Origin of the sequence: Pantoea sp. Cy-639, assembly GCF_011752525.1 — a bacterium.
In the GTDB taxonomy this organism is placed as follows: Bacteria; Pseudomonadota; Gammaproteobacteria; order Pseudomonadales; family Pseudomonadaceae; genus Aquipseudomonas.
Window position 1 is genome coordinate 167,968 of sequence record NZ_VWXI01000004.1, and the last position, 54,471, is coordinate 222,438.

At 64.2% G+C, this 54,471-nt stretch carries 51 protein-coding genes and 6 tRNA genes (1 of these 57 only partly in view); 34 read left to right on the plus strand and 23 right to left on the minus strand.

What is annotated here, in order from left to right; all coding sequences use genetic code 11:
- The first annotated feature begins 147 nt into the window (after positions 1 to 147).
- The 3 genes from F3J43_RS07030 to F3J43_RS07040 all read left to right on the plus strand — a co-directional run bounded on the left by F3J43_RS07030 (position 148) and on the right by F3J43_RS07040 (position 3,119).
- Positions 148 to 2,223 carry an LTA synthase family protein gene (locus F3J43_RS07030; RefSeq protein ID WP_166884101.1) on the plus strand — a complete coding sequence of 692 codons (2,076 nt, stop codon included), beginning with the start codon at positions 148 to 150 and terminating at the stop codon, positions 2,221 to 2,223.
- A 142-nt stretch (positions 2,224 to 2,365) separates the two neighbouring features.
- Positions 2,366 to 2,602 carry a hypothetical protein gene (locus F3J43_RS07035; RefSeq protein ID WP_166884104.1) on the plus strand — a complete coding sequence of 79 codons (237 nt, stop codon included), beginning with the start codon at positions 2,366 to 2,368 and terminating at the stop codon, positions 2,600 to 2,602.
- A 184-nt stretch (positions 2,603 to 2,786) separates the two neighbouring features.
- On the plus strand, positions 2,787 to 3,119 hold the full coding sequence (locus F3J43_RS07040; RefSeq protein ID WP_166884106.1) for a ribonuclease E inhibitor RraB: 333 nt from the start codon (positions 2,787 to 2,789) through the stop codon (positions 3,117 to 3,119).
- 12 nt (positions 3,120 to 3,131) lie between these two features.
- Here the strand turns inward: F3J43_RS07040 and F3J43_RS07045 are convergent, their stop codons facing one another.
- Positions 3,132 to 3,932, minus strand: a complete 801-nt coding sequence (locus F3J43_RS07045; RefSeq protein ID WP_166884109.1) for a cytochrome c — start codon at positions 3,930 to 3,932, stop codon at positions 3,132 to 3,134.
- Between the two features lie 530 nt (positions 3,933 to 4,462).
- Here F3J43_RS07045 and F3J43_RS07050 point away from each other — a divergent pair.
- Positions 4,463 to 5,191 (plus strand): amidotransferase, encoded by a 729-nt coding sequence (locus F3J43_RS07050; RefSeq protein WP_166884112.1) that lies wholly within the window; start codon positions 4,463 to 4,465, stop codon positions 5,189 to 5,191.
- 34 nt (positions 5,192 to 5,225) lie between these two features.
- Here F3J43_RS07050 and F3J43_RS07055 read toward each other — a convergent pair whose 3' ends face one another.
- From F3J43_RS07055 to F3J43_RS07065, 3 genes are all read right to left on the minus strand, one after another.
- Entirely contained in the window at positions 5,226 to 6,197 is a 972-nt protein-coding gene (locus tag F3J43_RS07055; RefSeq protein WP_166884115.1) for a magnesium and cobalt transport protein CorA, read from the minus strand.
- Positions 6,198 to 6,383: 186 nt separating this feature from the next.
- The gene (locus F3J43_RS07060; RefSeq protein WP_166884118.1) at positions 6,384 to 7,103 is read right to left on the minus strand and encodes a lysophospholipid acyltransferase family protein; all 720 of its coding nucleotides are present in this window, start codon (positions 7,101 to 7,103) and stop codon (positions 6,384 to 6,386) included.
- A gap of 128 nt (positions 7,104 to 7,231) precedes the next feature.
- A complete protein-coding gene (locus F3J43_RS07065) occupies positions 7,232 to 7,921 on the minus strand; it encodes a crotonase/enoyl-CoA hydratase family protein (protein ID WP_166884120.1) in 690 nt (229 codons plus the stop codon).
- Between the two features lie 289 nt (positions 7,922 to 8,210).
- Between F3J43_RS07065 and F3J43_RS07070 the strand changes: the two genes are divergently transcribed.
- Positions 8,211 to 8,300: transfer RNA gene (locus tag F3J43_RS07070), tRNA-Ser, on the plus strand.
- Positions 8,301 to 8,500: 200 nt separating this feature from the next.
- On the opposite strand, the gene F3J43_RS07075 is transcribed toward F3J43_RS07070, so the two are convergent.
- On the minus strand, positions 8,501 to 10,648 hold the full coding sequence (locus tag F3J43_RS07075; RefSeq protein ID WP_166884123.1) for a TonB-dependent siderophore receptor: 2,148 nt from the start codon (positions 10,646 to 10,648) through the stop codon (positions 8,501 to 8,503).
- Between the two features lie 180 nt (positions 10,649 to 10,828).
- On the minus strand, positions 10,829 to 11,143 hold the full coding sequence (locus F3J43_RS07080) for a hypothetical protein (RefSeq protein ID WP_205297692.1): 315 nt from the start codon (positions 11,141 to 11,143) through the stop codon (positions 10,829 to 10,831).
- A gap of 510 nt (positions 11,144 to 11,653) precedes the next feature.
- On the opposite strand from F3J43_RS07080, the gene F3J43_RS07085 reads away from it, so the two are divergent.
- Genes F3J43_RS07085 through F3J43_RS07105 form a run of 5 tightly spaced genes read left to right on the plus strand, consistent with a single transcriptional unit; the run spans position 11,654 to position 17,961 of the window.
- Positions 11,654 to 13,111, plus strand: a complete 1,458-nt coding sequence (locus F3J43_RS07085) for a serralysin family metalloprotease (RefSeq protein WP_166884129.1) — start codon at positions 11,654 to 11,656, stop codon at positions 13,109 to 13,111.
- A gap of 53 nt (positions 13,112 to 13,164) precedes the next feature.
- Positions 13,165 to 13,542, plus strand: coding sequence for an AprI/Inh family metalloprotease inhibitor (locus F3J43_RS07090; RefSeq protein ID WP_166884132.1), 378 nt, complete (start codon positions 13,165 to 13,167; stop codon positions 13,540 to 13,542).
- Between the two features lie 45 nt (positions 13,543 to 13,587).
- On the plus strand, positions 13,588 to 15,309 hold the full coding sequence (locus tag F3J43_RS07095) for a type I secretion system permease/ATPase (RefSeq protein WP_166884134.1): 1,722 nt from the start codon (positions 13,588 to 13,590) through the stop codon (positions 15,307 to 15,309).
- A complete protein-coding gene (locus F3J43_RS07100; RefSeq protein ID WP_166884136.1) occupies positions 15,306 to 16,598 on the plus strand; it encodes an HlyD family type I secretion periplasmic adaptor subunit in 1,293 nt (430 codons plus the stop codon). The genes F3J43_RS07095 and F3J43_RS07100 overlap by 4 nt, the downstream gene beginning before the upstream one ends.
- A gap of 10 nt (positions 16,599 to 16,608) precedes the next feature.
- Positions 16,609 to 17,961: a TolC family outer membrane protein gene (locus F3J43_RS07105; protein WP_205297693.1), complete on the plus strand. Its 1,353-nt coding sequence runs from the start codon at positions 16,609 to 16,611 to the stop codon at positions 17,959 to 17,961.
- 146 nt (positions 17,962 to 18,107) lie between these two features.
- Here the strand turns inward: F3J43_RS07105 and F3J43_RS07110 are convergent, their stop codons facing one another.
- The gene (locus tag F3J43_RS07110) at positions 18,108 to 19,295 is read right to left on the minus strand and encodes an MFS transporter (protein WP_166884138.1); all 1,188 of its coding nucleotides are present in this window, start codon (positions 19,293 to 19,295) and stop codon (positions 18,108 to 18,110) included.
- A gap of 108 nt (positions 19,296 to 19,403) precedes the next feature.
- On the opposite strand from F3J43_RS07110, the gene F3J43_RS07115 reads away from it, so the two are divergent.
- Positions 19,404 to 20,282, plus strand: a complete 879-nt coding sequence (locus F3J43_RS07115; protein ID WP_166884140.1) for a LysR family transcriptional regulator — start codon at positions 19,404 to 19,406, stop codon at positions 20,280 to 20,282.
- A gap of 49 nt (positions 20,283 to 20,331) precedes the next feature.
- Here F3J43_RS07115 and F3J43_RS07120 read toward each other — a convergent pair whose 3' ends face one another.
- Entirely contained in the window at positions 20,332 to 21,081 is a 750-nt protein-coding gene (locus tag F3J43_RS07120) for a 3-oxoacyl-ACP reductase family protein (RefSeq protein ID WP_166884142.1), read from the minus strand.
- Between the two features lie 124 nt (positions 21,082 to 21,205).
- Between F3J43_RS07120 and F3J43_RS07125 the strand changes: the two genes are divergently transcribed.
- The gene (locus F3J43_RS07125; protein WP_353618207.1) at positions 21,206 to 22,177 is read left to right on the plus strand and encodes a LysR family transcriptional regulator; all 972 of its coding nucleotides are present in this window, start codon (positions 21,206 to 21,208) and stop codon (positions 22,175 to 22,177) included.
- A gap of 15 nt (positions 22,178 to 22,192) precedes the next feature.
- Here F3J43_RS07125 and F3J43_RS07130 read toward each other — a convergent pair whose 3' ends face one another.
- Together F3J43_RS07130 and F3J43_RS07135 are read right to left on the minus strand one after the other, a co-directional pair.
- On the minus strand, positions 22,193 to 22,675 hold the full coding sequence (locus F3J43_RS07130; RefSeq protein WP_166884146.1) for a GreA/GreB family elongation factor: 483 nt from the start codon (positions 22,673 to 22,675) through the stop codon (positions 22,193 to 22,195).
- A gap of 2 nt (positions 22,676 to 22,677) precedes the next feature.
- Positions 22,678 to 23,079 (minus strand): hypothetical protein, encoded by a 402-nt coding sequence (locus F3J43_RS07135; RefSeq protein WP_166884148.1) that lies wholly within the window; start codon positions 23,077 to 23,079, stop codon positions 22,678 to 22,680.
- Positions 23,080 to 23,211: 132 nt separating this feature from the next.
- Here F3J43_RS07135 and earP point away from each other — a divergent pair, with 132 nt between their 5' ends.
- Both earP and efp read left to right on the plus strand, forming a co-directional pair.
- Complete coding sequence (earP, locus tag F3J43_RS07140; RefSeq protein WP_166884150.1) at positions 23,212 to 24,345, plus strand: elongation factor P maturation arginine rhamnosyltransferase EarP; 1,134 nt, start codon at positions 23,212 to 23,214, stop codon at positions 24,343 to 24,345.
- Between the two features lie 48 nt (positions 24,346 to 24,393).
- Entirely contained in the window at positions 24,394 to 24,963 is a 570-nt protein-coding gene (efp, locus tag F3J43_RS07145) for an elongation factor P (RefSeq protein WP_051098927.1), read from the plus strand.
- A gap of 179 nt (positions 24,964 to 25,142) precedes the next feature.
- Here efp and F3J43_RS07150 read toward each other — a convergent pair whose 3' ends face one another.
- The 3 genes from F3J43_RS07150 to F3J43_RS07160 all read right to left on the minus strand — a co-directional run bounded on the left by F3J43_RS07150 (position 25,143) and on the right by F3J43_RS07160 (position 27,180).
- Positions 25,143 to 25,571 carry an organic hydroperoxide resistance protein gene (locus F3J43_RS07150; protein WP_166884152.1) on the minus strand — a complete coding sequence of 143 codons (429 nt, stop codon included), beginning with the start codon at positions 25,569 to 25,571 and terminating at the stop codon, positions 25,143 to 25,145.
- 141 nt (positions 25,572 to 25,712) lie between these two features.
- Positions 25,713 to 26,168, minus strand: a complete 456-nt coding sequence (locus F3J43_RS07155; RefSeq protein WP_166884154.1) for a MarR family winged helix-turn-helix transcriptional regulator — start codon at positions 26,166 to 26,168, stop codon at positions 25,713 to 25,715.
- A gap of 55 nt (positions 26,169 to 26,223) precedes the next feature.
- Complete coding sequence (locus tag F3J43_RS07160; RefSeq protein WP_166884156.1) at positions 26,224 to 27,180, minus strand: LysR family transcriptional regulator; 957 nt, start codon at positions 27,178 to 27,180, stop codon at positions 26,224 to 26,226.
- 115 nt (positions 27,181 to 27,295) lie between these two features.
- Between F3J43_RS07160 and F3J43_RS07165 the strand changes: the two genes are divergently transcribed.
- Positions 27,296 to 28,045 (plus strand): sulfite exporter TauE/SafE family protein, encoded by a 750-nt coding sequence (locus F3J43_RS07165; RefSeq protein WP_166884158.1) that lies wholly within the window; start codon positions 27,296 to 27,298, stop codon positions 28,043 to 28,045.
- A 72-nt stretch (positions 28,046 to 28,117) separates the two neighbouring features.
- On the opposite strand, the gene F3J43_RS07170 is transcribed toward F3J43_RS07165, so the two are convergent.
- Positions 28,118 to 28,969, minus strand: coding sequence for a LysR substrate-binding domain-containing protein (locus F3J43_RS07170; protein ID WP_166884160.1), 852 nt, complete (start codon positions 28,967 to 28,969; stop codon positions 28,118 to 28,120).
- 96 nt (positions 28,970 to 29,065) lie between these two features.
- Between F3J43_RS07170 and F3J43_RS07175 the strand changes: the two genes are divergently transcribed.
- Complete coding sequence (locus tag F3J43_RS07175; protein ID WP_166884162.1) at positions 29,066 to 29,260, plus strand: DUF1127 domain-containing protein; 195 nt, start codon at positions 29,066 to 29,068, stop codon at positions 29,258 to 29,260.
- A gap of 113 nt (positions 29,261 to 29,373) precedes the next feature.
- The gene (locus F3J43_RS07180) at positions 29,374 to 30,594 is read left to right on the plus strand and encodes a winged helix-turn-helix domain-containing protein (RefSeq protein ID WP_166884164.1); all 1,221 of its coding nucleotides are present in this window, start codon (positions 29,374 to 29,376) and stop codon (positions 30,592 to 30,594) included.
- On the opposite strand, the gene F3J43_RS07185 is transcribed toward F3J43_RS07180, so the two are convergent.
- Positions 30,575 to 31,921, minus strand: a complete 1,347-nt coding sequence (locus tag F3J43_RS07185) for a class II 3-deoxy-7-phosphoheptulonate synthase (RefSeq protein WP_166884166.1) — start codon at positions 31,919 to 31,921, stop codon at positions 30,575 to 30,577. The genes F3J43_RS07180 and F3J43_RS07185 overlap by 20 nt on opposite strands.
- Before the next feature lie 118 nt (positions 31,922 to 32,039).
- On the opposite strand from F3J43_RS07185, the gene F3J43_RS07190 reads away from it, so the two are divergent.
- Together F3J43_RS07190 and F3J43_RS07195 are read left to right on the plus strand one after the other, a co-directional pair.
- Positions 32,040 to 32,795 carry a spermidine synthase gene (locus F3J43_RS07190; RefSeq protein ID WP_166884167.1) on the plus strand — a complete coding sequence of 252 codons (756 nt, stop codon included), beginning with the start codon at positions 32,040 to 32,042 and terminating at the stop codon, positions 32,793 to 32,795.
- A gap of 358 nt (positions 32,796 to 33,153) precedes the next feature.
- Positions 33,154 to 34,830 (plus strand): DEAD/DEAH box helicase, encoded by a 1,677-nt coding sequence (locus tag F3J43_RS07195; protein ID WP_166884168.1) that lies wholly within the window; start codon positions 33,154 to 33,156, stop codon positions 34,828 to 34,830.
- 128 nt (positions 34,831 to 34,958) lie between these two features.
- On the opposite strand, the gene F3J43_RS07200 is transcribed toward F3J43_RS07195, so the two are convergent.
- Entirely contained in the window at positions 34,959 to 35,711 is a 753-nt protein-coding gene (locus tag F3J43_RS07200) for a DODA-type extradiol aromatic ring-opening family dioxygenase (RefSeq protein ID WP_166884170.1), read from the minus strand.
- 100 nt (positions 35,712 to 35,811) lie between these two features.
- Here F3J43_RS07200 and F3J43_RS07205 point away from each other — a divergent pair, with 100 nt between their 5' ends.
- Positions 35,812 to 36,459 (plus strand): thiopurine S-methyltransferase, encoded by a 648-nt coding sequence (locus F3J43_RS07205; RefSeq protein WP_166884172.1) that lies wholly within the window; start codon positions 35,812 to 35,814, stop codon positions 36,457 to 36,459.
- A gap of 102 nt (positions 36,460 to 36,561) precedes the next feature.
- Here the strand turns inward: F3J43_RS07205 and htpX are convergent, their stop codons facing one another.
- Together htpX and F3J43_RS07215 are read right to left on the minus strand one after the other, a co-directional pair.
- A complete protein-coding gene (gene htpX / locus F3J43_RS07210; RefSeq protein ID WP_166884174.1) occupies positions 36,562 to 37,449 on the minus strand; it encodes a protease HtpX in 888 nt (295 codons plus the stop codon).
- Positions 37,450 to 37,690: 241 nt separating this feature from the next.
- On the minus strand, positions 37,691 to 38,902 hold the full coding sequence (locus F3J43_RS07215; protein WP_166884176.1) for a pyridoxal phosphate-dependent aminotransferase: 1,212 nt from the start codon (positions 38,900 to 38,902) through the stop codon (positions 37,691 to 37,693).
- 167 nt (positions 38,903 to 39,069) lie between these two features.
- On the opposite strand from F3J43_RS07215, the gene msrB reads away from it, so the two are divergent.
- Entirely contained in the window at positions 39,070 to 39,465 is a 396-nt protein-coding gene (gene msrB / locus F3J43_RS07220; RefSeq protein ID WP_166884178.1) for a peptide-methionine (R)-S-oxide reductase MsrB, read from the plus strand.
- A gap of 12 nt (positions 39,466 to 39,477) precedes the next feature.
- Positions 39,478 to 39,966, plus strand: a complete 489-nt coding sequence (locus F3J43_RS07225; protein WP_166884180.1) for a glutathione peroxidase — start codon at positions 39,478 to 39,480, stop codon at positions 39,964 to 39,966.
- Here the strand turns inward: F3J43_RS07225 and F3J43_RS07230 are convergent.
- Complete coding sequence (locus F3J43_RS07230; protein WP_286184379.1) at positions 39,956 to 42,268, minus strand: hybrid sensor histidine kinase/response regulator; 2,313 nt, start codon at positions 42,266 to 42,268, stop codon at positions 39,956 to 39,958. The genes F3J43_RS07225 and F3J43_RS07230 overlap by 11 nt on opposite strands.
- Positions 42,269 to 42,450: 182 nt before the next feature.
- On the opposite strand from F3J43_RS07230, the gene F3J43_RS07235 reads away from it, so the two are divergent.
- Both F3J43_RS07235 and msrC read left to right on the plus strand, forming a co-directional pair.
- The gene (locus tag F3J43_RS07235; protein ID WP_166884184.1) at positions 42,451 to 43,338 is read left to right on the plus strand and encodes an ATP-binding protein; all 888 of its coding nucleotides are present in this window, start codon (positions 42,451 to 42,453) and stop codon (positions 43,336 to 43,338) included.
- Complete coding sequence (gene msrC / locus F3J43_RS07240) at positions 43,339 to 43,821, plus strand: free L-methionine (R)-S-oxide reductase MsrC (RefSeq protein ID WP_166884186.1); 483 nt, start codon at positions 43,339 to 43,341, stop codon at positions 43,819 to 43,821.
- Between the two features lie 138 nt (positions 43,822 to 43,959).
- On the opposite strand, the gene F3J43_RS07245 is transcribed toward msrC, so the two are convergent.
- A complete protein-coding gene (locus F3J43_RS07245; protein WP_166884188.1) occupies positions 43,960 to 44,727 on the minus strand; it encodes a hypothetical protein in 768 nt (255 codons plus the stop codon).
- Between the two features lie 422 nt (positions 44,728 to 45,149).
- Between F3J43_RS07245 and F3J43_RS07250 the strand changes: the two genes are divergently transcribed.
- The 5 genes from F3J43_RS07250 (at position 45,150) to F3J43_RS07270 (ending at position 45,712) form a co-directional block, all read left to right on the plus strand.
- Positions 45,150 to 45,225: transfer RNA gene (locus F3J43_RS07250), tRNA-Glu, on the plus strand.
- Positions 45,226 to 45,229: 4 nt separating this feature from the next.
- Positions 45,230 to 45,305, plus strand: a tRNA-Gly gene (locus tag F3J43_RS07255).
- 94 nt (positions 45,306 to 45,399) lie between these two features.
- Positions 45,400 to 45,475: transfer RNA gene (locus F3J43_RS07260), tRNA-Glu, on the plus strand.
- A gap of 4 nt (positions 45,476 to 45,479) precedes the next feature.
- Positions 45,480 to 45,555: transfer RNA gene (locus tag F3J43_RS07265), tRNA-Gly, on the plus strand.
- An 81-nt stretch (positions 45,556 to 45,636) separates the two neighbouring features.
- Positions 45,637 to 45,712: transfer RNA gene (locus F3J43_RS07270), tRNA-Gly, on the plus strand.
- A gap of 43 nt (positions 45,713 to 45,755) precedes the next feature.
- Here the strand turns inward: F3J43_RS07270 and F3J43_RS24290 are convergent.
- On the minus strand, positions 45,756 to 46,553 hold the full coding sequence (locus F3J43_RS24290; protein WP_353618208.1) for an RHS repeat-associated core domain-containing protein: 798 nt from the start codon (positions 46,551 to 46,553) through the stop codon (positions 45,756 to 45,758).
- A gap of 130 nt (positions 46,554 to 46,683) precedes the next feature.
- Here F3J43_RS24290 and F3J43_RS07280 point away from each other — a divergent pair, with 130 nt between their 5' ends.
- A complete protein-coding gene (locus F3J43_RS07280; RefSeq protein WP_166884193.1) occupies positions 46,684 to 47,997 on the plus strand; it encodes an RHS repeat domain-containing protein in 1,314 nt (437 codons plus the stop codon).
- Positions 47,998 to 48,014: 17 nt separating this feature from the next.
- The gene (locus F3J43_RS07285; protein ID WP_166884195.1) at positions 48,015 to 48,509 is read left to right on the plus strand and encodes a hypothetical protein; all 495 of its coding nucleotides are present in this window, start codon (positions 48,015 to 48,017) and stop codon (positions 48,507 to 48,509) included.
- 103 nt (positions 48,510 to 48,612) lie between these two features.
- On the opposite strand, the gene F3J43_RS07290 is transcribed toward F3J43_RS07285, so the two are convergent.
- Complete coding sequence (locus F3J43_RS07290; protein ID WP_166884197.1) at positions 48,613 to 49,023, minus strand: PA2817 family protein; 411 nt, start codon at positions 49,021 to 49,023, stop codon at positions 48,613 to 48,615.
- 225 nt (positions 49,024 to 49,248) lie between these two features.
- Complete coding sequence (locus F3J43_RS07295; RefSeq protein WP_166884199.1) at positions 49,249 to 51,696, minus strand: acyl-CoA dehydrogenase; 2,448 nt, start codon at positions 51,694 to 51,696, stop codon at positions 49,249 to 49,251.
- Positions 51,697 to 52,386: 690 nt separating this feature from the next.
- Here F3J43_RS07295 and F3J43_RS07300 point away from each other — a divergent pair.
- The 3 genes from F3J43_RS07300 to F3J43_RS07310 form a co-directional block, all read left to right on the plus strand.
- Positions 52,387 to 53,010, plus strand: a complete 624-nt coding sequence (locus F3J43_RS07300; protein WP_166884201.1) for a glutathione S-transferase — start codon at positions 52,387 to 52,389, stop codon at positions 53,008 to 53,010.
- A 134-nt stretch (positions 53,011 to 53,144) separates the two neighbouring features.
- Positions 53,145 to 54,077, plus strand: coding sequence for an ABC transporter ATP-binding protein (locus F3J43_RS07305; protein ID WP_166884203.1), 933 nt, complete (start codon positions 53,145 to 53,147; stop codon positions 54,075 to 54,077).
- Positions 54,074 to 54,471, plus strand: partial view of an ABC transporter permease gene (locus F3J43_RS07310; protein WP_166884205.1) — the 5' portion only. The gene runs 382 nt beyond the window's last position; only the first 398 of its 780 coding nucleotides appear in the window; the start codon lies at positions 54,074 to 54,076; its stop codon lies off the right edge, out of view. The genes F3J43_RS07305 and F3J43_RS07310 overlap by 4 nt, the downstream gene beginning before the upstream one ends.

Sequence of the window (54,471 nt, forward strand, 5' to 3'; positions counted from 1 at the left end):
GGGTTTCGACAAAATTTTCACACTCGATTTTTGAGAATTCGCGCCGCACAATGCTGCGCTGGTCCCTCGCCATGGTTGATGGCCGGGCCTCCGGCTGTCGGCGATTTCGCCTTTTCGCAAACCCGCAATCCTAGGACCTCTCCATTCATGGCTAACACGGACGCCCTGAAGCAAGGGGGCGCGCGAGGACCGTTCTCGCCGACCCTGAAATCCCACCTGGCCTACACGCTGCTCAGCGCCTTTGTCATCATGCTGATGCTCAGCCTGGTGCGCCTGGCCCTGCTGGTCTACAACAGCGACATGATCGGCGATACCCCCGCCAGCACCGTCGCCGAAGGCTTTCTCAACGGCCTGCGCTTCGACCTGCGGGTGGTGGTGTACCTGAGCATCCCGCTGATGCTGGCGATGCTCAGCCCCTGGCTGATGGCCCGGCGTGGCCTGTTCCGGCTCTGGCTGACCCTCTCCTCGAGCGTGGTGCTGTTCCTCGGCCTGATGGAGATGGACTTCTACCGCGAATTCCACCAGCGTCTGAACGGCTTGGTATTCCAGTACATCAAGGAAGACCCCAAGACCGTCCTGAGCATGCTCTGGTACGGCTTCCCGGTGGTGCGCTACCTGCTGGCCTGGCTGTTCGGCACCTGGCTGTTGAGCCTGCTGTTCAAGGGTATCGACCGCCTGACCCGCGGCTCTGGCAAACCTCTGGCCGGCACTGGCCGCAGCGTGGCGCCCTGGTATGGTCGCCTGGCGGTGTTCATGGTGCTGCTGCTGGTGGCCGTGGTCGCCGCCCGCGGAACCCTGCGCCAGGGCCCGCCGATGCGTTGGGGTGACGCGTTCACCACCGACTCCAACTTCGTCAACCAGCTGGGCCTCAACGGTACCCTGACCCTGATCGACGCGGCCAAGAGCCGTTTTGGCGAGGACCGCGCCAATATCTGGAAGCCGACCCTCGACCAGGCAGTGGCGACCCAGACCGTGCGCGAGCAGTTGCTGACCGCCCACGACACCCTGGTCGACGCCGACGAGGCCGCGGTGCGCCGTGACTTCGTGCCGCCGCAGGGCAACACCCTGCCGGTCAAGAACGTCGTGGTGATCCTCATGGAGAGCTTCGCCGGCCATTCGGTGGGCGCCCTGGGCAGCCCGAACAACATCACCCCGTACTTCGACAAGCTGGCCAAGGAGGGTCTGCTGTTCGACCGCTTCTTCTCCAACGGCACCCATACCCACCAGGGCATGTTCGCCACCATGGCCTGCTTCCCCAACCTGCCGGGCTTCGAATACCTGATGCAGACCCCGGAAGGCGGCCACAAGCTGTCCGGCCTGCCAGCGCTGCTCAGTGCCCGCGACTATGACGATGTCTACGTGTACAACGGTGACTTCGCCTGGGACAACCAGTCCGGGTTCTTCGGCAACCAGGGCATGACCACCTTCATCGGCCGCAACGACTTCGTCAATCCGGTGTTCTCCGATCCGACCTGGGGCGTATCCGACCAGGACATGTTCGATCGCGGCAACGAAGAGTTGGCCAAGCACGACGGCAAGAAGCCGATCTACGCCCTGCTGCAGACTCTCTCCAACCACACCCCGTACGCCCTGCCCAAGGACCTGCCGGTGGAGAAGGTCACCGGCCAGGGTCGCCTGGACGAGCACCTCACCGCCATGCGCTACTCCGACTGGGCGCTGGGCCAGTTCTTCGAGAAGGCACGCAAGGAGCCGTACTTCAAGGACACCCTGTTCGTCATCGTCGGCGACCACGGCTTCGGCAACCACGAACAGGTTACCGAGCTCGACCTGGGCCGCTTCAACGTGCCGCTGCTGCTGATCGCCCCGGGCATCCAGGAGAAGTTCGGCGCGGTCAACCACACCGTGGGTACCCAGGTCGACATCGTGCCGACCATCATGGGCCGCCTCGGTGGCCAGACTCGCCACCAGTGCTGGGGCCGCGACCTGCTCAACCTGCCTGAGGGCGACCAGGGCGTCGGCATCATCAAGCCATCGGGCAGCGAGCAGATCGTCGGCCTGGTGCAGGGCGATCGCATCCTGATCGAGTCCAAGGACCTGAGCCCACGGATGTACCGCTACCAGCTGGGCCGTGAGTTCAAGGCCGAACTGATCGAGGCCCCGGACCAGCCAGCGATGCTCAAGCGCCTGGAGTCGTACATCCAGACCGCGACCAAGAGCCTGCTGGACAACACCGCCGGTGTCGTCCACGGCACGCCCAAGTAAACCTGGCGCCCTGTCGCAGAGCCCGCCGTCTAACGGCGGGCTTTTTTTGCCCGGCCGCCGTCGAGGCTGAACAATGCCCGCGGCCAGCGGTCTGCTATTACGGATGTCATTCACCGTTGCGTGTCTTAGCGAGGGCCGATCGATGAAAGCGTGGGAAGTCATCTTTGCCGACCAGAAAGGCGAGCCGGCCTCGCTGCGGCTCAATGCCGAGCAGTGCCCGAGCGAGGAGGACGCTGCAAGGGCGATCCGTTCGCACCTGTTCCCGGTCATGGATGAGCTGGACCTCAACGACTTCCAGGACCGTAGCCGCTCCCCCACGGCGCGCTGGCTCAAGGAGCAGAGTGGCGTGGTCATCACCGCCATCCACGAGGTGCCTTGACGGCGCTGCTCTGGCGCAGTGCCGGACCAGGCACTACGCTGGGAAAAGGTGCTGGCCAGATCTGCGGGCCAGCGCTGGTTCGTTTCGCGTCTTGCAACCGCTCGAATTGCCCGGTATGTCAGCCATGCCGGGCAAGTGCGCAGTGCACTGAAAGTCTATCCATTGCTTTGCAGGAGGACGTTTCATGAGCAGCCAGAACGAAGACATCAGCAGCAGTGTCCTTCGCCAGATGAAAGCTGGCGGTTTCGACTTCACCCGCATCCATCCCATCGAGTTCTATGCCGTGTTCCCCGACGAGACCGGTGCGCGCCACGCGGCGCGGCAGTTTCGCGGCGAGTCGCTCAACGCCCAGGTCAGCGAGCGCGACGATGGTGCCTGGCACTTGGAACTGAGCAAGCTCATGTACGCCACCCACCGCGGTATCGGTGCCTTCGAGGAAGCCTTCGAGCGGGTTGTCTCGCCCTACGGTGGTGAAGTCGAGGGGTGGGGCGTCAAGCAGGAGCGACCGGTCGCCTAGGCGTGGTCGCACTCATGGCCTGCGCCCGGCCATGTGCTTCAGGTAGGCCAGCAAGGCATCCAGTTCCTGCTCGTCGAGCACTTCGCGGGAGAAGCCCGGCATCTTCGCCTGTGGCCAGTGCCGCAGGCTTTGCGGGTCGCGGATGTACTGGCGCAGGTAGACCGGCTGGAAGTATTCGGTAGGGTTGTGCGGCAGGTTCAGGTCCGGGCCGAATTGCGCGTCGCCCGCGCCATTGAGGCGGTGGCAGGCCAGGCAGTTCTGCTGGAACAAGGCGAAGCCCTGGCGCACCGGGTCTTGCGCGCCCAGTCTCGGGTCGGGCAGCAAGGCGGGGAAGCGTGCCTGTACCGACGCCAGGCGCTTGATGGCGGCAATCTGGAAGGGCCACTGCTCCGGGCGGATGCCGCTGGCCTGGGGATGAGTCCAGACCAGGTAGAAAGGCCCTGCGCCAGGCTTGTCCTTGCCCAGGGATGGCCAGGGCTGGGCGGGATCCTCGACGGCCAGCCAGGCCTGGGCCGGGCCTGTCTGCAGCAGTGGGCCTGCCGGCATTTCGGCGGCGAAGCCGTCCAGTGCCACGGCCTGCAGATGATCATCCGCGCCGATGCCTTCGAGCAGCGCCGCCAGTGGCACGGCACGGTAATGCATGGTGCGTTTGTAGGCGACGTCCCGGGCAATGGAGATGTCCTGGGCCTGTGGATGCCTGAGCAACTGCTCGGTCTGCCAGGCTTGCCGGGTGCTGCCCAGCTCGAGGATCAGCTCGGCTGCCGGTGAAGGCAAGGCAAGCAGCAGCAAGAGCAGGGCGAGGCATCGGCGCATGGCAGGACTCCAACCGTCAGGGTCGGCAGATTACCTGTGCGCGGCGGGAGAAGGCCATCCCCTTTTCAGCCGAACAATCGCGAGAGATTCGGCAGAATCAGCAACAGCGTGGTGGCGAAGAGTATGAGTCCGGCTTGGCGTACTTTCGAGTGTCTGAACATGGCGGACCGCCTTCTTGTTGTTATTCCTGAATAGCCTTTGGCTTCCTTGTCTTGCATCGGGTCGATCACCGTGGCGCGGTGGGGCGCCGAGGTACTGCTGTCTCTGTTTGAATGGGTATACAACCAACAGTAGGGGCCGCGTCATCCCTGGTTCAGAACCCTTTGTTCTAACGTGTCGACATGACCCTTCCAGAAGGATTTAAGGCCATTGGCCAGCGCGCTGGCATGCTCTGGCTAGACGAGTGCGCGAGGAGGGTTACCGAGGGTTACAGGGGCTACCGTTCGTCCGGACATCCTACTTGCTTGCAGACGTGTTTCGCGTCAGTCTCTACAGCATTTCCCACCCACATGTCGTTCAGGACTATTCCCATGTCGTTACGCATCTGCATCCTTGAAACCGATGTCCTGCGACCGGAGCTGGTTGCGCAGTACCAGGGCTACGGAAGGATGTTCGAGCAGCTGTTTTCGCGCCAGCCGATCGCCGCCGAGTTTGACGTCTACAACGTGATGAACGGCAACTATCCACCGGAGGGTGTTCACTTCGATGCCTACCTGGTGACTGGCAGCAAGGCTGACTCGTTTGGTGACGATCCCTGGATCCAGACGCTCAAGGCCTACTTGCTCAAGCTCTATGCGCGCGGCGAGAAGTTGCTGGGGGTGTGCTTCGGCCACCAACTGCTGGCGCTGACCCTGGGCGGCAAGGCCGAGCGCGCCGACAAGGGCTGGGGGGTAGGGGTTCACCGCTACAGCCTGGCGGCCCATGCGCCGTGGATGGACCCGGAAGTGTCCGAGCTGACCTTGCTCATCAGCCACCAGGACCAGGTCACCGAAGTGCCGCCTGGCGCGACGGTCATCGCCTCCAGCGACTTCTGCCCGAACGCGGCTTATCACATTCGCGACCAGGTGCTGTGCTTCCAAGGGCATCCGGAGTTCGTTCACGACTACTCCCGGGCGCTGCTCGATGCACGGCAGGATTATCTTGGGGACGAGGTCTACCAGAAAGCGGTGGCCAGCCTGGCGACCGAGCATCAGGGAGACCTGGTCGGGGAGTGGATGTTGCGGTTCGTGCAGCAGCCGGCTGAGAGTGGCGTCAAGTAATCAGGCTTTGGCTCACAGGGCTGCTGTCATGGGATCAAAGCCAGCCGGAGCGCTTGAAACTGGCGTACAGGCCTGCGCAGCCTAGCCCGATCACGCTCAGCACGGTGAAGTAGCCGTAGTGCCAGCTCAGCTCCGGCATGTTCTGGAAGTTCATCCCGTATACCCCGGCAATCGCCGTGGGAAACGCGAGGATCGCTGCCCAGGCGGCGAACTTGCGCTGGGTGATGCTCTGGCGCGAGGCCTCCAGCAGCATGCCGATCTCGATGGTCTGGCTGGCGATGTCGCGGATACCGGCCAAGTCCTCCATCTGCCGCGTGACATGAATCTGCACATCGCGGAAATACGGACGCATGTTCTTGTCGATGAACGGGAAGCTCAGCCGCTGCAACTCTTCGCTGACCTCGACCATCGGCGCCACGTAGCGGCGCAGGCGCAGGATGTCGCGGCGCAGGCTGTGCAGGCGCTGGATGTCCTCCTCCTTGAGCGAATTGCTGAGCACGCTCTGTTCCAGCTCCTCGATCTCGCCATGGATCGCCTCGCTGACCGGCTGGTAGTTCTCGGTGACGAAGTCGAGCAGGGCATAGAGCACGAAGTCCTCGCCGTGCTCGAGCAGCAGTGGGCGGGCTTCGCAACGCTGGCGCACCATCGAATAGGACTTCGAGTGGCCGTTGCGGCAGGTGATGATGTAGCCGTTGCCGGCGAAGATGTGGGTCTCGATGAACTCGAGGCGACCCTCATGGCGCACGGGCGAATAGGTGACGATGAACAGCGCGTCGCCGAAAGTCTCGAGCTTGGGCCGGCTGTGCTTTTCGAGGGCGTCCTCGATGGCCAGTTCGTGCAGGCCGAATTGACACTGCAGGTTGGCCAGCTCCTCGGCGTTGGGCTCTTCCAGGCCGATCCAGACGAAATGCCCGGGCTTGCTGGCCCATTCGGCGCCTTCGTCGATGCTGATGTTGGTGACCTTCCTGCCGGCGTTGTAGACCGCCGCTGCGACGACTCGACCCATGGTTGTCCGCTTATCCGATTGAACACCGTGACAGCTTGGGCTGTGTGGCGTCGCGGGGCAAGCCGTGCGGGGTGAAGATTGTACAGGCGCCAGGGGCCACAGCGCCGCCGATGGCAAGCAGGGCGGTGGTTGCAGTGGGCGCTGGCGAAGCCTGCGATGGCGCGCGCAGCGCGCCTGGAACTTGCTTCAGTTGCCCGCCAGCTCGCTGTCCATATGGTCGATGCAATGCTGCATCTGGGTGCGCACTTGCTCGATCAACGCCGGCAAATCCTGCTGGCCCAGGCCAGTGGTGGCGATCGGCGCCAGCGAGCGGACGATCACCGTGCGCTGGCGCCAGCTGTTCAGGCCCAGGCGTTTCGAGTAGCGGCTGACGCACACTGGCACGATCGGCACACCAGCCTCGACGGCCATGTGGAACGCCCCTTTCTTGAATGCCAGCAATTGCTCACCCGGATTGCGCGTGCCTTCCGGGAAGATCCAGATCGAGGTGTCGTCGCGCAGGGTGCGGGTAGTGGCCTGCATGGCCTTGCGCGCCTGATAGGCGTTCTTGCGGTCCACCAGCACGTTGCCGCCCAGCCAGAACAGCTGCCCGAACAGCGGAATCCAGCCCAGGCTCTTCTTGCCGATGGCGACGGTGCGTCGTGGCACGACCTGGCCGAGGATGAACAGGTCGTAGTTGGATTGGTGGTTGGCCACGATCACACAGCCTGGGGGCTGGTCCCACAGCGGGCCGACCTCGGCCTTCACCCTGATGCGCAGGAACCAGGCGGCCGGCACGCTGTAGAGCCGGGCGAACAGACGGCTGTTGTCGGGGTTGAACGGTCGCAGCAGGCCGATGAACAGGCCAACCACGCCGACGAAAAGAAAATGCAGCGCCAGCAGGAGCATGCGGAACAGATAGAGCATGATTCGACTCACACCAGACGGTCGCCGCGCAGTGTACGGGTGTGCACTGATTGGGGCAAACGTTGGTGCAAAGTAAAGCAAGTGGCCTGGCGTCGCGTGGGAGCGGGCCAGCCCGCTCCCACGCGACCTCAGCCGAGATGTTGCTGATCCGCCAGGATCGCCTCGTCCAGGGCCTCCAGCAGTCCCTTGCGCACCTTCAGTTTGGTGTTCTTGTGGGCCAGCAGGTTCAGCTTCTTGAGTTCGCGGGCGGCAGCCAGGGCGGTTTCATGCAGCTGTTCGGCCGGCACCACTTTGTCGAGGAAACCGGCTTCCCGTGCGCTTTGCGGGTCGAACACCTCGGCATTGTTGACCGCGCGCTGGAAGGCGGCGGGGGTCAGGCGGTCGCGGGCCAGCTCGATGCCGGCGTGGTGCATGGTCATGCCGATCTGCACTTCGTTCAGGCAGATCTTGTACGGGCCTTCGACGCCAATGCGGTAATCGCCCGACAGCAGCAGGAAGGCGCCCTTGGCCACGGCGTTGCCCGGGCAGGCGACGATCACCGGGAAGGGGTGCGACAGCAGGCGGCGGGCCAGGGTCGAGCCGGCGGTGACCAGGCCGACGGCTTCCTTCGGGCCGGCCGTCATCACCTTGAGGTCATAGCCGCCGGAGAGGATGCCCGGCTGGCCGGTGACGATCACCACGGCGCGTTCTTCGACGGCGCGATCCAGGGCGGCATTGAAGGCGCCGATGAGGTCGGGCGAGATGGCATTGACCTTGCCGTTGTTCAGCGTGAGGGTGGCGATGCCGTCTTCGGCGTGGTAGGTAATCAGCTCGCTCATGACAGAGTCCTTTGGGTGACGTGGCGACGACGTTACCCAGCGACGCCGGTCAGGTAAAGCACCAAGGCTGACCAGTCAGTCAGTGTCGGGCGGCATGTCGCATGTCTGCGGGGCAGGGCAGCGGCTGGGGGGAAAAGCGCTGGGCACAATGGCAGCATTGCCCTGATTGTCCGGGTTTTTTCAGCAATCGGCTTAAGCGCATGAAAATTCTGAAAAAAATGCTTGCCAAAGGAAAACACTTCTACTAAATTAGCGCGCCTCGACAGGCTGAACAGCTTGAAGAGAAAACGGTGAAGTGTCCGAGTGGTCGAAGGAGCACGCCTGGAAAGTGTGTATACGAGAAATCGTATCAAGGGTTCAAATCCCTTCTTCACCGCCACATTCTACGAGAAGCCCCCGAATCGAAAGGTTCGGGGGCTTTTTGTTTTTCCGCCATCCAATCACTGGCGGCGGTGGTTCGCGTTGTTGGCGTGGGCGCCGCCTTGCCGGCGAACACCGGCACAGCCGGTGCCATTCACCGTGTCGCCTGGTTCGCCAGCAAGGCCGGCTCCTGCAAGATCGAAGCAGGCCCGCTCGATTTCAGAAACTGACCGAGGCCGACAGCCTGGCTGTACGCGGCGCGCCCGGGAACAGGTAGTTGTCACCCAGGTAGTCGCCAACATCGCGCCAGTAGCGCTTGTCGAACACGTTGTCCACGGTCAGGCGCAGCACGGTGTCGTAGCCGCCGATGCGGGTGCGGTAGCGGCTGCCGACGTCGAACACGGTATAGCCGCCGACTTCGACGTTGCCGGCCTGGCTCGCATACTTGCTGGCGCTGTAGCGGGCGCCGCCGAGCAGTGCCAGGCCCGGGACGGGCAGGGCGTAGTCGGCTTGCAGGGCCGCGCGCAGGCGTGGCACGTTGATCGCCTGGTGGCCTTCGTAGGCGTCGGTGTCGCTGTTCTGCACCCGGGCGCGAATCGCCGCGGCGCTGGCCTGGATCTGCAGGTTCGAGGTCACCCAGCCGCTGGCACCGAGCTCCAGGCCGGTGTTTTTCTGCTGGCCGGCCTGGACGTAGGTCGGTTCGCCAGTTTCCTCAGGGCGGGCATATTGGTAGGCCTGGCGGATCTGGAACAGTGCGGCGCTGAAGCTCATGCCCTGCCAGTCGCGCTTGATGCCGAGCTCGATCTGACGGGACAGGGTAGGGGCGAGGATGTCGAACCTGTTGCTGGCGAACCAGGGGGCAGTACCGCCAGCGGACAGGCCTTTCGAGTAGCTGGCGTAGAGGGTGGTGTCCGCCTGTGGTTTGTAGATAAGCGCGGCGTTGGGCAGCAGCTGGTACTGGCGGGTATGACGTTTGGCCACGCCGGTCTCGTCCCAGGTCTTTTCGTCCAGGCGTACTTCGCGGGCGCCGATCACGGTCTGCCAGTGTTCGTCGAAGGTGATGCGGTCGCTGAAGAACAGGCCGTACTGGCGGCTGTCCAGACGACGCTCGCTGTGGCCCAGCGGCTGGTCGGAGGGAGCCAGCGGGGGGATACCCGTGTAGATGTTGCCGGGCTGCTCAGGATCCAGCAGTTGGTTGTAGCCCGGACGCTGGTCTAGCGTTCGGCGTTGGGCGCTGGTGCCCACGGTCAGCTCATGACCCACGCCCAGCGCGTCAAGGCGCCCCTCCAGCATGGCCTGGGCTTCGTCGATACGGCGGGTATCGTCCGGGCTGCGGAAGTCATAAATGTCGTAATCGCCTTCGGGGCTGAAATGTGCTGACCAGCCTCCGTCGCTACCCCAGGCAAACGCACTGTAGTCATCGATCACCACCTTGCTGCGCGATGCGCTCAAGGTGCCGTTCCAGTCATCGTTGAAACGGTACTTGAAGCGTCCGCCCAGGTTCAGCGAGTCGTTCTGCACCGGCTTGGCCCACTGCTGCCAGGCCAGGTGGTCCTTCGGGTCGACGCCGTGGGGCAGTTGCGTGCCGCCGAGCAGTTGGTAGCCGGGCACCGAGAACTGCTCGCGGTGCTGGTACTCGGCGTCCAGCTCCAGCAGTGCGTCCGGATTGATCTGCCAGTCGAGGGCCAGCGAGGCGAAGTCGCGCTTGCCGTCGGCGTGGTCGACGTACGAGCGGATGTCCTCGTGGGCCAGGTTGACGCGCAGCCCGAGCTGGCGCTCGGCGCCGAACCAGCCGCCCAGGTCGGTGGCCAGGTAGCGCTCGCCCTGCTCGTTGGTCGAGACCGTGACCGTACGCACCTCCTCGGCACGCTTGGTCACGTAGTTGACCAGCCCGCCGGGCTCCGAGACGCCGCTTTGCAGCCCCGACAACCCCTTGAGCAGCTCCACCTGCTGCTTGTTCTCCAGCGCCACGTTCTGCTCGCCGGCGATGGTCTGGCCGTTGATCCGGTAGCTGCTGGCGGCATTGAGTTCGAAGCCGCGCACGTTGAAGTTCTCGTAGTAACCGATCGGCGCATAGCTTTCGCCGACCGATGCGTCGCTCTGCAAGACCTCGCTCAGCTTGCGTACCTGGCGATCGTCGAGCAGTTGCCGGCTGAACACGCTGACCGAGGCCGGGGTGTCCAGCAACGGAGCGCTGTGCAGGCCACCTACCTGGGCCTCGCGCGCCTGGTAGCCGTCACCGCCGTAGACTTCGGTGACGCGCACCGGGGCCAGGGTCACGCTGTCGTCGGCCAGGCCGTGGCCACTATGCAGGGCCAGGCCCAGGCCAAGCAGGCCGAGAGGCAGGCGGGGGCGAAGCGGGGTCATGCGGGGCTCCTTGGAAGGGCGACGCGCCGTTATCTTCGGCTGCTGTCGCGGGCAGGCAGGGCGGCCCGGTCGGCATTGCGCCGGTCGGGCAAAAAAGGGGCGTCATGTTAGCAGGCGCGCGTGCTCGTGTGCCTGCGAAAGCGGGCACTCAAGCAGTAGACGGATGGGCGGACGGTGGCTTCAGGCGGCAGCGGGGCGCTGGTGGCGACGCCAGGTGTCGTCGATTCTCGACCAGGTCTTGCCGTCGGTGGTGGCCATCAGCTTGCGGCCATCCTTGAAGGTGGCGAGGAAGGTGACCTCATCCTCCTTGCCGCCCAGCAGCAGGCCGGCGAGCAGGCCGACCGGGCCGGCCACCAGTGCGCCTGCCATGCCCCATCCCAGGGCACCGCCGAGGCTGCGGGTGGACTCCAGGTTGGCCAGTTTCAGTTCCTTGATGCGCCCCAGGGAGATGCGCTCGCCTGGGGCGGGGCTGCGAGGGGTCCTGAGTGTAAGCATTCCATTGCGATACTCGCCTTCACCTTGCAAGAAATCGCCGGATTGCACCGTGAGTCTTGTCATCGTGTCGTCCTGTCAGCGGAAGGTCGTCGACCAACGTCCTACTGAGCGCCGCCGCCGAGAGCAAGTCAACGGGCAGGCGACAGAGGGTCGTGCGACACAGAGTCATCCTGCCGAAGATGTAATACGAAGTGCTGTTGGAAATGTTCAAGCGAAAGTCGCGTTTTCATAAATAAAGTTCGAATAAACGCATAAAGATGGAGTACCCCATTATCGCAACTCATGGTTTCGCCTACAGGCATTAGAGGGTCGCAGTTTGCGCAAATAAGTACGGATCAGTGGTGATTTTCGAAAACGAAAAAATGACGTCAAAAAACGCTGGACAGGAAGTTTCAATATGTGTCAGTTTTTTTGCGCCTCATAAGGGCGAGTGACAGGATGCTCTCGCCGGAAGTGGGAGAGCTCCTGTCGGACATCAACTGCTTTTTTGTAAACAAGGAAGTAACCTGCATGTCGAAAGTCAAAGAAAACGCCATTGCTTCGGCCGTTTCGGCGCTGCAACCAAAGGGGCCAAGTGCTTCCTACGGTCTGATCGACAGCTTCGCCCACCAGTACGACCGTGGCGGCGCGAACATCAATGGCAAGAAGTCCTTCACGGCCGACCAGGCTGCCGACCACATCCTGCGTGACGGCGCCGCCTGGAAAGACCTGAACAAGGACGGCACCATCAGCCTGTCCTACACCTTCCTGACCAAGGCACCGAGCGATTTCTACAGCCGCGGACTGGGCACTTTCAGCCAGTTCAGCGACCTGCAGAAAGAGCAGGCCAAGCTCGCCATGCAGTCCTGGGCGGATGTGGCCAAGGTCACCTTCAACGAGGCGGCCTCGGGTGGCGACGGTCACATGACCTTCGGCAACTTCAGCGCCAGCAACGGCGGCGCGGCATTCGCCTACCTGCCGTTCGACCAGCCGGGCTCGCACAAGGGTGAGTCCTGGTACCTGATCAACAACAGCTACCAGGTCAACATCACCCCGGGCACCGGCAACTACGGGCGCCAGACCCTGACCCACGAAATCGGCCACGTGCTCGGCCTGTCCCACCCTGGCGACTACAACGCCGGCGAGGGCAATCCGACCTACCGCGACGCCGACTACGCTCAGGACACCCGTGGCTACAGCGTCATGAGCTACTGGAGCGAAAGCAACAACGGGCAGAACTTCGTCAAGGGCGGCGGTCAGTACTACGCCTCGGCCCCGCTGATGGACGACATCCTGGCGATCCAGAAGCTCTACGGCGCCAACTACGCCACCCGTGCCGGCGACACCACCTACGGCTTCAACTCCACCGCTGACCGCGACTTCTACTCGGCTACCTCGGCCTCGTCGAAGCTGGTGTTCTCGGTGTGGGACGGTGGTGGCAACGACACCTTCGACTTCTCCGGGTTCACCCAGAACCAGAAGATCAACCTCAACGAAGCGTCGTTCTCCGACGTCGGCGGCATGGTCGGCAACGTGTCCATCGCCAAGGGCGTGTCCATCGAGAACGCCATCGGTGGCTCGGGCAACGACCTGCTGATCGGTAACGCACTGGCCAACGTGCTCAAGGGTGGTGCCGGCAACGACATCATCTACGGCGGTGGCGGTGCCGACCAACTGTGGGGCGGCAGCGGCGCGGACACCTTCGTGTACGCGGCCATCAGCGACTCGACCAAGGCGGCGCCGGACCGGATCATGGACTTCACCTCGGGTGTGGACAAGATCGATCTGTCGGCCATCTCGGCCTTCGCCGTGAACAAGCTGCCGCTGCAGTTCGTCAACGCCTTCACCGGCCATGCCGGCGAGGCGGTGCTGAGCTACGACCAGGCCACCAACCTGGGCAGCCTGTCCATCGACTTCACCGGAAACAGCTCGGCTGACTTCCTGGTGACTACCGTTGGCCAGGCCGCTGTCAGCGACATCGTGGTCTGATGTACGAGGGGGCGGCGCCTGCGCGTCGCCCCTTTTGCCGACGAGGCCGATACATGCATAGGTTCAAGCAAATGATCGCGCTGGCCGCGATTCCCCTGATGTCGATCACCGAGGTAGGTATGGCGAGCAGCCTGCTACTCCCCAACGCCGCGCAACTGGCCGGCCGTTGGCAGCTTTACCCCGAACAGCAGCAGGCCGAGGCCTGCAACCTACGCCTGAGCGCCGGCGAAGGCGCGCTGACGGGCGACCTGGATTGCGCCGAGCGTCTGGTGGGCCTGCGCCCCGGCAGCTGGCTGGTGACCCCGGACACCTTGGCCCTGGTGGGCGCCGATGGCAGCAGCGTGGTGCACTTCAACCGCGAAGGTGCCGGACGCTATGCCTGGACCACCCCGCAAGGCACGCCACTGGTGCTCGAGCGCCTGGACAAATAACCCCGCCCTGGAGCTTTGAAAGTTCCAGGTAAACAAGGGCGAAACATGAAACTACCGAGCAAAAAGCCCGGGGCGCCTTTGTGGGCGGCACTCGGCGAATTCAAGTCGACGTTGATCAGCGTTGGCTGTTTCACGGCATTGATCAATTTGCTGATGCTGGTGCCGTCGATATATATGCTTCAAGTGTACGACCGTGTACTGAGTTCGCAGAACACCACAACTTTGTGGATGTTGACCCTGATGGTCGTGGGCTTCTTCGTTTATATAGGCGCACTGGAAGCCGTGCGCAGTTTTATCGTCATTCGCGTGGGTAACCAGTTGGAGAAAAGTTTCAATCTCAACGTCTACCGCGCCGCCTTCGAACGCAACTTGCGCCAGCGCGACGGATCCGCCGGGCAAGCCTTGGGCGATCTCACCCAACTGCGCCAGTTCATCACCGGCCCGGCCTTGTTCGCCTTCTTCGACGCGCCCTGGTTTCCCATCTACCTGGCGGTGATCTTCGTCTTCAACGTCTGGCTCGGGGTCATGGCCACGGTGGGCGCGGTGCTGCTGATTGCCCTGGCGGTGCTCAACGAGCGGCTCACCCACGCCACCCTGGTCGAAGCCAGCAATGTCCAGCAGCAGTCGACGCTGCTCGCCGGCAGCCAGTTGCAGAGTGCCGAGAGCATCCAGGCCATGGGCATGCTCGGTGCCCTGCGCAGGCGCTGGTTCACCCTGCATGGGCGCTTCCTCGACCTGCAGAACAAGGCCAGTGACACCTCTGCGGTGATCACCGCCACCAGCAAGGGCCTGCGCCTGTGCCTGCAGTCGCTGGTGCTGGGCCTCGGTGCCTTGCTGGTGATCGAGCAGCAGATGACCCCCGGCATGATGATCGCCGGCTCGATCCTGATGGGCCGGGTACTGGCCCCGATCGACCAGGTGATCGCGGTGTGGAAGCAGTGGAGCGGCGCGCAGCTGGCCTACCAACGCCTGGACAGTCTGTTGCGTGAACACCCTGAACCACCGGTGCCGATGCCGCTGCCGGTACCAACCGGGCAGTTGACGGTGGAGCAGATCAGCGCCGGCCCGCCCGGCCGTGGGGTGACCACGTTGCAGCAGGTCAACTTCGCCCTGGCCCCTGGAGAGCTGCTCGGTGTACTGGGGGCCTCGGGTTCGGGCAAGTCGACCCTGGCCAAGGTGCTGGTCGGCGTGTGGCCGACCCTGTCTGGCCACGTGCGCCTGGATGGCGCCGAGCTCGCCCAGTGGGACCGCGAGGCCCTTGGCCCGCATATCGGCTACCTGCCGCAGACCATCGAGCTCTTGCGTGGCAGCATTGCCGAAAACATCGCCCGCTTCGGCGAGCTCGACGGCCAGCAGGTGGTCGAGGCCGCCCGTCTGGCGGGAGTGCATGAGCTGATCCTGCGCCTGCCCAAGGGCTACGACACGCGCCTGGGCGAGGATGGTGTTGACCTGTCCGGCGGGCAGAAGCAGCGCGTGGCCCTGGCCCGTGCGTTGTATGGCAACCCTTGCCTGATCGTGCTCGACGAGCCCAACTCCAACCTCGATAGCCATGGCGAGGCGGCCTTGGCCAGCGCCCTGGTCCAGCTCAAGGCGCTGGGCCGCACCGTGGTGCTGGTGACCCACCGCAGCGCGGCGCTGGCCCAGGCCGACAAGCTGCTGGTGATGAACGAAGGCCGCATGCAGGGCTTCGGCCCGGCCCGCGATATTCTCCACGCCATGGGCCAGGCCCCGGCGCAACGTCCCCTGCAAGCTGGAGGTGGCGCATGAGCCGGCACGAACGCGATGCACGTTTCCATGTTCGCCTGGGCTGGGTCCTGACCCTGGTCGGCTTTGGCGGTTTCATGGCCTGGGCCAGCCTGGCCCCGCTCGACCAAGGGGTGCCCGTGCAGGGCACCGTGGTGGTTTCGGGCAAGCGCAAGGCGGTGCAGTCCATGGCCGCGGGCGTGGTCAGCCGGATCCTGGTCGGCGAGGGCCAGCAGGTGCATCAGGGCGAACCGTTGTTCCGCCTCGACCGGACCCAGGTCCAGGCCGATGTCGATGCCTTGCAGGCCCAGTACCGCATGACCCGCGCCAGCCTGGCGCGCTGGCAGGGTGAGCGCGACAACCTGGCCCAGGTGCAGTTTCCCGCCGACCTGCTGGGCGACGCCGATGCCCGTCTGGGCCTGATTCTCGAAGGCCAGCGTCAACTGTTCGACAGCCGCCGCCAGGCCCAGGCCCGCGAGCAGGGTGCGCTGGCGGCGAGCATCGATGGCTCCCTGGCGCAGTTGGCCGGCATGCGTCGGGCACGCAGCGACCTGCAGGCCCAGGCCGATTCGCTGCGCGAGCAACTGGACAACCTGCGCCCGTTGGCCGGCGACGGCTATATCCCGCGCAACCGTGTGCTCGAGTACCAGCGCCAGTTGTCCCAGGTGCAGCGCGACCTGGCGCAGAACGCTGGTGACAGCGCGCGCCTGGAGCAGGTGATCGTCGAGGCTCGGCTCAACCTGCAGCAGCGCCGCGAGGAATACCAGAAGGAGGTGCGCAGCCAACTGGCCGATGCCCAGGTCAAGGCGGCGACGCTGGAGCAGCAGCTCAACTCCGCGCGCTTCGAGTTGCAGCACAGCGAGATCCTGGCACCTGCCGACGGCATTGCGGTCAACCTCGGGGTGCATACCGAGGGCGCCGTGGTACGTGCTGGCGACACCCTGCTGGAGATCGTGCCCCAGGGCACTGCGCTGGAGGTGGAGGGGCGCCTGCCGGTGAATCTGGTGGACAAGGTGGCGCTGCAACTGCCGGTGGACATCCTGTTCACCGCCTTCAACCAGAACCGCACGCCGCGGGTCAGCGGGGAGGTGGCGCTGGTTTCCGCCGACCAGTTGATCGACGAGCGCAGCGGCCAGCCTTACTACGTGCTGCGCAGCACCGTCAGCGAGGAGGCGCTGGCGCGCCTGAATGGCCTGGCGATTCGTCCGGGGATGCCGGCGGAGCTGTTCGTGCGTACCGGCGAGCGCTCGCTGCTCAACTACCTGTTCAAACCCCTGCTCGACCGTGCAGGCACTGCCTTGACCGAACAATAAGGACCGCCCAGTGAAGAAGTTCCCACTGATCGGGCTGCTGGCAGCCTGTGCCTGGCTGCCGGCAGCCGCGCTGGCGGCCATGGGGCCGTTCCAGGTGTACGAGCAGGCCCTGCGCCGCGACCCGACCTACCTGGCCGCGTTCAAGGCCCGCGAGGCCGGCCAGGAGTACCGTGCCATCGGCCGTGCCGGCCTGCTGCCGAACATCTCGTACAACTACAACAAGGGGCGCAACGATTCCGAGGTGCGCTACCTGGGGGATTCGCGCCGGCAAAAGGAAGACCGCCACTACAACAGCATGGGCTCGACCTTCATCCTCCAGCAGCCGCTGTTCGACTACGAAGCCTATTCGGCCTATCGCAAGGGCGTGGCCCAGGCGCTGTTCGCCGACGAAAGCTTTCGCGACCAGAGCCAGCAACTGCTGGTGCGGGTGATGACCAGCTACACCCAGGCCTTGTTCGCCGAGGACCAGATCGCCATCAGCGTGGCCAGCAAGCAGGCCTACCGTCAGCAGTTCCAGCAGAACCAGCGGTTGTTCGATGCAGGCGAAGGGACCCGCACCGACATCCTCGAGGCCCAGGCCCGCTATGAGCTGGCCGATGCCGAGGAGATCCAGGCGCGCAACGACCAGGATGCCGCCCTGCGTGAACTGGGTGCGCTGATCGGCGAGCCGGCGGTACGGGTCGAAGACCTGGCGCCGCTGCGCGCGGGCTTCGCCTTGCCGATGGTCGACCCGAGTGGCTATAGCGCCTGGCAGGAGCGTGCGCTGGCCAACAACCCACAGTTGGCGTCGTCACGCCAGGCCCTGGAAGTGGCGCGTTACGAAGTCGAGCGCAACCGCGCCGGGCACTTGCCCAAGGTCACCGCCTTCGCCACCTCGCGGCGCCAGGAGTCGGACAGCGGCAACACCTATAACCAGCGCTACGACACCAACACCGTGGGTATCGAGGTCAGCGTGCCGATCTTCGCCGGTGGCGGGGTGAGTGCCTCGACCCGTCAGGCCAGTCGTCATCTGGAGCAGGCCGAGTACGAACTCGACGGGCAGACCCGTGGCACCCTGATCGAGTTGCGCAAGCAATACAACGCCTGCGAGTCCGGGGCCAGCCGCCTGCGTGCCTACGAGCGGGCGCTGGTGGCGGCCGAGGCATTGGTGGTGTCGACACGCAAGAGCGTGCAGGGGGGCGAGCGGGTCAACCTCGACGTGCTCAACGCCGAACAGCAACTGGCCACCACCCGCCGCGACCTGGCGCAGGCGCGTTATGACTACCTGCTGGCGTGGATCAAGCTGCACTACGAGGCGGGGGTATTGAGCGAGGCGCAGCTGGCGCGGGTGGACGAAGCGTTCATCGCCGGCAAGTCTGGCTGATTCCTGGCCATGCAGGAGCGGCCTGGTGGCGCGAACGGGCCGCAAGGCGGCCCCGGTGATCGTCGATGACGCTGAAAGCCTGGGGTCGTTCGCGACACCAGGCCGCTCCTGCAGGTGCAGGTTTTCCATGGGTCATGGCGAAGCTCTCAGGCCATCACGCTCCCTTTTACCCGCTTGCGCTCGGCCAATCCCCAGACCAGCAACGCCAGCGTCCCGATGACCAGCCCAGCCACCACGATGCCGTTCCAGCCATGGGTTTCGAACAGCTGCGTGCCCAGCAGCGACCCCAGCGCGCCGCCGATGAAGTAGCAGGTGATGTAGCCGGCGTTGAGCCGCGTGCGGGCCTCGGGGCGCAAGGCGATCACGGCGTTCTGGTTGCTCACGTGCACCAGCTGCACCGCCAGGTCCAGCACCAGCACACCGAGCAGCAATGCCAGCAGCGAGCTTTGCGCGAACCCCAGTGGCAGCCATGACAGCAGCAAGGCGACCAGCCCCACCGTGGTGCCCAGCGAACCCTGCCCGCGGTCGGCCAGGCGCCCGGCCCAGTTGGCTGCCAGCGCACCGGCGGCACCGGCCAGGCCGAACAGGCCGATCGCCGCGTCGGAGTAATGGTAGGGCGCATTGCTGAGCAGGAACGCCAGAGGGGTCCAGAACAGGGCGAACAGGCTGAAGGACAGCAGCCCCAGCAGCGAGCGCAGGCGCAGTACCGGTTCCTCGACGAACAGGCGGAACACCGAGCCGATCAGCGCCGGGTACTTCAAGCCGGCGTGGCTGTGGTGCTGCGGCAGGCTGCGGTACAGGGCCAGGGCAGTCACCGCCATCAGCACCGCGGCCAGCACATAGATGCTGCGCCAGCCGCCCAGCTCGGCCATGAAGCCGGCGGCAGTACGCGCCAGCAGGATGCCCAGCAACAGGCCGCTCATCAGTGTGCCGACGGCGCGACCGCGCTGGTCCGGAGCGCTGAGCGTCGCCGCCATCGGCACCAGGATCTGCGCCACCACCGAGAACAGTCCGGTCAGCGCGGTGCCGAGGATCAGCCAGGGCAGGCTCGGTGCGCAGGCGCTGATCACCAGGCCGGCGGTGGCGATCAGCGCCATGGTCACGATCAGTCGGCGTTGTTCGAACAGGTCGCCCAGCGGCGCCAGCAACAGCAGGCCGGCGCCATAGCTGAGCTGGGCGGCGATGACGATGGTCCCGGCGCTGGCGGTGCTCAGGCCGAACTGTTCGGCAATGCTGTGCAGCAGAGGTTGGGCGTAGTAGTTGCTGGCCACGGCCAGGCCGGTGGCGGTAGCCATCAGCAGGATCAGGGCGCGGCTGAGTGTCGGGGTGTTCATGGTCAGTCTCTTGGCAGGCAAGGGGGATTGGCGACAAGTATCAGGAAGTGTCTTGAATGACACCAATGTATAGTTTTCAACTTATCCATCTCTAAAGCAGATAGATCGATGAACCTCAAGCAACTCGAATACGCCCTGGCGGTGGCCGACACCGGCAGCTTCACCCGTGCCGCCGAGCGCTGCCATGTGGTGCAGTCGGCGCTCAGCCACCAGGTGGCGCGGCTGGAGGCGCAACTGGGGGTGAGCCTGTTCGAGCGCAGTTCGCGGCGAGTGCGCCTGACCCCGGCCGGCGAAGCCTTCGTGCTCAGTGCCCGGCCCGCGGTGGAGGCGGCCCGGCGTATCGCCGACGATGTCGCCGCCGCTTGCGGGCAAGTGCGTGGGCGTCTGTCGATCGGCGAGATCAGCTCGTTGACGGCGCTCGACCTGGTCGACGTGCTGGCGATATTCCATGGCCGTTATCCGGAAGTCGACGTACGTTGGCTGACCGCCAAGAGCGAGCTGCTGCTGGCTGATGTCTGCGAGCGGCGCCTGGATGTGGGCTTCATCGGCCTGTGGCAGGGCGAGGTGCTGCAGGGCGTGCAGCATCGCTTGCTGGCCCGCGAGGAACTGGTCGCGGTGCTGCCGCCGGGGCACGCCCTGGCGAACAGGGCGCGACTGGCCCTGGCCGACCTGGCCGGCGAGGTGCTGGTGGACTTTCCCGAGGGCACCGGTGCGCGGCGGCAGACCGACGAGGCCTTCCAGGCGGCGGGGGTGGAGCATCGGGTGCAGTTCGAGATCGGCCATATCCGCCTGGTGGAAAAATTCGTTCAGCGTGGCATGGCGCTGGGGCTGGTGCCGGAGCGCATTGCCCGGGGGTTCCAGGGGGTGGTTGCGGTACCGCTGGAGGATGCGCCGGTGCGGCATCTCTACGCGGTGTGGTCGCCCAGCCCGACGCCTGCGGCGCGGGCATTCCTCGAGGTCATGGAGCAACGCTTGCCGGCGACCTGATGTTCCTCAGCAGGAGCGGCACAAGGCCGCTCCTGCTGAGGAGGGTGGATCAGGCGGCGAAGCCACCATCGGCCAGCAGGCTGGCGCCGGTGATATAGCCGGCCTCTGGCCCGGCCAGGTAGGCGACGAAGCTGGCGATCTCGCTGGCCTGGCCATAGCGCCCGATGGCCATCAGCGGGATCAGGCTCTCGGCGAACTCGCCGCTGGCCGGGTTCATGTCAGTGTCCACCGGCCCTGGCTGCACGTTGTTGACCGTGATGCCTTGCGGCCCGAGGTCACGCGCCAGGCCCTTGGTCAGGCCGACCAGCGCCGACTTGCTCATGGCGTAGGGTGCGCCTCCGGCGAACGGCATGCGCTCGGCGTTGGTGCTGCCGATATTGATGATGCGCCCGCCCTGGCCCATGTGGCGTGCGGCGGCCTGGGTGGCGACGAACACGCTGCGTACGTTGATCGCCAGCATGCGGTCGAATTCGCCGAGGTCGAACTCGGTCACGGGCGCGACGGCCAGCACGCCGGCGTTGTTGACCAGGATATCGAGGGCACCGAAGGCCGCGACGGTGTCGGCCACCGCCTGCTGCACGGCGCCAGCGTCGGCGCTGTCGGCATGCAGGGCCAGGGCTTGGCCGCCGTTGGCGGTGATTTCGCCGGCCAAGGCTTCGGCCACGGCAGCGGAACTGACATAGGTGAAGGCGACCTTGGCGCCATCCTTGGCCAGGCGCCGGACGATCGCCGCGCCGATACCGCGGGAACCGCCCTGGACGAGGGCCACCTTGCCGTTGAGGGAAAGTTGCTGGGACATGCTGATCTCCTGCTGGGTAGCAAGGCCGGATGCCTTGGATGGGCGCAGTATCCGTCGTCGATTACCCGCTGATAAGATGGCAATCGCGATATGCAGAGTAAACCTTTGGTTTGGAATAGAAGCCGTGGAATCTTTCAGCGCCCTTGAGTGTTTCATCCGCAGCGCCGAAGTGGGCAGTTTCGCCGAGGCCGCCCGGCGCCTGTCGCTGACCCCGGCGGCGGTGGGCAAGAATGTCGCCCAGCTGGAGGCGCGCCTGGGTGTGCGGCTGTTCCAGCGTAGCACCCGCAAGCTGACCCTGACCGAGGCCGGTCAGCGCTTTCTTGGCGAAGTGAGTGACAGTTTGCGCACCATCCAGTACGCCATGGCCAACCTGGCCAGCGCCGAAGGGCAGCCGGCCGGGTCGTTGCGGGTCAGCATGGGCACGGTGTTCGGGCGGCTCTATGTGCTGCCGTTGCTGGGCGAGTTCTTGACGCGTTACCCGGCGATCGTCCCGGACTGGCACTTCGACAACCGCCAGGTCGACCTCATCGGCCAGGGTTTCGACGCGGCCATCGGCGGAGGCTTCGAGCTGCCGCCCGGGGTGGTGGCGCGCAAGCTGACCCCGGCGCACCGGGTGCTGGTGGCGGCGCCGGGTTATCTCGAACGGCATGGGGCGATCGAGCAGCCGCAGGCGCTGGAGCGTCACGCCGGGATCCTGATCCGTTCGCCGCAGACCGGTCGGGTGCGCTCATGGCCGCTGACCAGTCGTTGGCAGGAGCAGGCGCCGCTGCAGTTGCGCCAGGCAATGACCATGAGCGATTCCGATGCGGCCTGCGCGGTGGCCGAGCAGGGGCTGGGCATCGCCCTGGTGAGCCTGCCGTTCGCCATGCCGTACCTGACGGCGGGGCGTCTGTGCCGGGTACTGTCGGACTGGTACGTGGACGATGGGCACATCAGCCTGTACTACGCCGAGCACAAGCTGTTGCCGGGCAAGACCCGCGCGTTCATCGACTTCATCGTCGAGCAGTTCGCCGGGCAGGGGCTGGCGGGGCGGTTCAATGCCTTGCAACCGGCATCGCGGGGCAAGCCCGCTCCCTCGGGGGGGCGGGTTACATGATCGAATGGCGCCGATTCAGGTCACTGCGACAATGAACTGCAACTGGGACACGCCGTTCACCACCAGCGCCACCTCGTCGTCCAGCTTCTTGCCAATCAGCTGCTGACCCAGTGGCGCGCGCGGGGTGATCACCGTCACCAGCCGATCACCTTCGCCAATCTTCAATCCCGCACCTTCCGGCCCGAGGAACAGCTGGCGCTGCTGGCCGGCCTCGTCTTCCAGGGTCACCAGGCAGCCGACCTGCACCCCGCGTGCCGGGTCGTAGTCGCGCAGCACCAGTTGCTGGTAGGTCAGCAGCGCCTGGCGGATCTCGGCGCTACGGCGGGCTTGCCCCGTGGCCAGGTAGGACGCCTCCAGGCCCAGGGTGTCGTACTTGTTCTCGGCGATGTTCTCTTCGGCGGTGGCGGCCTCGTAGGCGGTCTGCGCGGCACGGCGCAGCACCTCCATGTCGTGCTCGAGGGTCGCGATGATTCGCTGCAGCAGGTTGGCCTTGTCCATGGTCAGTAGCAGAACTCCAGCACGTTGGCCTGGCTCTTGTCGGTCGGCGCCGTGCGGTTCTGCTGCAGCCAGAACTGGCATTTCGGGTTGTTCAGGTTGCGCGGGTTGCCTTGCGCGGCTTCGCTGGCCTGTTGCAGCTCCTGTTTGTGGAGGATGTCCTTGTAGCGCTCGAACATCTGTGCCTGGGCATCCTGCGGCGGCTCTGGCGTGGCCGTTGCCGGAGCTGGGCGGGCAATTGCCGGGGCGAGTGCCTGCGCCACCGGTTGCACCTGCTCCGGCAACAGGCGCAGGCCCAGCCACAGGCTCAGGGCGATGGCCACGGCGCCCAACCACAGGCCGAGGGCGACGCACAGGATCAGTTGCACGGGCTTGAGGGTGATCTTCAGTTCACGGGCGCGGGGCATGGCGGCCTCCTGGCAGGACGAGTGGCGGCATTGTCGCACGGCATGGCAGGATTTTTCAGTGACGGCACTGTTGTCGGCGCGTATTTGTCCGCACAATTCGCGGTCTTTTTCTGCGGGTACTGGAACGTGGCGATGAAAACCACCTGGGACATCTTCTGCACGGTCGTCGACAACTATGGCGATATCGGCGTGACCTGGCGCCTGGCACGCCAGTTGGCGGCCGAGCACGACCTGGCGGTGCGCCTGTGGGTGGACGACCTGAGCGCTTTCGCGCGGCTGTGTCCCGAGGCCGACGCCGGCTTGGCGCAGCAATGGCAGCAGGGCGTCGAGGTACGCCATTGGTCCGCCGACTGGCAGCCGGTGGCGACTGCCGATGTGGTGATCGGTGCCTTTGGCTGCCGGCTGCCGGTGGCCTATGTCGAGGCGCTGGCGCTGCGTCAGCCGGCCGCGCTGTGGTTGAACCTGGAATACCTGAGTGCCGAAGATTGGGTCGAAGGTTGCCACGGCCTGACCTCGCCACAGGCCAATGGCCTGCGTACGGTGTTCTTCTTCCCTGGCTTCACGGAAAAGACCGGGGGCCTGCTGCGCGAGGCGTCGTTGCTGGATCGGCGTCAGGCACTGGAGGCGGATCCGACGGCGCGCGCGGCCTTTCTGGCGGGGCTTGGCGTACGGCCCGAGGCCGGTGCGCGGCTGATCTCGCTGTTCGCCTACGAGAATACGCAGCTCGGCAGTTGGCTCGATGCCCTGGCCGAGGGTGAAGAGCCCAGCCACCTGCTGGTGCCCGAGGGGCGGATCCTCGCCGATCTGCGCGTCTGGCTCGGTGAGCCTGGCCTTGGGGTGGGCGATGTCCGCCACAGGGGCGCGTTGACCCTGCAGGTATTACCTTTCGTCAGCCAGGACGACTACGACCGCCTGCTTTGGTGCTGCGACTTCAATGCCGTGCGCGGCGAGGACTCGTTCGTCCGTGCGCAGTGGGCCGGGCGGCCGCTGCTCTGGCACATCTACGTGCAGGACGAGAACGCCCACTGGGAAAAACTCGAGGCCTTCCTGGCGCTTTATCGCCAAGGCTTGTCGGAGGCGGCGGGGCAGGCGCTGGTCGAACTGTGGCGGGCCTGGAACATGGACCGTGACATGGGCGTGGCGTGGCGCGAGGTGGTACGGCACGGGCCGGAACTGCAGGCGCATGCCCGGCAATGGTGCCTCAGGCAGGCCGCTCAGCCGGACCTTGCCATGGCGCTGGTACAGTTTTACCGAAATTCGCTATGATACGCGGCCTCGATTTTTATAAATCCATCCAGATTCGGATACTTCGTAATGAAAACTGGTAAAGAACTGAAACCCGGTACCGTACTGCGGATCGACAATGACCCGTGGCTGGTTCAGAAAGCTGAGTTCACCAAGTCGGGCCGTAACAGCGCGATCATGAAGACCAAGCTGAAGAACCTGCTGACCGGCTACAAGACTGAAACCGTCTACTTCGCCGACGACAAGCTGGACGACGTGATCCTCGACCGCAAGGAAGTGACCCTGTCCTTCATCAGCGGTGACGCGTACACCTTCATGGACACCACCGACTACACCATGTACGAGCTGAACGCCGAAGACATCGACGCCGTTCTGCCGTACATCGAAGAAGGCATGCAGGACGTCTGCGCCCTGACCATGTACGAAGAGAAAGTGGTTTCGGTCGAACTGCCGACCACCATCAGCCGTCAGGTCACCTACACCGAGAACGCTGCTCGCGGCGACACCTCGGGCAAGGTCATGAAGCCTGCCAAGCTGGCCAACGGTACCGAAGTACAGGTTGCCGACTTCATCGAAATCGACGAGTTCATCGACATCGATACTCGCGATGGCTCCTTCAAGGGCCGTTCCAAGAAGTAATCCTTCTTGCGATGAGCACGAAAAACCCGGCCTTGGCCGGGTTTTTTTGTGCCTGTCCCTGGCTGCTTGCCTTGCTCCCGACCATGTCTCAGGTAGATCGAAAAAGCAGCCCTGGTGCATCCTGGGACCGCCTTGCGGTCCTTTCGCGACACAAGGCCGCTCCTATCATTGCTCGCGGCTCACACGGTCACATGCAAGCGCACATCCACATTGCCACGGGTGGCGTTGGAGTACGGGCAGACCTTGTGCGCCTTCTCCACCAGACCTTCGGCGTCGGCCTGGGCCAGGCCCGGCAGGTTGACGTGCAGGTCGATGTCCAGGCCGAAACCGCCCGGAATCTGGCCGATGCCCACCTTGGCGGTGATCGAGGCGTCGGCTGGCAAGGCTTTTTTCTCCTGTCCGGCGACGAACTTCAGCGCGCCGATGAAGCAGGCCGAATAGCCGGCGGCGAACATCTGCTCGGGGTTGGTGCCTTCACCACCCGCGCCACCCAGCTCCTTGGGCGTGCTCAGCTTGACGTCCAGCTTGCCGTCGCTGGAGCGGGATTTGCCGTCGCGACCGCCGGTGGAGGTGGCTTCTGCGATGTACAGCGGAGTGACCTTTTGCATCTTGAGCCTCGCTTGCGTGTTGTGCGCGCCCCGGAAGTCGGGGGCGTCGAGTGGGAACAGGGCTAAAATTAGCGCGCAATTATTTAGTGCGCAAGATAAATTTCGCGCCTGCAGCCGAACGGCCATTTCACAGCATAGACCTCAGAGGTGTTCTTGCAGTTGCGCGCGCAGCGCCAGCAGGTCGGCTTGCAGCTTGCGCAACTGCTCGACGCTGTGGCCGCTGGCCTGGAGGATGCAGGGTGGCACGCGCCGGGCCTGCTGCTGAAGGGCGCGCCCCTTGTCGCTCAGGTGCACCAGTACCACGCGTTCGTCCTCGCGACTGCGGCTGCGGCTGAGCAGGCCTTCGCTTTCCAGGCGCTTGAGCAGCGGAGTGAGGGAGCCGGGGTCGGTGAGCAGGCGCTGGCTGATCTCGCCCACGGTCAGGCCGTCTCGCTCCCACAGCACCAGCATGGCCAGGTACTGCGGATAGGTGAGGCCCAGGGCCTGCAGCAGCGGCTTGTAGACCTTGGTCATCAGCAGCGACGTGGAATGCAGGGCGAAGCACACCTGGTTGTCCAGCAGCAGCTCGTCGCAAGGGGCTTGGGTGTCGGCGTTCATGCAGGTCCTTGGATTCGATGAGGGTGGAAATCTAGCACGCCAATACCTGGCGTGCTCATTGCCAGCGTAGTCCGCTGCGCAGGGCCAGGTCCCAGGGGGGCACCGGGCTGAAACGGCTCTTGAGGAATTCGAGCAGCAAGCGGCTGCGAGAGTTCGTTTCATGCTCCAGACGCAGTGCGTAGATGCCGCTGGTCTCCGCCGTCGGCAGACCGTTTTCGCAGAACAACGGGACCAGTTCGCCGCGCAGCAGGTAGTCGCTGACCAGCCAGGTCGGCAGATGGGCCACGCCGAGGCCGGCGAGGGCGCCGAACAGTAGGGTCTCGGCGTTGTTGGCGGCCATGCGCATGCGCGCGGGGCGATACAGGCGCTGTTGGCCCTGCACGTCGAAGCGCCAGGCGAAGGGCGGCGCCAGGCCGTCCCAGTCCAGGCCGTCGTGCCCGGGCAGCTCGCTGGGGCAGGCCGGCACGCCGCGGCTGGCCAGGTAGGCCGGGCTGGCGCAGGCGATGCGCACCATGTAGGCGAGCGGCGTGGCCACCAGGCGGGTATCGGCCAGGGGGCCGGCGCGCAGCACCAGGTCGACCTCGCCCAGGTGGCTGCCGTGCAGGTCGACGAAACTGTCGATCAGGCGCAGTTGCACGTCCAGCCCAGGGTAGGCGACCAGGAAGTCGGCGATGGCCGGGGCCAGGTGGCGGCGGCCGAAGGCGGCTGGGGCATCGATACGGATCAGCCCTTCCGGGGCGTTGCTCAGCGACACCGCCTCGGCGCGCGCCAGGCGCAGTTCCTCGATGATGCGCCGGGCCCGCTCGGCGAACGCATTGCCTGCGGGCGTGGCGCGCACGGCATGGGTGCTGCGGGCGAACAGGCGGCTGCCTACGGCGTTTTCCAGGTTGTCGATGCGCCGCGCCACGGCCGAGGGGGTGAGCGGATGGCGCCGGGCGGCGGCGGAGAAACTGCCGGTTTCCAGCACGTCGAGAAACAGGCTCAGTTGTTCGGTGAGGATGTCGGGGCTCATGGAGACTCTGCTTATGCAAGAAACGCAAAGCCATTGTGCGCTGCTGTGCGTTTCCCCGCCAGCCGCGACTGGGTAGCATGCCCGCATTCCTTTCAGACAGGCGGTTGAGGCTCCTATGATCGAGTGGTTGTTGTACATCGCCCTGGGCGCGGCCCTGGGCACCATGGGCGGACTGTTCGGCATCGGCGGCGGGCTGATCGCGATTCCGGCGCTGGGCGTGCTGTTCGGCCTCGACCAGCAGTTGGCCCAGGGTACCGCCCTGGTGATGGTGGTGCCCAACGTGCTGCTGGCGCTGTGGCGTTATCACCAGCGCAACCGCATCGAGCTGCGGCATGCCATCCCGTTGTCGTTGTGCAGTTTCGTGTTCGCCTGGCTGGGCTCTATCTGGGCGGTGGGCATCGATGCCCATTCGATGCGCCTGGGTTTCGTCGGTTTCCTGGTGGTGCTGGCGGTGTGGAACGTGGCGCGGATGTTCCTGCGGACGGCGTCGCCGAGCAGCGAGCTGCGCTATCCGTGGCCATGGCTGGGTGTGCTGGGTAGCTTTGCCGGGACCATGGGTGGGTTGTTCGGCGTCGGCGGCGCGGTGGTGGCGACGCCGATACTGACGTCGGTGTTCGGCACCACCCAGGTGGTGGCCCAGGGGCTGTCGCTGGCGTTGGCGGCGCCGAGCACCCTGGTCACGCTGCTGACCTACGGGCTGCACCAGAGTGTCGACTGGAGCATCGGCATTCCCTTGGCCATCGGTGGGCTGTTGAGCATCAGCTGGGGCGTGAAGCTGGCCCACGCGCTGCCGGAGAAGGTGTTGCGCACGCTGTTCTGCGTGTTCCTGGTGGTCTGCGCGGTGATGCTCGGCTTCGAGATCTGACCGCCTGGCAGCGCTGCAGGAGCCAGCCAGGCGCCTGTTCGCCGGCAAGGCCGGCTCCCACGGTTGATGGGGTTATTTGAACCCCTCGACGATGTACTCGGCCATGCAGTCGGTGATCGGTGACTGGCTCTGCGGGTTGCGCAGCAGCATCACATTGGCCATGTGCAACTGCGGCAGGCCATCGTTTTCGTCGAGGATGCGCAGTTCGCCGCCGATCAGGCTGTGCAGTTGCGCGGTCACCGCCAGGCCCGCGGTGACGATGGCGAAGATCGCCGCCAGGCTCGGGCTGGTGTAGGCGATGCGGTACTCGATGCCGTGGCGCTCCAGGGCGTTGCAGGTCCAGCCGCGGCAGAAGCAGTCGGTGTTGAACAGCGCCAGGGGCATCGGCCGCTGCTCCTGCGGGCAGAAACCCTGGGCCGCGGCCCACATCAGGCGCTCCTGGCGCAGCAACTGGCCGACCTCGTTGCCCGGTTCGCGGGTGACGATGGTCAGGTCCAGGTCCTGGCGCAGCATCAGTTGCTTCGACGAGTCGCAGTGCACCTCGACATGGATCAGCGGGTAGTCCTGGGCGAAGCGGCTGAGGATGCCGGGCAGGTAGCGCATGGCGTAGTCGTCCGGGGTGCCGATGCGCACCACGCCAACCATGTGCGGCATGCGCAGGGTATTGAACACCTCGCCATGCAGCTTGAGGATGCGCCGGGCATAGCCCAGCAGGACCTGGCCCTCGGCGGTCAGGCGCACCTGGCGGCCGTCGCGCTCGAACAACTGGCGCTGCAGGATGTCCTCCTCCAGGCGTTTCATCTGCATGCTGACCGCCGACTGGGTGCGGTTGACCACCTCGCCGGCGCGGGTGAAACCGCCTTGCTCGGCAATCGCGACGAAGGTGCGCAGTACATCGGCATCGAGACTCTGATACGTGGACATTGCATCAATCTCCGAGATGCATGGCATCAGAAACATTCGTTGGATTGATCTTAGGCCTGGGCGGAGACTGGATCCATCCACAAGGAGGGCGTCAAGATGAAAGGTCATTTCAACGTAGCGCACCACACGGCATCACCCCTGAGCCACCTGTTGCGCTGGTACGAGCTGCACCGTCAACGCGAGGAGCTGGCGCGCCTGAGCGATGCCACGCTGCACGACCTGGGGCTGTCGCGGGCCGATATCCAGCAGGAGGCCGAGCGGCATTTCTGGGACGATCCGCTGCGCAAGTGAACGGTGGCTTCGATCGCGGGTCGAGCCCGCTCCCATGGCAGTCATCGCGCATGGGGGCGGGCTTGATCCGCGATTGCGTCTTTACTGTCTGAACACCAGACGGAGCCCACCTCATGCCCCTCAGCTTGTCCCTCGCCCAGGCCCGCCGCCTGGCCTTGTCCGCCCAGGGCTTCGGCAAGGCGCCCGACAGCGAACCTACCCGGGCCAGCCTCCGACGCACGCTCGAACGCCTGGGCGTGGTGCAGATCGACTCGGTCAACGCCCTGGTTCGCTCCCATTACCTGCCGTTGTTTTCCCGCCTGGGTGATTACCCACAGGCCGCGCTCGACCAGCTCGCCTGGGGCACGCGTCGCCAGCGCCGTTTGTTCGAATACTGGGGGCACGAGGCCTCGCTGTTGCCGCTGGCGCTCTATCCGCTGATGCGCTGGCGCATGGCCCACGCCCTCGAAGGCAGGGGCATCTACCGACAGTTGGCGACATTCGGCCGCGAGCGCCGCGATGTCATCGACCGGGTGCTTGCGGCGGTACGCGAGCGTGGCGCGCTGGGCGCTGGCAGTCTGTCGACCCGTGAAGGCCCCGCCGGACCTTGGTGGGACTGGAGCGAAGAAAAGCACGCGCTGGAATGGCTGTTCGCCGCCGGCGAAGTCAGCGTGGCTGGGCGACGTGGGTTCGAACGTCTCTACGACCTGCCAGAGCGGGTGCTGCCCGTCGAGATCCTCCAGCAATCCGTGCCCGGCGAGACCGAGGCCCACCAGGGGCTGATGCTGCATGCCGCCCAGGCCTTGGGCGTGGCCACCGAACAAGACCTGCGTGACTACTTCCGGCTATCGCCGCAGCAGAGCAAGGCCGCCCTGGCCGAACTGCTCGCCGATGGCCGCCTGCAGGCCTGCAGCGTGCAAGGCTGGAAGTCGACCGCGTACCTGGCCGGCACGCCGCGCATCCCCCGGCGCATCGCGGCCAGCGCCTTGCTCTCGCCGTTCGACTCGTTGATCTGGGAACGCAGCCGTACCGAGCGGCTGTTCGATTTCCGCTACCGCCTGGAAATCTACACTCCGGCGCACAAGCGGGTGTACGGCTACTACGTGCTGCCGTTCCTGTACCAGGAACGCATCGCCGCGCGCCTGGATCTACGCGCCGAACGCGCCCAGGGGCGGTTGACGGTGCATGCGGTGCATGAGGAGGCGACCGGGCTGGATGAGGAAGGCTACCAGGCACTGGCCACGAACCTGTGGCGCCTGGCCGGCTGGCTGGGGTTGCAGCGGGTGCAGCCGGACTGCCCTCGGGCCGAGGGCGGTCGGCTGCGTCAGGCGCTGCTCAGCGCCGCACTTGCTTGAGGGTTTCGGCGATCAGGAAGGCCAGTTCCAGGGACTGGTCGGCGTTCATCCGCGGATCGCAGTGGGTGTGGTAGCGATCCGACAGCGCATCTTCGGTGATCGGCCGCGCGCCGCCGATGCATTCGGTGACGTTCTGCCCGGTCATTTCGATGTGGATGCCACCGGCATGGCTGCCTTCGGCCTGGTGCACCTGGAAGAACTGCTTCACCTCGTCGAGGATCTGCGCGAAGTCGCGGGTCTTGTAGCCGCTGCTGGCCTTGATGGTGTTGCCGTGCATCGGGTCGGAGCTCCACAGCACCTGGCGGCCTTCGCGCTCGACGGTGCGGATCAGCCCCGGCAGGTGTTCGCCGACCTTGCTGGCGCCCATGCGCACGATCAGGTTCAGGCGGCCGGGATCGTTGTCCGGGTTGAGCACGTCGATCAGGCGGATCAGATCCTCGGGGTTCATGCTCGGGCCGACCTTGACGCCGATCGGGTTGTGCACGCCACGCAGGAATTCGACATGGGCGCCGTCCAGTTGGCGGGTGCGGTCGCCGATCCACAGCATGTGCGCCGAGCAGTCGTAGTAGTCGCCGGACAGGCTGTCGCGGCGCACGAAGGCTTCTTCATAGTTGAGCAGCAGCGCCTCGTGGGCGGTGAAGAAGCTGGTCTCGCGCAGTTGCGGGGCGCTGTCCAGGCCACAGGCGCGCATGAACGCCAGGGTTTCATCGATGCGGTTGGCCAACTGGTGGTACTTGTCGGCCAGGGCCGAGTTGGCGATGAAGTCCAGGTTCCATTTGTGCACCTGGTGCAGGTCGGCGAATCCGCCCTGGGCGAAGGCGCGCAGCAGGTTGAGGCTGGCGGTGGCCTGGTGGTAGGCCTGCAGCAGCCGGTCGGGATCGGGTACGCGGCTGGCGGTGTCGAAGCCGATACCGTTGACGATGTCGCCACGGTAGGCAGGCAGGGTGATGTCGCCAATGGTTTCGTCATTGGCCGAGCGCGGCTTGGCGAACTGACCGGCCATGCGTCCTACCTTCACCACCGGGCAGCCGGCGGCGAAGGTCATGACGATGGCCATCTGCAGCAGCACCTTGAAGGTGTCGCGGATCTTCGCGGCGGAGAACTCGGCGAAACTCTCGGCGCAGTCACCGCCCTGGAGCAGGAAGGCGCGACCCTGGGTGACCTCGGCGAATTGCCGGCGCAGTTCGCGGGCCTCGCCGGCAAACACCAGTGGCGGGTAGCTGGCCAGCGTCTGCTCCACCTTCAGCAGGTGCGCGGCGTCGGGGTAGATGGGTTGTTGCTGGATCGGCAGGGTGCGCCAGCTGTCGGGGCTCCAAGGTCGGGTCATTGCGGCTCTATCCATAGTGTCGATGCGTTCGTTGCGGCCATGGTAACGCTGGCGGCGTGCTTGTTGCACCCACGGCATTGGCGGACAATGCGCGTTTTTGCGCAGGTGGGTGGTAAGGATGGCGACGGAGCGGGAAGAGCGGCTGCTGGCGCGGGTGGAAGATGCCTTTGGCGTGATCAGCGTGTACGAGGTGGAGGATTATCGCTTCCTCGAGTTCGGCGATGCCATCGAGCAAAGCTGCACCTTCACCGCCGATCCCAGCTGGCTTGAGTACGACTACACCCGGGCGATGCTGGTTGGCGCGTTGTGCCATGAGCAGCCCGAGAGTGCGCTGTTCCTCGGCCTGGGCGCCGGTACCCTGACCCAGGCATGCCTGAAGTTCCTGCCGCTGGAGGATGTCGAGGCCATCGAACTGCGTCCGGATGTGCCGCGCCTGGCCATGGAATACCTGGGGCTGGACGACGATCCGCGGCTGTACGTACGGGTGGGCGATGCCATCGAGCTGCTGCCCACGGCGGAAAAGACCGACCTGCTGTTCGTCGACCTGTACACCGACCACGGCCCCGGGGTCGGGCACCTGGCCTGGGGGTTCCTGGAGAACTGCCAGAAACAGCTCAATCCGGGCGGCTGGCTGGTGATCAACCAGTGGGCCGGCGATGATGGCCGGCCGTTGGGCGCGGCCTTGCTGCGCGGTCTGTACCACCGGCATTACTGGGAGTTGCCGGTGAAGGAGGGCAACGTGATCTTGCTGGTGCCGGCGGACCTGGAGCAGATGCTGGACATCGACGCGGTCCGCGCCCGGGCCGAGGCGTTGGCGCCAAGGCTGGGGTACTCGCTGGAGTACCTGATCAAGGCAATCCGACCGGCGAGCTGACAGGGGCGCAGGTCCCGCCGCTTCTGCAAGGATTGCATGCAGGGCAAGGGAAACGATTCAGCCTGGATCCAATGCGACCTGCATGCGGGTCAAGAAGACTGAAATATTTCTCACGGTTCACACCGAATTCGGGTATAGTACGCGCCGGTCTTTTAGCGGACCTCAAAATCAGGTGGTGCAAATCCTCCGAATCCAGCTTCGGCTGCATGTCCGCTAGGCGGACCCTCTCACACCGTTTTCATTTTCAATCGTTTTCGCAAATCCCCGCCGCCAAAGCTGCCTGGGTGACCTTCTGGTCTTTCAAGGCATGTGCAGCTTTGGAGCATGGGTCTTTGCGGATGCACCTAGAGGCAGACCCATGACCCAGGAAACCGGCGGATTCGCCGCTCTCGATCTTAATCCGAACATCGTTGCTGCCGTCCTGGCCACCGGCTATGAAGAGCCGTCGGCCATTCAGCAACAGTCGATCCCGATCATCCTCGCCGGTCACGACATGATCGGCCAGGCGCAGACTGGCACCGGCAAGACCGCTGCCTTCGCCCTGCCGATCCTCAACAAGATCGACGTGAGCAAGCGCGAACCGCAAGCCCTGATCCTGGCGCCAACCCGTGAGTTGGCGCTGCAAGTAGCTACCGCTTTCGAAACCTACGCCAAGCAGATGCCGGGCGTTAACGTAGTGGCTGTCTACGGTGGTGCCCCGATGGGCCCACAACTGCGTGCCATTCGCAACGGCGCGCAGATCGTCGTCGCTACCCCTGGCCGTCTGTGCGACCACCTGCGTCGCGACGAGAAAGTCCTGTCCACCGTTCAGTACCTGGTACTCGACGAAGCGGACGAGATGCTCAAGCTCGGCTTCATGGATGACCTCGAAGTGATCTTCGACGCCATTCCGGAATCGCGCCAGACCGTACTGTTCTCTGCCACTCTGCCATCTTCGATCCGTTCGATCGCCGAGCGCCACCTGCGCGAGCCGAAGCACGTCAAGATCCAGAGCAAGACCCAGACCGTCACCGCGATCGAGCAGGCCCACCTGATGGTCCACGCCGACCAGAAGATCCCGGCCGTGCTGCGCCTGCTGGAAGTGGAAGAGTTCGACGCGCTGATCGCCTTCGTGCGTACCAAGCAAGCCACCCTGGACCTGGCCGCCGCCCTGGAAGCCAAGGGCTACAAGGCCGCTGCGCTGAACGGCGACATCGCCCAGAACCAGCGTGAGCGCGTGATCGACTCGCTCAAGGACGGTCGCCTGGACATCGTCGTCGCTACCGACGTCGCTGCCCGTGGCCTGGACGTACCGCGCATCACCCACGTGTTCAACGTCGACATGCCGTACGATCCGGAGTCCTACGTGCACCGTATCGGCCGTACCGGCCGTGCCGGCCGCGATGGTCGCGCACTGCTGCTGGTCACCCCGCGCGAGCGCCGCATGCTGCAGGTGATCGAGCGTGTCACCGGGCAGAAGGTTGCCGAAGCCCGTCTGCCTAACCCGCAGGCCGTGCTGGATGCGCGCATCAAGAAGCTGACCAAGAGCCTGGCGCCGCTGGTAGCCGAGTCCGAGGCCAGCCACGGCGAGCTGTTCGACCGCCTGACCGCCGACCTGGGCTGCACCCCGCGTGCCCTGGCTGCGGCCCTGCTGCGCAAGGCCACCAACGGCCAGGCGCTGGACCTGGCCACCGTCGAGCGCGAGCAGCCGCTGGTGCCGACCTACACCCCGCGTGAGCGTGGCGAGCGCACCGAGCGTGGCGAGCGTCCTGACCGCGGTGACCGTGAGCGTCGTGCGCCGATGCCGCTGGCCGAAGGTCGCGTGCGTTGCCGTACCGCCCTGGGTGCCCGTGACGGTATCGCTGCCAAGAACCTGCTGGGCGCGATCCTCAACGAAGGTGGCCTGGCGCGTGACGCCATCGGCCGTATCCAGGTCCGTGACAGCTTCAGCCTGATCGAGCTGCCGGAAGAAGGCCTGGAGCGTCTGCTGTCCAAGCTCAAGGACACCCGTGTGGCCGGCAAGCAGCTGAAGCTGCGCCGCTACCGCGAAGATTGATCCTTACGCGGCAATGAAAAAATCCCCGGCCCAGGCCGGGGATTTTTTTTGCCTGCCAGCCTTCCTGTCTCGATCGCTGCAGGGGCGGCCTTGTGTGGCGAAGGGGCGCAACGCGCCCCCGGCATGCTTCAGTCGAACCTGTAGATATCCATGCCCAGCGCCCCCAGGGTAAACCCCTGGTGCACGATCCCGATCCGCTCGCCAGCTCCCATGGCAAAGAACAGGGGCAACAGGTGCTCATCGCTCGGGTGATTGCGCACCGCGTACGGTGCCTGCTGCCGATAGTCCAGCAACGCGGCCCGGTCATCCGCTTGCAGGCGTTCCACCACCCAGTCGCGAAACGCCAGTGCCCAAGGCTCGATCGAATCCGCTCCGGCATGCCAGTCCAGTTCGCCGAGGTTGTGCGTGATGCTGCCTGAACCAATCAGCAGTATCCCTTCCTGGCGCAGCGTGGCCAGTGCCGCGCCGACTTCGAGTTGCAGGGCCGGGCCTGACTGGCTGGGCAGCGATACCTGGACCACCGGGATGTCTGCTGCCGGGTACATCAACGACAACGGCACCCAGGCGCCATGGTCGAAGGGGCGCTGTTCATCCAACTGCGCACCCAGCAGCCCGGCAATCCGCCTGGCCAGGCCGGGCTCGCCCGGCGCGGGGTACTGCACGGCGTACAGCGCCGGCGGGAAGCCACCGAAGTCGTGCCAGGTCCGCGGCTGCGCATTGCCTGTCACCAACAGTTCGCGGCTTTCCCAGTGTGCCGACACCACCACGATCGCCTTCGGACGGGGCAGGGCGCGAGCCAGCCCGGCCAGGGCCGGGCCACTGGCACCGGGTTGCAGGGCGAGCATCGGGGATCCATGGGAAATGAACAGGCTGGGCAGCATGGCGAGGTCCTGGCGGGTAAGATGCGTTCATCTTCGATCAGGCAACGATCGAGATCCAATATAAGTTTTCAGGCCTATATATCGAAGAATTGGAGGAATCATGGAGCCAGCGTTCTGGCACAAGCGGTGGGCGGACAACCAGATCGGCTTCCACCAACCCCAGGTGAACCCGTACCTGCAGGCGCACTGGCCGACGTTGGGGCTGGCTCCGGGCGCGCGGGTGCTGGTACCGCTGTGCGGCAAGAGCCTTGACCTCGCCTGGTTGGCCGCCCAAGGGTATCGGGTGCTTGGGGTTGAGCTGTCGCGACGGGCGGTGGAAGAGTTCTTCGCCGAGCATGGCCTGGTGCCACAGATCACCCAGCAAGGCGCTTTCGAGGTGTGGCGTGCCGATGAGGTGGAACTGTGGTGCGGGGACATCTTCGAACTGCGCGCTGAGAACCTGGCCGATTGCACCGGGTTGTACGACCGGGCGGCACTGATTGCCCTGCCGCCGGACATGCGCGAACGCTACCTGGCGCTGCTTGGCAAATGGCTACCGGTTTGCAAGGGTTTGCTGGTGACGTTGGACTACGACCAGTCGTTGATCGACGGTCCGCCGTTCTCGGTGCTCGATGCCGAAGTGCAGGCAGGGTTTGCCGGATGGCGGGTCGACGAGGTCGAGGCGCGGGCGATTCTGGACGAGAGTCCGAAGTTTCTGAAGGTCGGCGTGGCCAGCCTGGTGGAGCGGGTTTACCAGCTGCGCCGCTGAGCTGGCGTTTGTCTTGTGCAGGGGCGACACAAGGCCGCTCCTGCACAACAGGTAGAACAAATAAAAAGGGCGACCGTAGTCGCCCTTTTTTTCAGCCGTGGATCAACCGCGGCGACGCAGCGCGTCGATGCGGTCTTCCAGCGGCGGGTGGCTCATCAGCAGGCCGGCCAGGCCGTGCTTGAGGCCGCCATTGATGCCGAACGCCTTCAGGGTGTCGGGCATGTGCACCGGCAGGCCCTGTTCCGAGCGCAGGCGCTGCAGGGCGCCGATCATCGCGCCGGTACCGGCCAGGTGGGCGCCGGCTTCGTCGGCGCGGAACTCGCGGCGACGCGAGTACCACATGACGATGATGCTGGCGAGGATGCCCAGGACCAGTTCGGCGACGATGGTCGCGACGAAGTAGGCAATGCCGTGGCCTTCTTCGTTCTTGAAGATCACCCGGTCGACGAAGTTGCCGATGATGCGGGCGAAGAACATCACGAAGGTGTTCACCACGCCCTGCACCAGGGCCATGGTGACCATGTCGCCGTTGGCCACGTGGCCGATCTCGTGGGCCAGCACCGCGCGCACTTCGTCCGGCGAGAAGCGCTCCAGCAGGCCCTGGGACACGGCCACCAGCGCGTCGTTGCGGTTCCAGCCGGTGGCGAAGGCGTTGGCCTCGTAGGCCGGGAAGATGCCCACTTCCGGCATCTTGATACCGGCTTCGCGGGACAGCTCCTCGACGGTCTGCAGCAGCCACTGCTCGTGGCGGGTGCGGGGTTGGCTGATGATCTGGGTGCCGGTGGTCATCTTCGCCATCCACTTGGAGATGAACAGCGAGACCAGGGAACCGGCGAAACCGAACACGGCGCAGAAGACCAGCAGCTGGGTGAGGTTCAGGTCCACCCCGTTGGCGGCCATGAACCCGTTGAAGCCGAACAGGCTCAGGGTAATGCTTGCAACCAGCACCACCGCGAGGTTGGTGGCTACAAACAACAGAATGCGCATCATGGTTGTCACGTTCTCCTGACGGATGAAATTGGTGCGTACTGCGGGGGTATATAAGGGGGCGGTCACGCGGATTCAACCGGGCGACTATTTCAAACTGTGTACAGCGGAGTATGGCAGAGGATGCTGCAAAGGCCGTGAGACAGAGCGTTGCAGGATGTAAGAAGAAATCTTGCCGACAGGAGCGGCCTTGTGCCGCGAAAGGGCTGCTGTGCAGCCCTCCTGTGACGCAAGGCCGATCGTATTATTGCGAGTAGGTACGCAGGAAATTGCCGATGCGCCCGATGGCTTGCTCCAGGTCATCCACTCGTGGCAGCGTCACCACGCGGAAGTGGTCCGGCCATGGCCAGTTGAACGCGGTGCCCTGGACGATCAGCAGCTTTTCCGACAGCAGCAGGTCGAGGGCGAATTTTTCGTCGTTGAAGATCGGGCACACCTTCGGGTCGATGCGCGGGAACGCGTACAGCGCGCCCATCGGCTTGACGCAGCTGACCCCGGGGATGTCGTTGAGCAGTTCGTAGGTGCGGTTGCGCTGCTCCAGCAGACGGCCTGGCGGCAGCACCAGGTCGTTGATGCTCTGGTAACCGCCCAGGGCGGTCTGGATCGCATGCTGGGCCGGCACGTTGGCGCACAGGCGCATGTTGGCCAGCATGTCGATGCCTTCGATGTAGCTCGTCGCGTGGTGCTTGGGCCCGGAGATGATCAGCCAGCCGGAGCGGAAGCCGGCCACGCGGTACGACTTGGACAGGCCGTTGAAGGTCAGGCACAGCAGGTCCGGGGCCAGCGAGGCGGTGCTGATGTGCACGGCTTCGTCGTAGAGGATCTTGTCGTAGATCTCGTCGGAGAACACCACCAGGTTGTGCTGGCGCGCCAGTTCCAGCATGCCCAGCAGCAGCTCTTTCGAGTACACCGCGCCGGTCGGGTTGTTCGGGTTGATGATCACCAGGGCCTTGGTGTTCGGGGTGATCTTGGCCTTGATGTCCTCGAGGTCGGGGAACCAGTCGGCCTGCTCGTCGCACAGGTAGTGCACCGGCTTGCCGCCGGCCAGGCTCACTGCGGCGGTCCACAGCGGGTAGTCGGGCGCCGGGATCAGCACTTCGTCGCCATTGTTGAGCAGCGCCTGCATCGACATGACGATCAGCTCGGACACACCGTTGCCCAGGTAGATGTCCTCGATGGTGACGCCTTCGATTTCCTTCTGCTGGCAGTACTGCATCACGGCCTTGCGTGCGCTGAACAGGCCTTTGGAGTCGCTGTAGCCCTGGGCGGTCGGCAGGTTGCGGATGACGTCCTGGAGGATCTCGTCCGGCGCTTCGAAACCAAACGGCGCCGGATTGCCGATGTTCAGCTTGAGGATGCGGTGGCCTTCCTCTTCCAGGCGTTTGGCGTGCTTGAGCACTGGGCCGCGAATGTCGTAGCAGACATTGGCGAGCTTGTTCGATTTGCTGAACTGCATGATGAGATCCCGATTGAGAATGCGCGGCGCGCCGCCGTCGAAAGGTTTGAAAGGGCGGGGCGCGGGTGCCAGACTTGGCGCCTGGCACACGAAGCCAACTAATATACGTGCCACCCGCGCCAGGGAAAAGACGGCGCGGGGTGAAATTCAGCCTGCCGAGGTCCCCTATGCAAAAGATCGACAAGACACTGGACGAGTGGCGCGCGATGCTCGACCCCGCCCAGTATCAGGTGTGCCGCCTGAAGGGCACCGAGCGGCCGTTCAGCGGCAAGTACAACAGCGAGCGCCGTGAAGGTATCTACCACTGCGTCTGCTGTGACCTGGCGCTGTTCGACGCCAAGGCCAAGTTCGATTCCGGCTGTGGCTGGCCGAGCTTCTATGAGCCGATCGAGGCCGCCGCGATGATCGAGATCCGCGACACTTCCCACGGCATGATCCGTACCGAAGTCACCTGCGCGCAATGCGATGCCCACCTGGGCCACGTGTTCCCCGACGGTCCGCCGCCGACCGGGCTGCGCTACTGCATCAACTCGGTGTGCCTGGATTTCAAACCCCGCGACTGACGGAGCGCGACGATGGCCGATGCATTGCTGGATATTCCCTGCGTCACCCTCGCTGGCGAGCACAAGGTGCTCGGCGATTTCCCCGGCAAGGCACTGCTGGTGGTCAATACCGCCAGCCAGTGCGGCTTCACCCCCCAGTACAAGGGCCTGGAGCGCCTGTGGCAGGCGTACCGCGAGCAGGGCCTGGTGGTACTGGGCTTTCCCTGCAACCAGTTCGGCAAGCAGGAGCCGGGCGATGCCAGCGAGATCGCGCAGTTCTGCGAACTCAATTTTGGCGTGAGCTTCCCGCTGTTCGCCAAGGTCGATGTCAACGGTGGCGCCGCCCACCCGCTGTTCGTCGAGCTCAAGCGACGTGCGCCTGGCGTGCTCGGTACGCAGAAGATCAAGTGGAACTTCACCAAGTTCTTGCTCGACCCGGCCACGGGCAGGGTCAGGCGCTTCGCCCCGACCACCAAGCCCGATCAGCTCAAGGCTTCCATCGAGGCGCTGCTCAGCCGCTGACCGGCACCCAGTGGTCGATCAGCGCCAGCAGCTCTTCGCGGCGAAACGGCTTGGCCAGGTAGTCGTTCATGCCCGCGGCGCGGCAACGCTCGCGCTCCTCGGGCATGGCGTTGGCGGTCAGGGCGACGATCGGCAGGTCCGGCCAGCGTCCGCTCTGGCGCATGCGCCGGCTGGCCTCGTAGCCGTCCATCACCGGCATGTTGCAGTCCATCAGCACCAGGTCGAACTCGCCTTCCTCCAGCATCTCCAACGCCTCGGCGCCTTGGGCGGCGACCTGCACCTGGCAGCCGAGCTTGGCCAGCATGCCCTTGGCCACCAACTGGTTCACCGGGTTGTCTTCCACCAGCAGGATGCGTGCACGGCGTTCCTGGGATGGCGGGACCTCGTGGGGCAGAGGCGCGCTGGGTTCGCCCTGAAGGGTGCGACGCAGGGTCTGGTACAGGGCGTTGCGCGCCAGTGGCCGGGCCAGTTGCTGCAGCGGCGCCAGTTGCTCGGCCTGTTCGCCGGGCAGGAAGCTGCCATAGGCGGTCACCAGCAGGATCGGCGCCTGTACCGTCGGGCGCAGGTCGAGCACGTGATCGAGGTCGTCGGTGATCAGCAGGTCCACCGACTGTCCGGCCAGCTCGGCCGCCGTGGCGAAGTGCGTGTAGTCCAGCCCCCAGCGCGGCAGCAGGCCTTGCAGCAGTTCGGCCAGGCCGCTGCTGGCGTTGCCCAGGGCTACGATATGCCCGCTCAGCGGCGCCGGCGGGATCGCCTCGGTATGGGCGGGCAGCGGCAGGTCGGCGCTGAAGCGGCTGCCGAAGCCCGGTTGGGACTGGATGTTCAGGTGGCCTTGCATGGCTTTGCACAGGTTGCGGGTGAGCGCCAGGCCCAGGCCGGTACCGCCGTATTGGCGGGTGATGCCGGCGCCGGCCTGGGTGAACGGCTGGAAGATCCGCGCCTGGGCTTCCTCGGGGATGCCGATGCCGGTGTCGCTGACTTCCAGGCGCACGCCGCCGACAATGCTGCTCAGGCGCATGTCGACGCGGCCGAAACGGGTGAACTTGAGGGCATTGGACAGCAGGTTGCTGACGATCTGGCGAACCCGGGTCGGGTCGCCCAGCACCGTGCTGGGGAAGTCGGGGGCGATCAGGCAGGTCAGCTCGACGCTCGGCGCGGCATTCTGTGACAGCAGGTTGGCGGTGTCCTCGACCATCGCCCCGAGGTCGAACGGGATACGTTCGAGCTCCAGCTGCCCGGCGTCGAATTTGGACAGGTCGAGGATATCGTTGAGCAGCTCGACCAGCACTTTGCCCGAATCGTGGGCGATGGACAGCTGCTGGCGCTGTTCAGGGGCCAGGCCGCTGTCCAGGGCCAGGGCGATCATGCCGAGCATGCCGTTGAGCGGGGTGCGGATCTCGTGGCTCATGTTGGCCAGGAACGCCGCGCGGGCCTGGGCCATGTCCAGGGCGCGCTGCCGGGCCTCGTCGAGTTCCTGGTTGGACTGGCTCAGGCGGCTGTTGCTGGCCTTGAGTTCGTCGGTGCGGGCCGAGACGATGTCTTCCAGCTCGTTGAGGTACTGGGTCAGGCGGTTCTCGGCGGTGCGCCGCTGCTGGATCTCGGTGGCCATGCTGACGAACTGCTGGTTGGCGACTCGCACCAGCACGCCGATCTCGTCGTTCTCGTGGCCCTTGGGGCAGTCCACCCGGGTCTGCCGCGGGGTACGCGCGTCGTTGCCGCTCAGTGCGCCGATCACCGTGACCAGCGGCTTGGTCAGCATCAGGTAGAACAACGCCAAAAGGATGCAGGTGAGCACCAGGCTGCGGGCGAAGCCATTGACCAGGGTGACCCCGGCGCGGTCGAGGAAACGCCCGCCGAAGGCATAGGTGTCGACATCCAGGTACAGGGTGCCGAGGTATTCCTGGGGCATGTGGGCGAGGAACAGGCGGTCCTGGAACTGGCGTTGCTCGCCGAACAGGAAGTCCGACAGTGGCCGGTAGCGGCTCTCCTGGCGCGGGCGCTGGACGTCGGCGAGTACCGTGTCGTTGTTGTCGATCAGCCGTGCGCGGATCAGGGCGGGTGACTTGAGCAGGCCGCCGGTGAGCTCCTGGGCCAGTTCCGTGTCGATGTTGTAGGCGATGCGTGACGCAGTGTCGTGGCTTATCTTCAGCAGTGCCTGAATTTCACGGTTGATGGATGCGTCTTCGCTGGCATAATCGATGCCGATCTGGATGAGACTGAGCAATGTTCCCAGGATGAAGCCGACCAGGACTGTCAACCGGGCTTGCTTGTATGACAGGCGATTGGTGAACTTGATATCCATGGGTCCCAAGCCGGTTACTTGCTCCGTGCGCTGCGCAAGCATAGCCGATCAGCCCTGGCTGCTGGCGGGTCTGTCTGTTCATTTCAGTTGATCGCTGCAAACGGGGCCTATGGCCCATCGCCGGGCAAGCCCGCGATGGCGCCTCCAATGCCCTGGATAACTGAAATCCATAGGAGCCCATCATGGACGCCCGCCTTACTGCTTTTCTCGAACGCGCCGAATCGGTGCTCGCCCGCCTCGAACCCCTGCTGCCGGCCCCGCGCCCGGACATCGACTGGGCCCACACCCTTGCCGCGCGCTGGCAGCGTGATGGCCGTAGCGGCTACCTGATGCCGTTGGAGATCAGCCTCGACATTCGCCTGTCCGACCTGATCGGTGTCGATCAGCAGCGCGAGCAACTGGGCCGCAATACCCATCAGTTCATCAACGGCATGCCCGCCAACCACGCCCTGTTATGGGGTTCGCGCGGCACCGGCAAGTCGTCGCTGGTGCGCGCCCTGCTGGCCGAACACGCCGGCCAGGGCCTGCGCCTGATCGAGATCGAGCGCGACCACCTGGCCGACCTGCCACGGGTGGTCGAGCAACTGCAGAGGCTCGAGCAGCGTTTCATCCTGTTCTGCGACGACCTGTCGTTCGAGGCCGGGGAGGGCGACTACCGGGTGCTCAAGAGCGTGCTCGACGGCTCGCTGGAACAGGCGCCGGACAACGTGTTGCTGTATGCCACTTCCAACCGCCGCCACCTGGTGCCGGAGAAGCAGAGCGACAACGAGAACTGGAAGATGGTCGATGGCGAGTTGCATCCCAACGAAGCAGTGGAGGACAAGATCGCCTTGTCCGATCGCTTCGGTCTGTGGCTGTCGTTCTACCCGTTCTCCCAGGAGCATTTCCTCAACGTGGTCGAGCACTGGATCGGCCAGCTGGCGCGCCCGGCCGGGCTCGACTGGCAGCGTGACGAAGCGCTCGACATCCTCGCCGTGCGCTGGGCTACCGGCCGCGGCAATCGAAATGGCCGTTGTGCCTATCAGTTCGCCCGCTACTGGGTCGGGCTGCAATTGCTGGAGCAGAAATAAATGATCGACCTCAACGCCAGTGGTCGGGGCCTCGACGGCTACGACCTGCTGGCCGCGCAAGTGCAGGCGCTGTTCGCCGACGAGCGCGACTTCATCGCCAATGCCGCGCAGTTCTCGGCTTTCCTGTTCAACCAGGTGGACGACTTGAACTGGGCGGGGTTCTACCTCAACCGTGACGAGGAGCTGGTACTGGGCCCGTTCCAGGGCCAGGTGGCTTGTGTGCGCATTCCCTTCGGTCGAGGTGTCTGCGGTGCTGCTGCGGCAACCCGACAGACCCAGCGAATCGAGGATGTGCATGCGTTCCCTGGACATATCGCTTGTGACAGCGCGTCCAACAGTGAGCTGGTGATTCCACTGGTGAAGGCCGGTCGGCTGATCGGCGTGCTCGACCTCGACAGCCCGAAGCTGGCGCGCTTCAGCGAGGCCGACCAGGCCGGGCTGGAGCGCCTGGCGGCGATCTTCCTCGAGTTGAGCGATTGCTGAAATGAAGAAGGGGCCTGCAAAGGCCCCTTTCTTCATCTGGCGCCGGGGCCGCTTCTCGCGTCTTTTCCGGCTGGAATACGCACTCCTGCAGGGGCGGCCTTGTGTCGGAAGCGGCCCCGGGATCTGTCAGGCGACTGATCAGTCGTAGATCACCTTCTTCTTCCAGGTCTCGTCTTCGTCGGTCTTGAGTCCCTGGGTCAGTTCGTTCTGGTCGTCCGCCGCCGGCTCCATCTGGTCCAGTACCTGGGCATTGGCGCGGGCCAGCAGTTTCTCCAGGTAGGTGAGCTGTTCTTCGTACTGCTTGGGCTCCGGCTGCTTGCGCAGGTACTGGACGCCGCGCTCGAAGGCCAGGCGTGCCTGCCCCGGCTGACCTTGCTGCAGCGCCTGTTGCCCCAGGTTGTTGAAGAACTCGATGTGCAGCAGTACCAGGATGTGGCGGATTTCCTTGACCCAGTACTTGCCTTCGTTGCTGGCCAGGAAACCTTCCTGGGTGGCCCGCACGATCTGGCTGTGCAGCAGCTCCAGCAGGAAACGTACATCCTTGGCCTTGGCTTCGGTATGGATGGGCGAGGGGGGATTGCTGACCGGGATCCGCTCGGCCTGGCCGATCAGGCCTTCGAGTTCGGCGATGCGTGCTTTCAGTTCGCTGCTGTGCTTGTCCAGGGCCAGTTGGCGCTGGTTGAGGTTCAGCTCCAGGCGGGTCAGCAGCAGCTTGAGCGCCGGGGTCATGAACTGGCCGGGGAAGGTTTCGGTGATCTCGCCGCAGCGGCGCAGGCGGTCGGCCAGCTCGACCTTCAGGCGTGCGCGTTCGAGCTTGCTGTTCTCGACCACGTTGTTGAGATAGCCGATCACGATCAGCAGCGCGATGCCCGCAACGATAAGCAGGGTGATCAGAAGTGGTGTCACCGTTAACGCCTCATGAAGAAGTTTTGCATCTGATAAAAGAGTGTAGTGAGTTCGCCCGGGAGCGAACAGTGCAGCCCGGCGGAACCAGCCCGCTCCTAGAGTCTGTCTGCAGGAGCGGTGATCCTCCGGGGTGCGCGTGGCAACCTTGCTTCTATGTCGGCCGTGCTGCGCATATCTACAGTTGATGGCACATGGCTATGAGCTTGCCGAGGCTATGTCAGAAAATCAACGCCAATCCCCGGACACATCCTGCACCACCCCCAGTGACGACGGGAAGTCATTGATTTAAATAAATTTCTACAAAGGGGTTGACGACCTCGCGAGGCATCCATAGAATGCGCGCCACTTGCAGCGTAAAGCACACAGCGAAACGCGGCAGGGAGTGAAAGCGAGCATTGTTCAATAGGCGATGCTAGCAGCGTGTCCCCTTCGTCTAGTGGCCTAGGACACCGCCCTTTCACGGCGGTAACAGGGGTTCGAGTCCCCTAGGGGACGCCACATTGCGGGAATAGCTCAGTTGGTAGAGCACGACCTTGCCAAGGTCGGGGTCGCGAGTTCGAGTCTCGTTTCCCGCTCCAGTTTCTCCGGCACTGCTTTTCGGCAGGGCGGGAAAAGAAAATCCAGGCTGAATTGTGAGGTTCATGATCTGGTGCGCTGAAAAGCGTTGGGTTTGTCCCCTTCGTCTAGTGGCCTAGGACACCGCCCTTTCACGGCGGTAACAGGGGTTCGAGTCCCCTAGGGGACGCCATATTGCGGGAATAGCTCAGTTGGTAGAGCACGACCTTGCCAAGGTCGGGGTCGCGAGTTCGAGTCTCGTTTCCCGCTCCAGTTTCAAGGCATCGTTCATAGCGGTGCAGGTGATGAAGGTCTTCAAGGCACTTCATGACAAATGCGGTAAAGCTTCACCCTGCGGGAATAGCTCAGTTGGTAGAGCACGACCTTGCCAAGGTCGGGGTCGCGAGTTCGAGTCTCGTTTCCCGCTCCAAATCGAAAACGCCACTTCGTTAGAAGTGGCGTTTTTTTTTGCGTTATTCGCCAGCGCTGCCTCTGCGAATGTCATTGGGGGAATTCGCCCCGTCGTTAATATTGCTCGAAACCGATGTTCTGGGTGTCCGGTCTTGAATAGCGGGGTTTGTTACATTGGGTGGCGTAGGAGAAGTATTCGCTTTGGGCCCTTTGACGCTCAATGCTATATCGATGATCGAGAGCGGGGTCCCGACATAGTTCGCATACTTCGTAACCTCCATCGCCGCTTCATTTGTATAGCCCGAGGTTTGGTAAACCAATGACCCGACAAACGAGACCGTTTGCAGGGCCGCGTTGGCGACGGCCATAGCCGCCATGGGCGCGGTAACTCCTGCCGTGAAGATGGCTGAAACGACCATGATGGCTGCTACCGCGTAGGACAACACCAGGTTGATGGACTCCATCATGATGCCAACCCAATCGAGGCTAGGTCGGTTGGCTATGAGCCACAGTTGCTCGGGTGTAAGCTCCACGCCCCTTTCTCCTCGCTGAGCGAGGCCTCGTTCCCCTTTTTCCGCGATGCCGCGGGAAGCCCGCCCCGTCGGATCGGTGAAGGTGATGGGGTTGCCTTGGCAATAGGCATAGCGATTGATGTCACCTTCGTCGAATGGGCTTAGGGTATCCGGGGCCTGGAAGCGCATCAGTGCGGGGTTGTAGGCGCGGTGGCCACGGCCTAGCAGATACCAGCCGCTTTTGGGGTCAAGGTACTCGCCGTTGAAGCCCAGCAGGCTGGCCAAGGCGCCGAAACGCTGGCCGTAGGCGCTGTATCCGGCAGTGGGCTCCGGGCTGTCGGCGATCACGCTGCCACTGGCGGTGCAACTGAACATTCTAGTTGTGGCGGGGTCGCCTGCTTGCTGCTGGCCCAGTGGCAGATCCCCGGCATGCAGCAGGTGTGTCAGTATCGCCGTCCAGGAATCCGCAGGGGCCGAGGTGAAGGTGCTGGGTATCCAGGGTTTCGATGGTTTGGGCAGGATGACGCTTTCCAATACCGGAGGGAGAGAGCAGACGCTCACCTATGATGCGGGAGTACGCAAACCCAAGACCGTGACGACGCCCGAAGGCAAGATTCACTATACCTATGAGCTCAAGCTCAACGAGAGCCCCGAATCGCGCTTGATGGGTGCTGATGGGCTTGCAGTGGTCTACGACTACGACAAGAAGAATGCGCGTCTGAACGGCTGGACCATGCCTGCCGAAAGTGGGCGTCCGTGGCAGAAACTCAAACGTGAGTATTACCAGACCGGCCAGATCAAAAGTGAGACCTGGACTCAGCACGAAAGTGGCGATGAACAAGCGCCGCCGATCGGTGAGCCACAAGTCCAGCATTATGTTTACAGCCACCGAGGCCGCCTGCTCAGCTATACCGATGTCCTGGGACAGATCCAGACTAACGACTACTACCCTACCGGGCAGTTGCAAAAGACCACGCTGACTGACAAGACCGGCAAGGTATTGCTGGAAACCGACTTTACTTATTACGAGCTTGGACAACTCAAATCGTATACCACCTATGGCCGAGAGGCTGGCCAGTCACTGGCCACGGAATTGACATGGGACGAGTTCGATCGCGAGACCGGGCGCAAGTTTACGGCAGGGTCGCTGGTACAGACGCTTGAACAGGAATACGACGACGTGGACGCCTTGCTAATGCGCACGTTGTCCGAGGGGCAGGTAGATCTGCGGGTCGAAAAGTATGAGTACGACGAGCGCCAACGCTTGAGAAAATACACCTTCACTGGTCGTGGGCTTGACAAGGATCCCTACCAGCCACAAGACCCTTATGGCAACTACATTACTTGGCAACAGTTCTTCTTCGATGCCTTGAATAATATCATTGAGGTGGTAACTACATTTGTCGGTGGCTCGAATACCGCGACCCACCACTTCGAAGGCAAGGATCCGGCGCAGTTGAGCAGGATCACCAATAAAGCCACGGACCCGATGGTGCGCACATTGAACGGCTACCCGAAAGAAATTGTTCTCGGGTATGACGATAATGGCAACCTGACTAACGATGAGCAGGGCCGTGTGCTCAGGTACAATGCGCTTAATCAGCTGTTGTCCGTGAGTGAGAATAGCAAGATTGTTGCTTCATACTTCTATAATCCGCAAAATATTCTGATGGGCACGGATGAAGAACAGCGCTTCTACCTTGGCGACGAATTGACCGCGCTCAAGACCGACAATGGTGGAACGCGTATCAGTACTTCGCCGGCAGGGCCGTTGGCTGAGATTACACTTTAGCAAGGGCAGGAGTGAGGATGATGAAGTATATCGCATGCAGTGTAGTAATATTGTTGGGTACGTCGCTGGCAGCTGCTGCAGGTACCCAGCTTCCGCACGAAGAGTCCGCCAGTCGTCAGGAGTCAAACGTCGGGAATATCGTGATTTACGATAAACAGCAAGAGAGATCTTGCTCGCTCCAGCCTATAGCAGGAGTGAATGAGGTGTACAGGTTTGGCAGCGGCAAGACCTGTACATCATTACCAAATGATGAGGCCTATTATTTTAAAATTGACGGTGTGCCGTCCGCGGTGCTCGTCACTTTTTACGACAATTCCAACTGTTCCTCCACTGGTAACTTCATCATCAAGGTGCGTACAATGCAAAGTCCAACAACTACTGAGCCCATAAAACTCAGTACTGCGCACTCGAAGCCAGTTAATGAAATTCTTGCTCCGGGGCTAAGATTGGAATATAAGGCAGGGTCAGGGCAAGTGGATGGCAAGTTGTCATGCGTAAGAATAGAGTACTGACGATGCGATTGTCGTTCAGCTGCTGAGAAGAAAAAGCAGAACACGACCAGTGATAAGCCAGATGCCCATGGCACGCCACGCGGTGCCATGGGTATTTTCATTGTCAGTGAGACGAATCGCCGTTTGCGCTATGGGCTCGTTGCTTTTCCAGGTGCCATTCGAAGGTTTCACCTTTTTGCTCAGCAAGATAACGACGTTCTTCCAGTTCCTGGTACAAGGCCAGCTCTTCATCCGGCATGAAATGCAGGCAGTCGCCAGCAAAGAACCACAGCAGGTCGCGCGGTACCAGGTGGGCGATCTGCGGGTAGCGCTGGATCACCTGACAGATCAGGTCCTGGCCCAGATACTGGCTTTCCAGTGGGTCCTGGGGCAGCAGGGTGAGCAGTTCGTCGAAACGCTCGAGGAACAGGGCGTGGCTTTCCTCCGGGACCTGTTCGGCTTCACCCAGCGCGACCAGGATGGTGCGCAGGTGGTGGAGCAGTTGCAGGTGGTACTCCAGGTGGGGGGTGGCCATGGCGGCGCTCCTCGGTGATTGAAACGGGGGCGGAGTATACGCCGGTTTTGCACAGGCTGGCAGCGGGGCGGTGTCAACCTTGTCGCGGGGCAAGCCCGCCCCCACGAGTCGCGGCGTAGTTGCCTGGCGACAGCGGGTTGTCTGTTTGGGCCTTGTCGCGGGGCTGGCCCGTTCCCACAGGTCGAGACGCAGATGCCTGGAGGGAGCGGGCTTGCCCCGCGATCATCAGCGTACGAGACCTTGCACCGCTGCCAGTTGCGTCTTGTCAAACGCATCCACGTCGATTACCGCCCGGCGCGCCCGCTCGGCGGCATGCAGGCGTTGACCTTCCTCTGCCGGCAGCACGCCGGCCGCCACGGCCGCGTCGATCGGCGATTGTCCAGGTGCTGCCCGCACCTTGCCTTCCTTGACCGCCTGGTGCAGCACCTTGTGCAGGGGGGCTACATCGTCCAGCAGGTCGCTGGCCCGTTGCAGCGCCGCCACCGGGTCGCCCTCGGTCTGTGGCCGGAAGCAGCCGGTGAGCAACTCTTCCAGCGCCGGGTCACCCTGGCGCCGGCCGATCAGCTCGGCCACTTCGGCATCCAGTGCGTCGCTCGGGCCGGTGTGGCGGCGGCCGAAGGGGAACACCAGCACGCGCAGGGCGCAGCCAATGAAACGGTTGGGGAAGTTGTCGAGCAATGCGTCGAGGGCTTTCTCTGCCTGGCCCAGGCTTTCCTCCAGGGCCCAGCGCAACAGTGGGCGCAGGTGTTCCGGCGAGCCGAGGTCGTGGTAGCGCTTCAGTGCGGCGCTGGACAGGTACAGGTAGCTGAGCACATCGCCCAACCGGGCACTGAGGCGTTCGCGGCGCTTGAGAGCGCCACCGAGCAGCATCATCGACAGGTCGGCCAGCAGGGCGAAGGCCGCCGCTTGCCGGTTGAGAGCGCGGAAGTAGCTCTGGCTCAAGGCATCGCCCGGGACTTTCTCGAAATGCCCGAGGCCCAGTCCCAGTACCAGGGTGCTGGCGGCGTTGCCGGCGGCGAACAGGATGTGCTTCATCAGCAGCTCGTCGAACTCCACCAGCGCCTGGTCATGGTCTTCGCGACCGGCCAGGGCCATTTCCTGGAGCACGAACGGATGGCAGCGGATCGCGCCCTGGCCAAAGATCATCAGGTTGCGCGAGAGGATATTGGCGCCCTCGACGGTGATGAAGATCGGCGCTCCCTGCCAGTTGCGGCCCAGGTAGTTGTTCGGGCCCATGATGATGCCTTTGCCGCCGTGCACGTCCATGGCGTGCTGGATACATTCGCGACCGCGCTCGGTGAGGTGGTACTTGAGGATTGCCGACAGTACCGAGGGCTTCTCGCCCAGGTCCACCGCGTTGGCGGTGAGCAGGCGGGCGCTGTCCATCAGCCAGGCATTGCCGCCGATACGCGCCAGCGACTCCTGGATACCCTCGAAGGCCGCCAGCGGCACGTTGAACTGTTCACGGATGCGTGCGTACTGGCCGGTGACCAGGCTGGTGTACTTGGCCGCGCCCGTGCCCACTGCCGGCAGCGAGATCGAGCGGCCCACCGACAGGCAGTTCATCAGCATCATCCAGCCTTTGCCCAGCATGGGTTGGCCGCCAATGAGCAAGTCCAGCGGCACGAACACGTCCTTGCCCCAGTTGGGCCCGTTCATGAACGCCGCGCCCAGCGGCAGGTGGCGCTTGCCGATTTCCACGCCCGGCGTATCGGTGGGGATCAGTGCGAGGCTGATGCCCAGTTCCTCTTCTTCGCCGAGCAAGTGGTCCGGGTCGTAGGCCTTGAAGGCCAGGCCCAGCAGGGTGGCGACCGGGCCGAGGGTGATGTAGCGCTTTTCCCAGTTCAGGCGCAGGCCGATGACTTCCTCGCCCTGCCACTGGCCCTTGCAGATGACTCCGGTATCGGGCATGGCGCCGGCATCGGAGCCGGCCAGGGGGCCGGTGAGGGCGAAGCAGGGGATCTCCTCGCCGCGGGCCAGGCGGGGCAAGTAGTGGTTGCGTTGCTCGTCAGTGCCGTAGTGCAGCAGCAATTCGGCCGGGCCCAGGGAGTTGGGCACCATCACCGTGGAGGCCAGGTCGCCGCTGCGGGTGGCGAGTTTCATCGCCACCTGGGAATGGGCGTAGGCCGAGAAGCCCTTGCCCCCGTATTCCTTGGGGATGATCAGAGCGAAGAAGCCGTGCTGCTTGATGAACGTCCAGGCCTCGGGCGGCAGGTCAAGGTCCTGGCCGATCTGCCAGTCGCTGACCATGGCGCACAGTTGTTCGGTGGGGCCGTCGATGAACGCTTGTTCTTCGTCGGTGAGCTTGGGCGCGGGATAGTCGAGCAGGGTGTTCCAATCCGGGCGACCGCTGAACAGGTGGCCATCCCACCACACGGTACCGGCGTCGATGGCCTCGCGCTCGGTCTGCGACATTGGCGGCAGGGTGCGCTGGAACCAGCGGAACACCGGGGCGGTGAACAGCTTGCGGCGGGGCTCTGGCAGGGCGACGAAGGCGACCTTGATGGCGATCACCACCCAGATCAGGGCCAGCAGCCAGCCAGGGGCGTGACTGAAGATCCCCATCAGCAAGGTGAAGGCGGCCATGGCCGCGAGAATCTGCAGCGGCGGCAGGCGCCGGTGCGTGAGATAGAAGGCGCCAAGCACCAGGACCAGCAACCACAACAGCAACATAATCCATTCTCCTTGGATAAGCGGGGGCGTATGGCCGACCTACTGAGCTTAGACGCGCTGCGCTGAACGGCCTGCCTTGATGACTGACCGCTGGGGGCGGTGGGCGTTCGATGGGGGGGATTGCGGGCTTGCCCGGTGATGGATTGGTGAAAGGGTTGCCATGGGCTTGCCGGGAGGGTTGTAGCGCCTGAGAGACCGAGCGCCGCCCGCGCGGCGCATCGCGGGCTTTCGCCCACTCCCACATTTGTTTCGGGCCAGTTTCCCCTGTGGCATTGCCTGGTCCGCCTTGTTGGGAGGACTCGGTTTCAGCGTGGGCGCTGCTGGCGCTTCGCCTGGCTTGAGGCATGCACCAAGGCAGACAGAGGTATCTCCACAGGACTGCATCGGCCGAAACAAGTGTGGGAATGGGCAAGGCAACTGTGGGAGCGGGCGAAAGCCCGCGATGCGCTGCTGGCGCTTCGTCTGGCTTGAGGCATGCACCAAGCCAGACAGAGGTATCTCCACAGGACTGCATCGGCCGAAGCAAGTGTGGGAATGGGCAAGGCAACTGTGGGAGCGGGCGAAAGCCCGCGACGCGCCGCGCGGGCGGCGCTCGATCTCAAAAACACCACGAGACTATCGACAGGCGCCCCAAACCCTGCTGACACTTGGAGTAGACTGTCTCACCTCCGCATTCATAAGGACGTTGCCATGCTGAAGATCTGGGGCCGCAAGAACTCAAGCAATGTGCGCAAGGCGTTGTGGATCGCCCACGAACTGGGCCTGGACTTCGAGTCCATCGATGCCGGCGGTGCCTTCGGCGTGGTCAACGAGCCGCATTACCGCGCCCGCAACCCCAACGGCCTGGTGCCCATGCTCGAAGACGGCGAGTGGGTGCTGTGGGAGTCCAATACCATCGTCCGCTACCTGTGCGCCGAATACGGTGCCGAACAAGGCTGGTACCTCGACGACCCGCGTCAACGCGCCCTGGCGGACAAGTGGATGGACTGGACCACCTCGTCCTTCGCCGGCCCGTTCCGCCCGCTGTTCTGGGGCCTGTTGCGCACGCCCGAGGACCAGCGTGACTGGGTGGCGATCAACGCCGCACACAAACAATGCGCCGAGCTGCTGGCCATCGCCGATGCCACCCTGGCCACCCAGCCCTACCTCTCTGGCGAGCAGATCGGCATGGGTGACATCCCCTTGGGCAGCTTCATCTACGCCTGGTTCGAAATGCCCATCGAGCGCCCGGCCATGCGCCACCTCGAAGCCTGGTACCAGCGCCTGAAACAGCGCCCGGCCTACCAGGCGGCAGTGATGACCGCGCTGACGTGACGTCACTTCGATAGTCATCATCAATAGATGTGACTGTACTTGTGCGGCCAGCCCTTGCACCATGGCCGCATTCACTGCGCCAGTGACGTTGCCTGGCGTGTCCTGAACCCTTTCAAATCGGTACCTGACCCGCCATGAGTTCCGCCCTGTCCATCCGACAGCTGACCAAGACCTACGGCAACGGTTTCCAGGCCCTCAAGGGCATCGACCTGGACGTCGCCGAAGGTGACTTCTTTGCCTTGCTTGGCCCCAACGGCGCCGGCAAGTCCACCACCATCGGCATCCTCTCGACCCTGGTGAACAAGACCAGCGGCACGGTCAATGTGTTCGGCCATGACCTGGACCGCGAGCCGGCCGCGCTCAAGCGCTGCCTGGGCGTGGTGCCCCAGGAATTCAACTTCAACCAGTTCGAGAAGACCTTCGACATCGTCGTGACCCAGGCCGGCTACTACGGCATCCCGCCCAAGGTGGCCAAGGAACGCGCCGAGCAGTACCTGACCCAGCTGGGCTTGTGGGACAAGCGCGACGTGCCGTCGCGCTCGCTGTCCGGCGGCATGAAGCGTCGCCTGATGATCGCCCGGGCGCTGATCCACGAGCCGCGCCTGCTGATCCTCGACGAACCGACCGCCGGGGTCGACATCGAGCTGCGCCGTTCCATGTGGAGCTTCCTCACCGAGCTCAACCAGAAAGGCATCACCATCATCCTCACCACCCACTACCTCGAGGAGGCCGAGCAGCTGTGCCGCAACATCGGCATCATCGACCACGGCACCATCGTCGAGAACACCAGCATGCGCCAGTTGCTGGGCAAGCTGCACGTCGAGACCTTCGTCCTCGACCTCAAGCACGACCTGCCTGCCGCCCCTGAGCTGCAAGGCTATCCATGCCGGCTGATCACCCCGCATACCCTCGAGGTACAGGTGGACAAGGACATCGGCATCACTGCACTGTTCGGCCAGCTGGCGCTGAAGAACATCGAGGTGCAGAGCTTGCGCAACAAGACCAACCGACTCGAGGAACTGTTCGTGTCCCTGGTGGAAAAGAACCTGTCGAAGGTGGCCGTATGAGTGTGGAACTGCGCACCAACTGGGTCGCCCTGAATACCATCGTCTACCGCGAAGTGCGGCGTTTCCTGCGGATCTGGCCGCAGACCCTGCTGCCGCCGGCGATCACCATGGTCCTGTACTTCGTGATCTTCGGTAACCTGATCGGCCGGCAGATCGGCGACATGGGCGGCTTCACCTACATGGAGTACATCGTCCCGGGCCTGATCATGATGTCGGTGATCACCAACTCCTACGGCAACGTGGTGTCGAGCTTCTTCGGCAGCAAGTTCCAGCGCTCGATCGAGGAACTGATGGTGTCGCCGGTATCGCCGCACACCATTCTCGTCGGCTATGTGCTGGGCGGCGTGTTGCGCGGCCTGGCAGTGGGGGTGATCGTGACGATCCTGTCGCTGTT

What these genes read in the sequence shown, in the direction of transcription:
- F3J43_RS07030 (WP_166884101.1), top strand. Translation starts at nt 148, where the DNA reads ATGGCTAACACGGACGCCCTGAAGCAAGGGGGCGCGCGAGGACCGTTC.
- F3J43_RS07035 (WP_166884104.1), top strand. Translation starts at nt 2,366, where the DNA reads ATGAAAGCGTGGGAAGTCATCTTTGCCGACCAGAAAGGCGAGCCGGCC.
- F3J43_RS07040 (WP_166884106.1), top strand. Translation starts at nt 2,787, where the DNA reads ATGAGCAGCCAGAACGAAGACATCAGCAGCAGTGTCCTTCGCCAGATG.
- F3J43_RS07045 (WP_166884109.1), bottom strand. Translation starts at nt 3,932, where the DNA reads ATGCGCCGATGCCTCGCCCTGCTCTTGCTGCTGCTTGCCTTGCCTTCA.
- F3J43_RS07050 (WP_166884112.1), top strand. Translation starts at nt 4,463, where the DNA reads ATGTCGTTACGCATCTGCATCCTTGAAACCGATGTCCTGCGACCGGAG.
- F3J43_RS07055 (WP_166884115.1), bottom strand. Translation starts at nt 6,197, where the DNA reads ATGGGTCGAGTCGTCGCAGCGGCGGTCTACAACGCCGGCAGGAAGGTC.
- F3J43_RS07060 (WP_166884118.1), bottom strand. Translation starts at nt 7,103, where the DNA reads ATGCTCTATCTGTTCCGCATGCTCCTGCTGGCGCTGCATTTTCTTTTC.
- F3J43_RS07065 (WP_166884120.1), bottom strand. Translation starts at nt 7,921, where the DNA reads ATGAGCGAGCTGATTACCTACCACGCCGAAGACGGCATCGCCACCCTC.
- F3J43_RS07075 (WP_166884123.1), bottom strand. Translation starts at nt 10,648, where the DNA reads ATGACCCCGCTTCGCCCCCGCCTGCCTCTCGGCCTGCTTGGCCTGGGC.
- F3J43_RS07080 (WP_205297692.1), bottom strand. Translation starts at nt 11,143, where the DNA reads ATGCTTACACTCAGGACCCCTCGCAGCCCCGCCCCAGGCGAGCGCATC.
- F3J43_RS07085 (WP_166884129.1), top strand. Translation starts at nt 11,654, where the DNA reads ATGTCGAAAGTCAAAGAAAACGCCATTGCTTCGGCCGTTTCGGCGCTG.
- F3J43_RS07090 (WP_166884132.1), top strand. Translation starts at nt 13,165, where the DNA reads ATGCATAGGTTCAAGCAAATGATCGCGCTGGCCGCGATTCCCCTGATG.
- F3J43_RS07095 (WP_166884134.1), top strand. Translation starts at nt 13,588, where the DNA reads ATGAAACTACCGAGCAAAAAGCCCGGGGCGCCTTTGTGGGCGGCACTC.
- F3J43_RS07100 (WP_166884136.1), top strand. Translation starts at nt 15,306, where the DNA reads ATGAGCCGGCACGAACGCGATGCACGTTTCCATGTTCGCCTGGGCTGG.
- F3J43_RS07110 (WP_166884138.1), bottom strand. Translation starts at nt 19,295, where the DNA reads ATGAACACCCCGACACTCAGCCGCGCCCTGATCCTGCTGATGGCTACC.
- F3J43_RS07115 (WP_166884140.1), top strand. Translation starts at nt 19,404, where the DNA reads ATGAACCTCAAGCAACTCGAATACGCCCTGGCGGTGGCCGACACCGGC.
- F3J43_RS07120 (WP_166884142.1), bottom strand. Translation starts at nt 21,081, where the DNA reads ATGTCCCAGCAACTTTCCCTCAACGGCAAGGTGGCCCTCGTCCAGGGC.
- F3J43_RS07130 (WP_166884146.1), bottom strand. Translation starts at nt 22,675, where the DNA reads ATGGACAAGGCCAACCTGCTGCAGCGAATCATCGCGACCCTCGAGCAC.
- F3J43_RS07135 (WP_166884148.1), bottom strand. Translation starts at nt 23,079, where the DNA reads ATGCCCCGCGCCCGTGAACTGAAGATCACCCTCAAGCCCGTGCAACTG.
- earP (WP_166884150.1), top strand. Translation starts at nt 23,212, where the DNA reads ATGAAAACCACCTGGGACATCTTCTGCACGGTCGTCGACAACTATGGC.
- efp (WP_051098927.1), top strand. Translation starts at nt 24,394, where the DNA reads ATGAAAACTGGTAAAGAACTGAAACCCGGTACCGTACTGCGGATCGAC.
- F3J43_RS07150 (WP_166884152.1), bottom strand. Translation starts at nt 25,571, where the DNA reads ATGCAAAAGGTCACTCCGCTGTACATCGCAGAAGCCACCTCCACCGGC.
- F3J43_RS07155 (WP_166884154.1), bottom strand. Translation starts at nt 26,168, where the DNA reads ATGAACGCCGACACCCAAGCCCCTTGCGACGAGCTGCTGCTGGACAAC.
- F3J43_RS07160 (WP_166884156.1), bottom strand. Translation starts at nt 27,180, where the DNA reads ATGAGCCCCGACATCCTCACCGAACAACTGAGCCTGTTTCTCGACGTG.
- F3J43_RS07165 (WP_166884158.1), top strand. Translation starts at nt 27,296, where the DNA reads ATGATCGAGTGGTTGTTGTACATCGCCCTGGGCGCGGCCCTGGGCACC.
- F3J43_RS07170 (WP_166884160.1), bottom strand. Translation starts at nt 28,969, where the DNA reads ATGTCCACGTATCAGAGTCTCGATGCCGATGTACTGCGCACCTTCGTC.
- F3J43_RS07175 (WP_166884162.1), top strand. Translation starts at nt 29,066, where the DNA reads ATGAAAGGTCATTTCAACGTAGCGCACCACACGGCATCACCCCTGAGC.
- F3J43_RS07180 (WP_166884164.1), top strand. Translation starts at nt 29,374, where the DNA reads ATGCCCCTCAGCTTGTCCCTCGCCCAGGCCCGCCGCCTGGCCTTGTCC.
- F3J43_RS07185 (WP_166884166.1), bottom strand. Translation starts at nt 31,921, where the DNA reads ATGACCCGACCTTGGAGCCCCGACAGCTGGCGCACCCTGCCGATCCAG.
- F3J43_RS07190 (WP_166884167.1), top strand. Translation starts at nt 32,040, where the DNA reads ATGGCGACGGAGCGGGAAGAGCGGCTGCTGGCGCGGGTGGAAGATGCC.
- F3J43_RS07195 (WP_166884168.1), top strand. Translation starts at nt 33,154, where the DNA reads ATGACCCAGGAAACCGGCGGATTCGCCGCTCTCGATCTTAATCCGAAC.
- F3J43_RS07200 (WP_166884170.1), bottom strand. Translation starts at nt 35,711, where the DNA reads ATGCTGCCCAGCCTGTTCATTTCCCATGGATCCCCGATGCTCGCCCTG.
- F3J43_RS07205 (WP_166884172.1), top strand. Translation starts at nt 35,812, where the DNA reads ATGGAGCCAGCGTTCTGGCACAAGCGGTGGGCGGACAACCAGATCGGC.
- htpX (WP_166884174.1), bottom strand. Translation starts at nt 37,449, where the DNA reads ATGATGCGCATTCTGTTGTTTGTAGCCACCAACCTCGCGGTGGTGCTG.
- F3J43_RS07215 (WP_166884176.1), bottom strand. Translation starts at nt 38,902, where the DNA reads ATGCAGTTCAGCAAATCGAACAAGCTCGCCAATGTCTGCTACGACATT.
- msrB (WP_166884178.1), top strand. Translation starts at nt 39,070, where the DNA reads ATGCAAAAGATCGACAAGACACTGGACGAGTGGCGCGCGATGCTCGAC.
- F3J43_RS07225 (WP_166884180.1), top strand. Translation starts at nt 39,478, where the DNA reads ATGGCCGATGCATTGCTGGATATTCCCTGCGTCACCCTCGCTGGCGAG.
- F3J43_RS07230 (WP_286184379.1), bottom strand. Translation starts at nt 42,268, where the DNA reads ATGGATATCAAGTTCACCAATCGCCTGTCATACAAGCAAGCCCGGTTG.
- F3J43_RS07235 (WP_166884184.1), top strand. Translation starts at nt 42,451, where the DNA reads ATGGACGCCCGCCTTACTGCTTTTCTCGAACGCGCCGAATCGGTGCTC.
- msrC (WP_166884186.1), top strand. Translation starts at nt 43,339, where the DNA reads ATGATCGACCTCAACGCCAGTGGTCGGGGCCTCGACGGCTACGACCTG.
- F3J43_RS07285 (WP_166884195.1), top strand. Translation starts at nt 48,015, where the DNA reads ATGATGAAGTATATCGCATGCAGTGTAGTAATATTGTTGGGTACGTCG.
- F3J43_RS07290 (WP_166884197.1), bottom strand. Translation starts at nt 49,023, where the DNA reads ATGGCCACCCCCCACCTGGAGTACCACCTGCAACTGCTCCACCACCTG.
- F3J43_RS07295 (WP_166884199.1), bottom strand. Translation starts at nt 51,696, where the DNA reads ATGTTGCTGTTGTGGTTGCTGGTCCTGGTGCTTGGCGCCTTCTATCTC.
- F3J43_RS07300 (WP_166884201.1), top strand. Translation starts at nt 52,387, where the DNA reads ATGCTGAAGATCTGGGGCCGCAAGAACTCAAGCAATGTGCGCAAGGCG.
- F3J43_RS07305 (WP_166884203.1), top strand. Translation starts at nt 53,145, where the DNA reads ATGAGTTCCGCCCTGTCCATCCGACAGCTGACCAAGACCTACGGCAAC.